The sequence below is a fragment of the Pseudomonas coleopterorum genome (assembly GCF_900105555.1).
Lineage (GTDB): Bacteria > Pseudomonadota > Gammaproteobacteria > Pseudomonadales > Pseudomonadaceae > Aquipseudomonas > Aquipseudomonas coleopterorum.
On sequence record NZ_FNTZ01000001.1, the window covers coordinates 1035121 to 1091659 of the forward strand.

56 protein-coding genes, 1 tRNA gene and 2 pseudogenes (2 of these 59 running past the window's edge) are annotated in these 56539 nt (G+C 62.0%); 27 read left to right on the plus strand and 32 right to left on the minus strand.

The genetic code is table 11. The features are described from left to right. Both BLV18_RS04585 and BLV18_RS04590 read left to right on the plus strand, forming a co-directional pair. Positions 1–43, plus strand: the final stretch of a protein-coding gene (locus BLV18_RS04585) for an antibiotic biosynthesis monooxygenase family protein (protein ID WP_049860687.1). It extends 281 nt beyond the left edge of the window; 43 of the gene's 324 nt are visible here — the last part of the coding sequence; its start codon lies beyond the left edge, outside the window; it ends in the stop codon at positions 41–43. Between the two features lie 42 nt (positions 44–85). Next, positions 86–325 carry a hypothetical protein gene (locus BLV18_RS04590; RefSeq protein ID WP_090356618.1) on the plus strand — a complete coding sequence of 80 codons (240 nt, stop codon included), beginning with the start codon at positions 86–88 and terminating at the stop codon, positions 323–325. Here BLV18_RS04590 and BLV18_RS04595 read toward each other — a convergent pair. From BLV18_RS04595 to bglX, 7 genes are all read right to left on the minus strand, one after another. After that, positions 318–944, minus strand: a complete 627-nt coding sequence (locus BLV18_RS04595) for a flavin reductase family protein (protein WP_049860689.1) — start codon at positions 942–944, stop codon at positions 318–320. The genes BLV18_RS04590 and BLV18_RS04595 overlap by 8 nt on opposite strands. 109 nt (positions 945–1053) lie before the next feature. Beyond that, the gene (locus BLV18_RS04600) at positions 1054–1260 is read right to left on the minus strand and encodes a hypothetical protein (RefSeq protein WP_090356620.1); all 207 of its coding nucleotides are present in this window, start codon (positions 1258–1260) and stop codon (positions 1054–1056) included. Positions 1261–1526: 266 nt separating this feature from the next. Next, positions 1527–1787: a hypothetical protein gene (locus BLV18_RS04605; RefSeq protein ID WP_425272615.1), complete on the minus strand. Its 261-nt coding sequence runs from the start codon at positions 1785–1787 to the stop codon at positions 1527–1529. A 49-nt stretch (positions 1788–1836) separates the two neighbouring features. Next, complete coding sequence (locus tag BLV18_RS04610) at positions 1837–3156, minus strand: MFS transporter (protein WP_049860690.1); 1320 nt, start codon at positions 3154–3156, stop codon at positions 1837–1839. Positions 3157–3315: 159 nt separating this feature from the next. After that, complete coding sequence (locus tag BLV18_RS04615) at positions 3316–4644, minus strand: sigma-54-dependent transcriptional regulator (protein WP_090356623.1); 1329 nt, start codon at positions 4642–4644, stop codon at positions 3316–3318. Continuing rightward, the gene (locus tag BLV18_RS04620) at positions 4641–6395 is read right to left on the minus strand and encodes a sensor histidine kinase (RefSeq protein ID WP_090356625.1); all 1755 of its coding nucleotides are present in this window, start codon (positions 6393–6395) and stop codon (positions 4641–4643) included. Before BLV18_RS04620 ends, BLV18_RS04615 begins: the two co-directional genes overlap by 4 nt. A gap of 23 nt (positions 6396–6418) precedes the next feature. Then, positions 6419–8710 (minus strand): beta-glucosidase BglX, encoded by a 2292-nt coding sequence (bglX, locus tag BLV18_RS04625; RefSeq protein WP_090356627.1) that lies wholly within the window; start codon positions 8708–8710, stop codon positions 6419–6421. Positions 8711–8935: 225 nt separating this feature from the next. On the opposite strand from bglX, the gene BLV18_RS04630 reads away from it, so the two are divergent. Then, the gene (locus BLV18_RS04630; protein ID WP_090356629.1) at positions 8936–10132 is read left to right on the plus strand and encodes a class I SAM-dependent methyltransferase; all 1197 of its coding nucleotides are present in this window, start codon (positions 8936–8938) and stop codon (positions 10130–10132) included. Between the two features lie 96 nt (positions 10133–10228). Further along, the gene (locus tag BLV18_RS22560) at positions 10229–10441 is read left to right on the plus strand and encodes a response regulator transcription factor (protein ID WP_275669801.1); all 213 of its coding nucleotides are present in this window, start codon (positions 10229–10231) and stop codon (positions 10439–10441) included. A gap of 12 nt (positions 10442–10453) precedes the next feature. Here the strand turns inward: BLV18_RS22560 and BLV18_RS04640 are convergent, their stop codons facing one another. After that, entirely contained in the window at positions 10454–11473 is a 1020-nt protein-coding gene (locus BLV18_RS04640) for a DUF4917 family protein (RefSeq protein WP_090356631.1), read from the minus strand. A gap of 140 nt (positions 11474–11613) precedes the next feature. On the opposite strand from BLV18_RS04640, the gene BLV18_RS04645 reads away from it, so the two are divergent. Next, a complete protein-coding gene (locus tag BLV18_RS04645) occupies positions 11614–12684 on the plus strand; it encodes a glycerophosphodiester phosphodiesterase (RefSeq protein ID WP_090356633.1) in 1071 nt (356 codons plus the stop codon). 98 nt (positions 12685–12782) lie between these two features. On the opposite strand, the gene BLV18_RS04650 is transcribed toward BLV18_RS04645, so the two are convergent. The 3 genes from BLV18_RS04650 to BLV18_RS04660 form a co-directional block, all read right to left on the minus strand. After that, on the minus strand, positions 12783–13097 hold the full coding sequence (locus tag BLV18_RS04650) for a hypothetical protein (RefSeq protein ID WP_090356635.1): 315 nt from the start codon (positions 13095–13097) through the stop codon (positions 12783–12785). 103 nt (positions 13098–13200) lie between these two features. Further along, complete coding sequence (locus BLV18_RS04655) at positions 13201–13782, minus strand: AAA family ATPase (RefSeq protein ID WP_090356637.1); 582 nt, start codon at positions 13780–13782, stop codon at positions 13201–13203. A gap of 299 nt (positions 13783–14081) precedes the next feature. Further along, positions 14082–15521 (minus strand): NCS1 family nucleobase:cation symporter-1, encoded by a 1440-nt coding sequence (locus tag BLV18_RS04660; RefSeq protein WP_244156802.1) that lies wholly within the window; start codon positions 15519–15521, stop codon positions 14082–14084. Positions 15522–15825: 304 nt separating this feature from the next. On the opposite strand from BLV18_RS04660, the gene BLV18_RS04665 reads away from it, so the two are divergent. The 4 genes and pseudogenes from BLV18_RS04665 (at position 15826) to BLV18_RS22700 (ending at position 19110) form a co-directional block, all read left to right on the plus strand. Further along, on the plus strand, positions 15826–16539 hold the full coding sequence (locus tag BLV18_RS04665; RefSeq protein WP_244156805.1) for a GntR family transcriptional regulator: 714 nt from the start codon (positions 15826–15828) through the stop codon (positions 16537–16539). A 19-nt stretch (positions 16540–16558) separates the two neighbouring features. Then, positions 16559–17293: an aspartate/glutamate racemase family protein gene (locus tag BLV18_RS04670; RefSeq protein WP_090356644.1), complete on the plus strand. Its 735-nt coding sequence runs from the start codon at positions 16559–16561 to the stop codon at positions 17291–17293. Positions 17294–17484: 191 nt separating this feature from the next. Then, positions 17485–18255 (plus strand): annotated as a pseudogene (locus BLV18_RS22695) (MCP four helix bundle domain-containing protein); the annotation flags it as partial. Positions 18256–18381: 126 nt separating this feature from the next. Next, entirely contained in the window at positions 18382–19110 is a 729-nt protein-coding gene (locus tag BLV18_RS22700) for a methyl-accepting chemotaxis protein (RefSeq protein ID WP_425272643.1), read from the plus strand. Between the two features lie 147 nt (positions 19111–19257). On the opposite strand, the gene BLV18_RS04680 is transcribed toward BLV18_RS22700, so the two are convergent. The 4 genes from BLV18_RS04680 to BLV18_RS04695 form a co-directional block, all read right to left on the minus strand. Further along, entirely contained in the window at positions 19258–20280 is a 1023-nt protein-coding gene (locus BLV18_RS04680; protein ID WP_090356649.1) for a transketolase family protein, read from the minus strand. Further along, entirely contained in the window at positions 20277–21125 is an 849-nt protein-coding gene (locus BLV18_RS04685) for a transketolase (protein WP_090356651.1), read from the minus strand. The genes BLV18_RS04680 and BLV18_RS04685 overlap by 4 nt, the downstream gene beginning before the upstream one ends. Positions 21126–21143: 18 nt before the next feature. Further along, entirely contained in the window at positions 21144–22445 is a 1302-nt protein-coding gene (locus BLV18_RS04690; protein WP_049860705.1) for an MFS transporter, read from the minus strand. 100 nt (positions 22446–22545) lie between these two features. Then, the gene (locus tag BLV18_RS04695) at positions 22546–23295 is read right to left on the minus strand and encodes an SDR family NAD(P)-dependent oxidoreductase (RefSeq protein WP_090356653.1); all 750 of its coding nucleotides are present in this window, start codon (positions 23293–23295) and stop codon (positions 22546–22548) included. Between the two features lie 190 nt (positions 23296–23485). Here BLV18_RS04695 and BLV18_RS04700 point away from each other — a divergent pair, with 190 nt between their 5' ends. Then, a complete protein-coding gene (locus tag BLV18_RS04700) occupies positions 23486–24403 on the plus strand; it encodes a LysR substrate-binding domain-containing protein (protein ID WP_090356655.1) in 918 nt (305 codons plus the stop codon). Positions 24404–24551: 148 nt separating this feature from the next. Here the strand turns inward: BLV18_RS04700 and BLV18_RS04705 are convergent. The 3 genes from BLV18_RS04705 to BLV18_RS04715 all read right to left on the minus strand — a co-directional run bounded on the left by BLV18_RS04705 (position 24552) and on the right by BLV18_RS04715 (position 25715). Further along, positions 24552–24625, minus strand: a tRNA-Gly gene (locus BLV18_RS04705). 165 nt (positions 24626–24790) lie between these two features. Beyond that, the gene (locus BLV18_RS04710) at positions 24791–25483 is read right to left on the minus strand and encodes a pseudouridine synthase (protein WP_090356657.1); all 693 of its coding nucleotides are present in this window, start codon (positions 25481–25483) and stop codon (positions 24791–24793) included. Between the two features lie 7 nt (positions 25484–25490). Next, complete coding sequence (locus BLV18_RS04715; RefSeq protein ID WP_090356659.1) at positions 25491–25715, minus strand: cysteine-rich CWC family protein; 225 nt, start codon at positions 25713–25715, stop codon at positions 25491–25493. 217 nt (positions 25716–25932) lie between these two features. Between BLV18_RS04715 and BLV18_RS04720 the strand changes: the two genes are divergently transcribed. Then, on the plus strand, positions 25933–26340 hold the full coding sequence (locus tag BLV18_RS04720) for a hypothetical protein (RefSeq protein WP_090356660.1): 408 nt from the start codon (positions 25933–25935) through the stop codon (positions 26338–26340). A gap of 54 nt (positions 26341–26394) precedes the next feature. Here the strand turns inward: BLV18_RS04720 and BLV18_RS04725 are convergent, their stop codons facing one another. Continuing rightward, on the minus strand, positions 26395–27507 hold the full coding sequence (locus tag BLV18_RS04725) for an enoyl-CoA hydratase/isomerase DspII (protein ID WP_090356663.1): 1113 nt from the start codon (positions 27505–27507) through the stop codon (positions 26395–26397). 157 nt (positions 27508–27664) lie between these two features. Here BLV18_RS04725 and ung point away from each other — a divergent pair, with 157 nt between their 5' ends. Continuing rightward, positions 27665–28351: a uracil-DNA glycosylase gene (gene ung / locus BLV18_RS04730; RefSeq protein ID WP_056845130.1), complete on the plus strand. Its 687-nt coding sequence runs from the start codon at positions 27665–27667 to the stop codon at positions 28349–28351. Here the strand turns inward: ung and BLV18_RS04735 are convergent. The 4 genes and pseudogenes from BLV18_RS04735 to BLV18_RS04750 all read right to left on the minus strand — a co-directional run bounded on the left by BLV18_RS04735 (position 28348) and on the right by BLV18_RS04750 (position 32491). Next, a pseudogene (locus BLV18_RS04735) lies at positions 28348–29384 on the minus strand (AbrB family transcriptional regulator). The gene ung and the pseudogene BLV18_RS04735 sit on opposite strands and share 4 nt — an antisense overlap. After that, positions 29377–30891 carry a tripartite tricarboxylate transporter permease gene (locus BLV18_RS04740; protein WP_049860712.1) on the minus strand — a complete coding sequence of 505 codons (1515 nt, stop codon included), beginning with the start codon at positions 30889–30891 and terminating at the stop codon, positions 29377–29379. The pseudogene BLV18_RS04735 and the gene BLV18_RS04740 overlap by 8 nt, the downstream one beginning before the upstream one ends. Position 30892: 1 nt before the next feature. Next, positions 30893–31351, minus strand: a complete 459-nt coding sequence (locus BLV18_RS04745) for a tripartite tricarboxylate transporter TctB family protein (protein WP_049860761.1) — start codon at positions 31349–31351, stop codon at positions 30893–30895. Between the two features lie 156 nt (positions 31352–31507). Beyond that, positions 31508–32491, minus strand: coding sequence for a Bug family tripartite tricarboxylate transporter substrate binding protein (locus BLV18_RS04750; RefSeq protein ID WP_049860713.1), 984 nt, complete (start codon positions 32489–32491; stop codon positions 31508–31510). Positions 32492–32772: 281 nt separating this feature from the next. Between BLV18_RS04750 and BLV18_RS04755 the strand changes: the two genes are divergently transcribed. Continuing rightward, a complete protein-coding gene (locus BLV18_RS04755) occupies positions 32773–33444 on the plus strand; it encodes a response regulator (RefSeq protein WP_049860714.1) in 672 nt (223 codons plus the stop codon). Beyond that, positions 33437–34819: a sensor histidine kinase gene (locus tag BLV18_RS04760; RefSeq protein WP_049860715.1), complete on the plus strand. Its 1383-nt coding sequence runs from the start codon at positions 33437–33439 to the stop codon at positions 34817–34819. Before BLV18_RS04755 ends, BLV18_RS04760 begins: the two co-directional genes overlap by 8 nt. On the opposite strand, the gene BLV18_RS04765 is transcribed toward BLV18_RS04760, so the two are convergent. Together BLV18_RS04765 and ygfZ are read right to left on the minus strand one after the other, a co-directional pair. Continuing rightward, positions 34816–35628, minus strand: a complete 813-nt coding sequence (locus BLV18_RS04765; RefSeq protein ID WP_090356665.1) for an HDOD domain-containing protein — start codon at positions 35626–35628, stop codon at positions 34816–34818. The genes BLV18_RS04760 and BLV18_RS04765 overlap by 4 nt on opposite strands. Before the next feature lie 52 nt (positions 35629–35680). Continuing rightward, on the minus strand, positions 35681–36622 hold the full coding sequence (ygfZ, locus tag BLV18_RS04770; protein WP_090356667.1) for a CAF17-like 4Fe-4S cluster assembly/insertion protein YgfZ: 942 nt from the start codon (positions 36620–36622) through the stop codon (positions 35681–35683). 127 nt (positions 36623–36749) lie between these two features. On the opposite strand from ygfZ, the gene BLV18_RS04775 reads away from it, so the two are divergent. Both BLV18_RS04775 and BLV18_RS04780 read left to right on the plus strand, forming a co-directional pair. Further along, positions 36750–37004: an FAD assembly factor SdhE gene (locus BLV18_RS04775; protein ID WP_043187050.1), complete on the plus strand. Its 255-nt coding sequence runs from the start codon at positions 36750–36752 to the stop codon at positions 37002–37004. After that, positions 36988–37440: a protein YgfX gene (locus tag BLV18_RS04780; protein ID WP_090356669.1), complete on the plus strand. Its 453-nt coding sequence runs from the start codon at positions 36988–36990 to the stop codon at positions 37438–37440. Before BLV18_RS04775 ends, BLV18_RS04780 begins: the two co-directional genes overlap by 17 nt. Here the strand turns inward: BLV18_RS04780 and nadB are convergent. Then, positions 37409–39025: an L-aspartate oxidase gene (gene nadB, locus BLV18_RS04785; RefSeq protein WP_090356671.1), complete on the minus strand. Its 1617-nt coding sequence runs from the start codon at positions 39023–39025 to the stop codon at positions 37409–37411. The genes BLV18_RS04780 and nadB overlap by 32 nt on opposite strands. Before the next feature lie 566 nt (positions 39026–39591). On the opposite strand from nadB, the gene rpoE reads away from it, so the two are divergent. The 11 genes from rpoE to pdxJ all read left to right on the plus strand — a co-directional run bounded on the left by rpoE (position 39592) and on the right by pdxJ (position 49969). Continuing rightward, complete coding sequence (rpoE, locus tag BLV18_RS04790) at positions 39592–40173, plus strand: RNA polymerase sigma factor RpoE/AlgU (RefSeq protein WP_011535354.1); 582 nt, start codon at positions 39592–39594, stop codon at positions 40171–40173. A 30-nt stretch (positions 40174–40203) separates the two neighbouring features. Next, positions 40204–40797 carry a sigma-E factor negative regulatory protein gene (locus BLV18_RS04795; protein WP_090356673.1) on the plus strand — a complete coding sequence of 198 codons (594 nt, stop codon included), beginning with the start codon at positions 40204–40206 and terminating at the stop codon, positions 40795–40797. A gap of 8 nt (positions 40798–40805) precedes the next feature. Next, a complete protein-coding gene (locus BLV18_RS04800; protein ID WP_090356675.1) occupies positions 40806–41756 on the plus strand; it encodes a MucB/RseB C-terminal domain-containing protein in 951 nt (316 codons plus the stop codon). Between the two features lie 320 nt (positions 41757–42076). After that, positions 42077–43462: a DegQ family serine endoprotease gene (locus BLV18_RS04805; RefSeq protein WP_244156927.1), complete on the plus strand. Its 1386-nt coding sequence runs from the start codon at positions 42077–42079 to the stop codon at positions 43460–43462. A gap of 252 nt (positions 43463–43714) precedes the next feature. Beyond that, entirely contained in the window at positions 43715–45511 is a 1797-nt protein-coding gene (gene lepA, locus BLV18_RS04810; protein ID WP_049860724.1) for a translation elongation factor 4, read from the plus strand. A gap of 9 nt (positions 45512–45520) precedes the next feature. Beyond that, a complete protein-coding gene (lepB, locus tag BLV18_RS04815; protein WP_090356679.1) occupies positions 45521–46375 on the plus strand; it encodes a signal peptidase I in 855 nt (284 codons plus the stop codon). Positions 46376–46427: 52 nt separating this feature from the next. After that, a complete protein-coding gene (locus BLV18_RS04820; RefSeq protein WP_090362011.1) occupies positions 46428–46805 on the plus strand; it encodes a DUF4845 domain-containing protein in 378 nt (125 codons plus the stop codon). Continuing rightward, a complete protein-coding gene (gene rnc, locus BLV18_RS04825) occupies positions 46802–47491 on the plus strand; it encodes a ribonuclease III (RefSeq protein WP_049860726.1) in 690 nt (229 codons plus the stop codon). Before BLV18_RS04820 ends, rnc begins: the two co-directional genes overlap by 4 nt. Then, positions 47484–48386 carry a GTPase Era gene (gene era, locus BLV18_RS04830; protein ID WP_049860727.1) on the plus strand — a complete coding sequence of 301 codons (903 nt, stop codon included), beginning with the start codon at positions 47484–47486 and terminating at the stop codon, positions 48384–48386. Before rnc ends, era begins: the two co-directional genes overlap by 8 nt. A 111-nt stretch (positions 48387–48497) precedes the next feature. Beyond that, on the plus strand, positions 48498–49184 hold the full coding sequence (recO, locus tag BLV18_RS04835; RefSeq protein WP_056845139.1) for a DNA repair protein RecO: 687 nt from the start codon (positions 48498–48500) through the stop codon (positions 49182–49184). 41 nt (positions 49185–49225) lie between these two features. Further along, a complete protein-coding gene (gene pdxJ / locus BLV18_RS04840; protein ID WP_090356681.1) occupies positions 49226–49969 on the plus strand; it encodes a pyridoxine 5'-phosphate synthase in 744 nt (247 codons plus the stop codon). Between the two features lie 93 nt (positions 49970–50062). Here the strand turns inward: pdxJ and nadE are convergent, their stop codons facing one another. The 6 genes from nadE to BLV18_RS04870 form a co-directional block, all read right to left on the minus strand. Then, positions 50063–50890, minus strand: a complete 828-nt coding sequence (gene nadE, locus BLV18_RS04845) for an NAD(+) synthase (RefSeq protein ID WP_090356684.1) — start codon at positions 50888–50890, stop codon at positions 50063–50065. Between the two features lie 195 nt (positions 50891–51085). Next, complete coding sequence (copM, locus tag BLV18_RS04850; protein ID WP_090356686.1) at positions 51086–51427, minus strand: CopM family metallochaperone; 342 nt, start codon at positions 51425–51427, stop codon at positions 51086–51088. A 192-nt stretch (positions 51428–51619) separates the two neighbouring features. After that, positions 51620–52606 (minus strand): LacI family DNA-binding transcriptional regulator, encoded by a 987-nt coding sequence (locus tag BLV18_RS04855; protein WP_167375910.1) that lies wholly within the window; start codon positions 52604–52606, stop codon positions 51620–51622. 193 nt (positions 52607–52799) lie between these two features. Further along, the gene (locus tag BLV18_RS04860; protein ID WP_090356690.1) at positions 52800–54053 is read right to left on the minus strand and encodes a D-mannose isomerase; all 1254 of its coding nucleotides are present in this window, start codon (positions 54051–54053) and stop codon (positions 52800–52802) included. Then, positions 54046–54903, minus strand: coding sequence for a glucose 1-dehydrogenase (locus tag BLV18_RS04865; RefSeq protein ID WP_090356692.1), 858 nt, complete (start codon positions 54901–54903; stop codon positions 54046–54048). The genes BLV18_RS04860 and BLV18_RS04865 overlap by 8 nt, the downstream gene beginning before the upstream one ends. A 279-nt stretch (positions 54904–55182) precedes the next feature. Next, positions 55183–56539, minus strand: the end of a protein-coding gene (locus tag BLV18_RS04870) for a ribonucleoside-diphosphate reductase subunit alpha (RefSeq protein WP_090356694.1). Its footprint extends 1529 nt past the window's final position; only the last 1357 of its 2886 coding nucleotides appear in the window; its start codon lies beyond the right edge, outside the window — the gene reads right to left on this strand; it ends in the stop codon at positions 55183–55185.

The window sequence follows — 56539 nt, forward strand, 5'->3', positions numbered from 1 at the left end:
CACCTTCGGTGACGCGGCGCTCGAACATGCCAGTGCGGCCTGAGCCGCGTACAATCGCGGCTTTTCCATCGGCCCGAGGTACGTCATGGCACGCAAGGTATTCGAACATCACGAAGCGGTTTCGGCAGTAGTGCCGGAGGCGGGCAGTTACCGCGCCGCCATTGCCATCAAGGCGCTGGAGGGCGGCGGCGCCCCGCGTTTCCACAAGGTGCTCGATGGCCAGTCGTTCGCCACCGCCCACGAGGCCGATAGCGCTGCCGCCGAGGTCTTGTCGACACTGGCCCATGTCGACGAAGAGGGCGAACCGGTGTTTACGCCTATTTGACCTGTGGCCGGTGCATCTGGAACAGCGCCTGCGGACCGATCTCGAAGTAATCGGCCGGGCCGCCGCCACGCAGGATCGGGCCGGCCGCTGCGGTGTCGTAGATGCCGTCCTTGAGCAGTGACTTGGCAATGTGCACCGCCACCACCTCACCCAGAATCAACCAGGTGGGCACCTCTTGCTGATCGGCGCCCTTGAGTTGAATGATCTGAGTGACCTTGCATTCGAATGACACCGGCGCTTCGAGCACCCGCGGCACGCTGACGATTTTCGAAGGCGCGTGCTGCAAACCGCTGAGTTCGAACTCGTCGACTTCGGGACCCACCGCCGCGCAGCTCTGGTTCATCTGCTCGGCCAGGGCGCGAGTCGACAGATTCCAGACGAATTCGCCGGTCTGTTCGATGTTGTTCAGGCTGTCCTTGCGTCCCACACTGGCGAAGCCAATGATCGGCGGCGTGTAGTTGAAGGCGTTGAAGAAGCTGTAGGGCGCCAGGTTCAGACGACCTTCGCGGTCCTGGGAAGAGATCCAGCCGATCGGCCGCGGGCCGACGATGGCGTTGAACGGGTCGTGGGGCAAACCATGGCCCTTGGCGGGTTCGTAGTAGTAGGTGTCATCCGACATCGGGGGCAGTCCTCAGCGTTCAAGTGCCCCCAGTGTGCGTTGCCGTGGGTATCAGTGCAATGAACGGTCGACAGATGCGCAATGTGCATCGTGTAACCCCAGCAGCAGGTCAGTTGTGCATTAGCGCAAGGGCAGCAGCGGCTGCGAAGACGAAGGTGGCGGTTGCAGCGCCCATCGCGAACGAGAATATGGCAGGGCAAGTGGAAGCGGGCGCCGATTCCGCCTGGCGCATTTCTTCGGTGAAGGCTGCAACCTCATTGTGAAGCTGTTCGAACTGTCGGCGTTGAATGCAGGCATTCTTGAGGGACGTAGACATGTCTGATTATCCTGTCGGGCGGACTTCGTCTGCTATGCAAACTCTGTATCAAATGTGCCCCCGCTAGCCTTGAAAAACAAGCTGCGTCGGCATGGAATGCACTCTGGCAAATACCTCACCGTTCCTGTAGCCGCGGCGCGAGTCGCGTCGGCGGTAGATACAGAAGTGTAGATGCACCGCGTTGATTCCGGACGCGGCTTGCACCGCTGCTACAGGGACGTGCGGTATCAGTTGCAGCAGATGTCTGGTGCCGCGGCGAAAGAGCTTCAAATGGCGAAAAAACGGATCAGCAAGGTAAAGGTTGCCACAATCGCTGTAGCCAGCGCAGCACCTACGGCGAAGGGATACCATTCTGATTCTCGCCTGAACTTCAAAGCTTCAGCATTCAATTTGCGGCTTTCGGCCATGAATTTTCGTATCTCGACATTCAGCTTTTCCAGCTCCAACGTCTCACGTCGGTGATCAGACATTCTGATGCTTCCTTTCGAAATGGAATCGCGCTCCGTGCGCTGGTGATAAATGCTCATGCCTTGACCGATGATGACACTGCCCGGCTTTCGCCGGGCGTGCCTGGCTTCAGTCCGTTTCGATCCGCGAGTGCTTCTGGGTGTCCTTCATGAACACGTACACCAGCAGCGAGCAGGCGATGCAGGCGGTCACGTACCAGTAGTAGCCGGTTTCCATGCCGATCTGCTTGAACCACAGCGCGATCAGTTCGGCGGTGCCGCCGAAGACCGATACGGTCAGTGCGTAGGGCAGGCCGACGCCCAGGGCGCGGATCTCGGTGGGGAACAGCTCAGCCTTGACCACTGCGTTGATGGAGGTGTATCCGCTGACGATGATCAGCGCCGCCATGATCAGGAAGAACGCGCCCCACCAGGTTTCAATGGTGTGCAGGGTGGTCAGGATGGGGACGGTGCACAGGGTGCCCAGTACGCCGAAGGCGATCAGGATCGGGCGGCGTCCGACCTTGTCGGAAAGGGCGCCGATGACCGGTTGCAGGCACATGAACAGGAACAACGTGGCGGCCGAGATGGCCGTCGAGTCGGCCTTGCTGAAGCCTACCGTGTTGACCAGGTACTTCTGCATGTAGGTGGTGTAGGTGTAGAACGCCAGCGTACCGCCCATGGTCAGGCCGACCACGGTCAGCAGTTCCTTGGGGTGGCGCAACAGGGTGCGCATCGTGCTTTCCTTGGAGACCTTTTTCTGGGTGAAGGATTCGGTCTCTTCCATACCGCGACGCAGCCACAAAGCAACCACGGCGCACAGTGCACCGATCACGAAGGGTACGCGCCAGCCCCAGCTCAGCAGCTGTTCTTCGGTGAGCGTCTGTTGCAGCACGATCAGCACCGCCAGCGCGATCAACTGACCGGAGATCAGGGTGACGTACTGGAAACTGGAAAAGAAACCACGCCGCTCGCGGGTGGCCATCTCGCTCAGGTAGGTGGCGGAGGTGCCGTACTCACCGCCTACCGAGAGGCCCTGCATCAGCCGCGCGAGGACCAGCAGCACCGGCGCCCAGATGCCGATGGTTTCGTAGCCCGGTGTCAGGGCGATCACCAGCGAGCCGAAGCACATCAGCAGGACCGAGGCCATCAGCGCCGCCTTGCGGCCTTTGCGGTCGGCATACAGGCCCATCAGCCAGCCGCCGATGGGGCGCATCAGAAACCCGACGGCGAAGATCGCGGCAGTGTTCAGCAACTGGGCGTTAAGACTGTCCTTGGGGAAGAACACTTGGGCGAAGTACAGGGAGAATGCGGCGTAGACGTACCAGTCATACCATTCGACCATGTTGCCGACCGAACCGCTGAAGATCGATTTGACCCGGCTGGCGGTGGTGCGAGGCGGGGCGGATGCAGCACTTGCCCCGGCGGGCAGGGTGTTTGAGTTATCCATGATGGAACCTTCTCGTTATTGTTGGCAGCACGTTGAGTCGCGCTTGCCAAGGCAATAGCAGAAGCCGTGCCAGCCTGCGAAGCCCAGGTTTTGCGGGGGCTTATGCACAAAGTAGGCGGATTCTTGCTGAAACGAGAAGGGTGATAAGCGGATTTTTGCCTACTCGCGAAAGTCTTCACGCGCCAGTCCGTGACGCTGCATCTTTTCGTTCAAGGTCCGCCGGGGCACTTGCAGGGCTTGCATCACCGCTTTGATGTCACCCCGATGAAGGGCGAGCGCCGCACGCAGGCATTGCGCTTCGAACGCTTCCTGCTGCGCCGCCAACGACAGCCCGCCGCCGGATGTTTCCAGGGCAGGCGCGGCCAGCCCCAGCACGTGGCGTTCGGCGGCGTTGGCCAGCTCGCGGACATTGCCGGGCCAATCGTGGCTGAGCAACTGACTCAGTTGCGTCGAGTTCACCACCGGTACCGGGCGTCCCAGGCGCTTTGCGGTGGCCGCCGTGAAGTGATCGAACAGGCACAGGATGTCTTCACGCCGCTCGCGCAGCGGTGGCAGGCGCAGTTCGGCGACATTCAGCCGATAGGCCAGGTCTTCGCGAAACAGCCCGGCCCGGGCCTGCTCCAGCAGATCGGGCTTGCTGGCCGCGACCAGGCGCAGGTCCACCGCGATGCTCTGGTTGGAGCCCAGGCGTTCGAGCTTCTGCTCCTGCAGCACGCGCAGCAGCTTGGCTTGCTGGGCCATGGGCAGGCTTTCGATCTCGTCGAGAAACAACGTTCCGCCGTGGGCATATTCCAGCTTGCCGATGCGTTTGCCCTGCGCACCGGTGAAGGCGCCGCTTTCATGACCGAACAGTTCGGCCTCGAACAACGCCTCGGGAATGGCCGCGCAGTTGAGTGCCACGAACGGCTTTCCGGCGCGCGGACCGAAATCGTGCAGGCAGCGTGCGACCAACTCCTTGCCGCTGCCGGTCTCGCCGCGGATCACCACATTGACCGGCAGAGAAGCCAGGTCCAGCACCTGCCGACGCAGTTGGGCAATGGCGGGCGCCGCGCCGAGCAGGGTCGCCTGCAATTGCTCGCTGAAGTCGGCGCGGTTGTGCAGACGGCGGTTTTCCAGGACCAGCCGACGCTTGTCCTGGGCACGCCGCAGGCTGCTCAGCAGGCTTTCCGGGCTGAAAGGCTTTTCGAGAAAGTCGTAGGCACCATCGCGCATGGCCTGCACTGCCATCGGTACGTCACCGTGGCCGGTCAAGAGGATCACCGGCAATTCGGGATCGCGTGCCTGCAGTTGCGCCAGCAGACCAAGCCCGCCCATGCCCGGCATGCGCACATCGCTGAGGATCACGCCGGGGAAATTCTCTGGCAGCTGGGCCAGGCATTCTTCGGCCTGGCTGAAACGCTGCACCGAAAAGCCACTGAGGCCCAACCATTGTTCGACGGCGTCACGAATGCTCGCTTCGTCGTCGATGACCATCACTTGATTGCTCATGCAGGCTCCTTGTCGAGGGGCAGGGCGAGGGTGAAGCGAGCGCCACGCTCCAGGTTTTCCGCGCTCAGCTGACCATCGTGTTCATGGGCGATCGCCAGCGAGACCGCCAGCCCCAGGCCAAGCCCTTCGCCGATCGGCTTGGTGGTGAAAAACGGATCGAACAAATGCTCGATGTGTTCACTGGCAATGCCGCTGCCACTGTCGGCGATGCCTAGATGCCAGTGTTCGCCGTGAATCTGCAGGGTGATGTGCAAGTCCTTGGCCGGCTCGCTGCTCATGGCGTCCAGCGCATTGCGCAACAGGTTGATCATCACCTGTTCCAGGCGAATGGCGTCGCCGCGCACGTAGGCAGGCCGACTGACCTGCAGATGCAGGCGGACCCCGGCTGCCTGCAGAGGCGTTTCCAGCAACTGCAGGGCCTGATCCAGCACCCGCGCCAGATCGAGTCGTTCGCGTACGCCGGCCGGGCTCTTGCGGGCGAAGGTTTTCAAGTGTGTGGTCAGCGCCGCCATGCGTGTCAGCATCTGCTCCAGCGGCGCCAGCGCCTGGCGCGCCGCATCGATGCGGTCCTGATCGAGGAGCAGCCGCAGGCTTGCCAGCTGCATGCGCTGGGCCGTCAGCGGTTGGCTGATCTCGTGGGCCAACGCAGCCGACATCTGGCCCAGGGCGGCCAGCTTCGCCGCCTGAACCAGACCTTCCTGGGCGTCGCGCAATTCGCGGGTGCGTGCTCGTACCAGCGACTCCAGTTGCTCGCGCCCGCGCTGGCGCAGGGCGGCCAGACGACGGCGCTGGTTCAGCCACAAGCCACCGAAGACCAGGCTCAGCCACACGCCCACCGCTGCCAGCGCGGCATTGCGGCTGTCCTCGTTGCCCGCGACGGGTGGCTTGAGCAGGTGCAAGGTCCAGCCTTCACTGGCCATCGGCAACGATGCCCACAGATAGTCGGCTGTGCCCTGTGGGCCGTTGACCCGTACTTGCCTGGCTGCGGCGTCGAGCGTGTCCAGCACCTGGTAATCCAGCGGCTGCACGGCTTGATCATGATACTGGCGAGTGCGCTGCAACTCAGCGCGGTCGGCATCGCTCAAGGCGTGCAGCGTGCGATAGCGCCAGCCCGGCCGATTGGCGATGAACACCACGCCCCGTGCATCGCTGACCAGCAGGGTGTCAGGCCCCTGCGCCCATTCCTGTTCCAGCTCGGGCAGTTCCAGCTTGACCACCATGGCACCGAGAAAACCGTCCCGAGCGTCCTTGATGGCGCTGGACAGGAAATAGCCGGGGATACCGCTGGTCACGCCCACGGCATAGAAACGCCCGCTGCCTTGGCTGACCGACTGGCTGAAATAAGGCCGGAACGCATAGTTGTGACCCACATAGCTGGTGGGCAGGCGCCAGTTGCTGGCGGCCACCGCCAGACCTGCGTGATCGAGCAGTTCCAGAGTCGAGGAGCGAGCTGCCGCGTTGATGCGCTCCAGCTTGCGGTTCAGCACATCCTGGGTGGCCGCGTCGATCGGCCCCTGCAACGCCTGCCGCAGTTGCGGATCCAGCGCCAGCACGGCGGGCAGGGTGCGGTAGCGCTCGATCAGCGTGTGCAGGCTGTTGGCGTACAGTGCCAGCTGGCCATTGCTGCGCGACGCCTCTTCGTTCTGGGCCAGTCGCTGGGCATGGCCGCTGGCCCAGACGGCGGACAGCACCGCGCCGGCCACGATGGCCAGCACAATGGCGGTCAGGCGCAGGGCACGGGAGTCGATCACGGGCGCTACTCGACCATTGCCGGCTACAACAACTCGAAGTTCGCCTCTTTCACGTCGTCGGAATCCAGCCCGATCATGACAGTGAATTGACCCGCTTCCGCTGCACGAACCAGTTGCTGGTCATAGAACTTCAGATCGTCCTCGACGATGTCGAAGGTCAGGGTCTGGCTTTCGCCCGGCTTGAGCATCAGCTTGCGGAAATGCTTGAGCTCCTTGACCGGTCGGGCCATGGAAGCGGCCACGTCGCGCACATACAACTGCACCACGGCTTCGCCCGCGACCTTGCCGATGTTGCGTACGTTGATGCTGGCGGTGACCTTGCCATCGCGGCTCATACGCTTGCTCGACAGCTTGACGTCCGACAGGCTGAAATCGGTGTAGCTCAAGCCGTAGCCGAAGGGGTACAGCGGACCTTGCTCGCTATCGAAATATTGGGAACTGTAGTTGCCCGGATGCCCTGGCGTGAATGGCCGGCCAATGCTCAAGTGGCTGTAGTAAAGCGGCACCTGGCCGACCGAGCGCGGGAAGGTGACGGGCAGCTTGCCGGACGGATTGTAGTCACCGAACAGCACATCGGCGATGGCATTGCCACCTTCGGTGCCGGCGTACCAGGTTTCCAGAACGGCGTCGGCCTGGCGCTGCTGCTCGCCAATGGCCAGGGGGCGACCGTTCATCAACACCAGCACCAGCGGCTTGCCAGTGGCGCGCAGGGCGGTAATCAAGGCCTGCTGGGTGCGAGGCAGATCGAGGGCGACGCGGCTGGCCGATTCATGGCTCATGCCACGCCATTCGCCGACCGCCGCGACGATCACATCGGCATCACGTGCCGCCGTGAGCGCTTCGTCGATCAGGGCCTGGCTGGAGCGTGGGTCCAATGCGTGCTTCATGTGCTCGGGGTTGAAGTGGGTGATGAAGTCAATGGTGGCGCGGTCATCGGTGACGTTCGCGCCCTTGGCGTAGGTCACCTTGGCGGGATCGGTCACGGCATTGCGCAGGCCGCTGAGCAGTGTCACTGACTGCCCGGCGATACCTGCCGCCGACCAACTGCCGAGCATGTCGTCGGGTGAGTCGGCCAGCGGACCGACGAGGGCGATGCGCGCGTCCTTTTTCAGCGGCAGTGTCTGTTTCTGGTTCTTCAGCAGGACCAGGGTCTTGCGGGCTACGTCGCGGGCTTCGGCGCGATGCATGCGGCTTTCCGCGTTGACATCGACCGGATCATCCTGTGCCTTGCCGATACGCAGGTAGGGGTTGGCGAACAGGCCCATGTCGTACTTGGCGCCCAGCACTTCACGTACGGCGTTGTCGAGGTCGGCCTGGGTGATCTCGCCGCTCTTGAGCAGATCCGGAAGGTACTCACCGTAGGCAAAGTCGTTCATGCTCATGTCGATGCCGGCCTTGATTGCCAGTTTCGCCGCCTCGCGGTCATCGGCGGCCACACCGTGCTTGATCAGCTCATGGATGGCACCGTGGTCGCTGATGGTGATGCCCTTGAACCCCCATTGTTTGCGCAGTACATCCTGCATCAGCCAGGTGTTGGACGTCGCCGGCACGCCGTTGATCGAGTTCAAGGCGACCATCATGCCGCCCGTGCCGGCATCGACGGTGGCGCGGTAGGGCGGCAGGTAGTCCTGGAACATGCGCTGCGGGCTCATGTCCACGGTGTTGTAGTCGCGACCGCCTTCGATGGCGCCGTACAGGGCGAAGTGCTTGGCGCTGGCCATCATCCGGTCCGGATTGGCCGGGCTCGGCCCCTGGATGTTCTCGACCATCACCCGGGCGATCTTCGACACCAGGTAGGTATCCTCGCCAAACCCCTCGCTGGTCCGGCCCCAGCGTGGATCGCGCGAGATGTCGACCATTGGCCCGAAGGTCATGTCGATACCGTCGGCAGCCGCTTCTGCGGTCGAGGTCCTGGCACTCAGGGCGATGGCGTCCATGTCCCAGCTTGCCGCCAGACCCAGACTGATCGGGAACTGCGTGCGGTGGCCGTGGATCACGTCGTAGGCGAAGAACATCGGAATCTTCAGACGGCTGCGCTGGGCTGCATCCTGCATGGGCCGGTTTTCCGTCCGGGTGACCGAGTTGAACGTGCCGCCGATACGCCCCGCGGCAATCTCCGCTTCGATGCGCTGATGGGTCATTTCCCCACCGATGGAAATCAGCCGCAACTGGCCGATCTTCTCGTCGACGGTCATGCGTGCGAGCAGGTCGGCAACGAAGGCCTCCTTGCTCTGCGGACCTTGGGAAGGGCTTTCGGCATGCGCGGATTGCAAGGCCAGGCCGACGACGACGCCCAGCAGACACAGCTTGTTCATGGAGTTCTTCTCTTTGGCGTACCGCACAGGATGCTGCAGCCAGTGACAGGTGGCAGTGTTTTTGTAGTTCGTGGGAGGTGTTTTAACGTATCGGCGCCGGTCAATCCAGTCAGGTGCCAGGATTGATACAAATGCATCCATGACAGTGAGGGCAAATCCATTTTCCCCAAGTCCATGCACACCCACTAAAATGCCCGCCTGAACACACCCGAGATCCGTTTCGCCATGCCCGTCACCGACCCCCGCGCCGAATTCCTTGCTTCGCTCGACACCAGCCTGGCGCAGAACGCTTTCATCAAGCTGGTGCTGGCTCGTCACGTCGGCCAGGAGCCGGACCTGCAGCGCCTGATCGTCAAGCTGGCGACCATCAAGGGCGAGGCGTGCCTGTCGTTCGTGTACCGCTACAAGACGCGCGACATCACCAAGAATTTCAGTTTGGTCGACGGTCAGCAGTTCATTGCCGAGGCCTTGCCCGACACCTTCAAGAACGCCCATCTGCTGACCCTGACCGACGAGCTGCAGCTCGAATTCAGCAAGAAGAACAAGGCCAGCCTGCACCGCAGCAAGCAACAGCAGGAACGGGCTGCGCCAGAGTTGGGCCACGATCGGGAGAAGAAACGCTTCCTCGAACTGAACCGGCCGTTCCTGCAGGACCTGGGCGTGACCGACAAGCAGCAGCAGTTGATCCCGTCGATGTCGCGTAAGTGGAAACAGATCAACAAGTTCATCGAGGTGTTTTCCCACGCGTTCGCCACGTCCCGGCTGGCCAGGGCCGACGCACCGGTGCGGGTCGCCGACTTCGGCTCGGGCAAGGGCTACCTGACCTTCGCCATCCACGACTACCTGGCCAACTCCCTGCAGCGTCAGGCACAGGTCACAGGCGTGGAACTGCGCCCTGACATGGTCGAGCTGTGCAACGCCGCAGCCGCTGGGCTGGACCATCCGGGGCTGGTGTTCGAATGCGGCGACGTACGTTCGGTGGTGCCCAGCGAAATCGATGTGATGATCGCCCTGCATGCCTGCGACATCGCCACCGACTACGCCATTCATACCGGTATCCGCTGCGGCGCGGCGATCATCATGTGCTCGCCGTGCTGCCACAAGGAAATCCGCCTGCAGATCCAGAGCCCGGGCCTGCTCAAGCCCATGCTGCAATACGGCCTGCACCTGGGCCAGCAGGCCGAGATGGTCACCGACAGCCTGCGCGCCCTGCTGCTGGACGCCTGCGGTTATGAAACCAAGGTGTTCGAGTTCATTTCCCTGGAACACACCAACAAGAACAAGATGATTCTGGCGGTCAAACGTGACACCTCCGGCCCGTCCGCTGAAGCGCTGGCCAAAATCGAAGAGCTGAAGGCGTTCTACGGCATTCGCGAGCAGCGCCTGCAGACCTTGCTGCAGGAAGACGGCCTGTTGGGCTAGCTTGCTGTGAGGCGTCGACACTACAAGTCGTCGACGTTGTGACCCACCCTTGGCGAGCGCCACCATGAGCGCTCAAGTCAAGGGTTGGAGTTCGCAGTGACGCTCGACATCAAGCTGACGCCGCGCGAGCAGGAAGTGCTCGTCTGGAGCGGCAGAGGCAAGTCCTCGTGGGAAATCTCGCGCATATTGGCCTGTTCCGAGGCTACGGTTAACTTTCACTTTGCCAACATCCGCCGCAAGTTCGCCGTGGGCTCGCGCAGCGTGGCCGTGCTGCTGGCGCTGGAGAAAGGATTGATATCGCTGTGCTGAAGGCGTTTGCCTTCAGCGACGCTTCTTCACAACGGCGGGCACCGGCACGTTCAACTGAGCATTGCCCAAGCCGTGACTGGTTGCGTCGAAGAAATGCAGGATTTTGCCGCAGTCGGCGAACAGTGCTGTGAAACGCTGCTTCTGGCTGATGATCCAGGCATCGCTGAGCGGGAAGATCGAAACGTAGAACGTCTGCGCAGGCGCCTGGCGCAGGGCCTGGAGAATGTGCGCGTCGTCGCTGTCCAGGTTGTGGCCGAAAATGCACAACGTGCCGTCCTGTCGGCTCAACTCCCCGTGGCACCAGCTCAGGTAATCGGAATCGCGGATGCTGCACAGCTTCTGTGCGCTGGGGCCCTCGTTGACCAGCAGTGGTACATCACCGGGGGTGTTGATCGCAAAGCCGTCGAGCAAGGCCTCGCCCTCGGCGGTGCGCTGCCGGGTCGTGCCGTCGCTGTTCTTGATCAGGTGCAGGCCGCCGTGCAGGTACAGCACGCGGCATTCCTGGGAGGCCGTGCGGCGGATATCGAAACCGGTATCCACGTCCATCAGCTCGGCGAAACCCTGCGGGTCATGCTGCACGGCCCAGGGGCAGAGCAGGTCGTAATTGCTGCTGTACACGGTGTCGAACGAGCGCAGTTCACGGTTCAGAACCGCCAAGCGTTGCTGGTCGAGCAGGCGATAGGGGATGTGCACGCTGCGCACCGCGTGGATCAGCGCTTCCTTGATCGCATAGTAGCGGTTGAGCGGGGCGGTCGAACTGATCGCCAGGGCCGCGTTGACCCGCACGGTGCTGTTGAGCACGGTCAGCACCTGTTCGAAACTCTGGGTCTGCAGCGACTTGAACAAGGCCAGGTCGGTCTGGCTCAACGGTTTGTTGCGCACCTTTTGCGCGCGCTCGAACAACGCGTCGTAGGCGAAGCTGCGCCAGACCGCACGGCTGGCGCCGTTGCCCAGCAGCAGGCTTTGCGCAGGCTGGCGAGTGTGCAGGGTCTGCCAGTCGTCGAGGTGGGCGTCGAAGGTGTCATGTGCCATGGTGATGATTCGTTCTACTCGTGTCTTGGACAAGGGCGCGACTCTAGCACGCCATCTCCTGTCATCCGACGCCGTCTATGCTGGGTCGGTTCATCGGTATCTTGCGATGCCGTTTTCGATCACCTCTGAAAGGACTACGCATGTTGACATCCCTGTACAAGACCCTGTGCCTGACCGCCGCCCTCGGCGCCGCTGCCTCGGCCCACGGGCAAACGCCCGAACAGTTGGCCCATGCCGCCAACATTCCCTATCCCGCCGTCATCGCTCATCGGGGTGCCTCGTACGATGCTCCGGAATCTACCCTGCCGGCCTACCTGCTGGCGCGTGACCTGGGCGCCGACTACCTGGAGCTCGACGTGCAACGCACCCGCGATGGGCAGTTGATCGCGCTGCACGACGACACCCTGCTGCGCACCACCGACATCGCCAGCAAATTCCCCGAGCGCCAGGACAAGCCGGTCAGCGACTTCACCCTGGCGGAGCTGAAAATCCTCGACGCCGGCAGTTGGTTCAATGCTGCGCACCCGCAGCGTGCCCGTGACAGCTACAAGGGTCTGAAGATTCTCACGCTGGACGAAGTGCTCGACGTCGCCCAGGACGGTACCCACAAACCTGGGGTGTACATCGAAACCAAGGTACCGCAGCAGTTTCCCGGTATCGAACGCGATCTCAAGGCCAAGCTTGCCCAACGGGGCTGGCTGGATGGTCAGCATCGCGTGGTGCTGCAGACGTTCGAGAAAAACAGTCTGGAATTGCTGGCCAAGGAAATGCCTCAGGTGCCCAAGGTGTTGTTGCTGTGGGTCGGCGAGGGCAGCATCGAGCCCACATCCACGGTGTCGTTCGCAGCGTCCGGCATGACCGACAAGGCGGCGTACTATGCCCAGCAGCAGCCCCGTGATCGCGCCGAGTTCGAGCGCTGGCTCGACATCGCCAAGGCCAACGGTGCGGTGGGCACCGGGCCTTCGGCCGCATTGACCGGGGGAGGAGATCAGAGCTACATGGACCTGGTCCAGCCCTGGATGAACCAGTTGACCCATGACAAGGGCTTGCTGGTGCACGTGTACACGGTCGACGAGGCGGTTGATTTCAAGAAGGTCAGCGAGGCGGGCGTGGACGGTATCTTCACCAACCGTGCCAGCGAGTTGCTCAAGTTCTACAATCGTCCTGCCGCGGAATCCGTCGATCAGATCCTAAGACGACACGATTATTGAAGGCCGGACATGAAAACGGCGCGAATCCGGTTGCTCGGCCCCTGAGTGTTACAGGAGCAAGAGCGGATTCGCGCCGCCGGGTGGGCGGGTGCAGTCGGTTATTTGCCCGCGCCGGCGCCGTTGCCGCCACTGTTGCCCGAGCTGCCGTCGCCTTTGGAGGCGCCCATTGGGGTTGGGCCGCCGTCGGTGGTCCCGGCGTCTGCGCCCTGGCTCATCGAACCGGATTTGCCGTCGATGCCAGTGGCATTGCCGCTGTCAGGGGACTTGTCGGTGCCTGGGATAACCTGGCGGCCCGAGGGTGCTTCAGGCGTAGCCGTTTGGTTGTTGTCATTGGACGCCGCAATCGCCGCGAACGACGAAGCCGATAGAAGACCGGCCAGAGCCAGCGAGGCGAGCTTTTTGCTAATCAACATGGTGCATCTCCGCAGTCAGAGGGGGGTACAAGCATTGGGCCATCGCATGGATCCCAACGTGCCCTCGAGGCGACGAGCGGCAGATCGGCCACAGCGCGTTCGCTCAGCGATACAGACGATGAAACCCTGGTGGATGGCTTCTGGCGGTATCGATGGAAATGGGCTGGCCCCGCTTGAGCCAGGCGTCCACGGTCTGGCCAAAGGTGTGATCGCTGCAGTCGCGCAGCAACATCAATGGAATGTGCAGATGCCGCGCCACGGCTCGTGCACTCTCGCGTTCCTGCTGTTGGAACAGCTCGACTTCGGTGGCGGAGGCGTGGCAGGCCGGTAACCGCTGGAGCACGGTCCCCGGCTCGCACTCCAGCAGCAGGATCGCTCCCAGGGAAAGGCGCTCGAATGCTGTGAGATCGATGCCCAACGTGCGTGCTCGCTTGCCCATCAAGGCAACGTTGCCTTCCAGCAGCATCGACTTGCCACTGGCGGCGATGCTGGTCGCTGCCAGTTCCAATGCCTGGCGATTACGGTCGCGGTTGGTCGCGTAGCGGTCATCACTCCATTTCACAGACGCGAGCACCTGCCTGACCAAGCCTTTCGCGCTGCCGTGCAACACCCCTCGACGGTGCGCATAGTGCTCGCAATGCCAGGTTTTACCGACCCCATGAATACCGGCTACCAGGATGATCATGATGGATATCCCTATCAAGTAAGAGGTTATTACTACAAGGGGGCGGTTGCTGAAGCGTCAACAAGGGAATCAGAAATTTCTGATTGAGTTAGAGGATTTTTCAATTTGCCTTGGCGTAACTTGCTGTTACGGTGGCAAAAGCAGGCGTCAGGCAGGCTCAGAAGTCAGGACGCGGAGGAAGGTAATCTGTACTGGCGACTCTGGGCTATCTGCGTATTGTTTAAGTGTGTTGATTAATGTTCGACCTGTGGTGCAGGTACGCCGCCGCACTCCCGGCAGACGACGTACCCTGTCCTGGGTCAGACGCCTGCCAGGCTCAAAGAACGCACGTCCCGCCGCGCCAGTATCCAGTAGAACCCGCCACCCAGGAAGCAGCCGGTGAACCAGGCGAAGTTGGCGATCGGTTTGAACCAGGGCACGAAGGTCACGACGATACCAATCAGCGTGGCCGCCAGCAGCGCTTTGATCGCCACTGGGTTGAAGCCGTTGCTGTACCAGTAGCGCCCGGTGGGCGAGTCGTCGAACAGTGCTGCCACGTCGATCCGCTGTTGCTTGATGCAGTAGTAGTCCACCAACAGGATTCCGAACAGCGGGCCGATGAAGGTTGCCAGCACGTCGAGGGTGTAGTGGATCACTTCGGGGTTGTTGAACAGGTTCCACGGGGTGATGAAGATCGAGGCCACGGCGGCAATCATCCCGCCGGCACGCCAGCTGATCTTGCTTGGCGCGCAGTTGGCGAAGTCGAAGGCGGGCGAGACGAAGTTGGCGACGATGTTGATGCCGATCGTCGCCGTGACGAAGGCAAAGGCGCCCAGCAACACCGCAACGTCATTGTCGATGCGCGCCACTGTGGCGATTGGATCGTGGAGCATTTCGCCGAACACCGGCAAGGTCCCCGATACGATCACCACCGTGACCAGCGAGAACGCCAGGAAATTCACCGGAAGACCCCAGAAGTTGCCGCGCCGCACGTCAGCCATGGTCCGGCAATAGCGGCTGAAGTCGCCAAAATTCAACGTGGGGCCGGAAAAGTACGAGACCACCAGAGCCGTCGCCATCACCACCTGGCCGAAGGCTTCCCAGCCGCTCAGGGATTTTTCCGCGAGAGTGAAGCTGATGTTGCTCCAACCCGCCTTCCAGACGATCCAGCCGGCGAGAATGAACATCGCCGCGTAGACCACCGGCCCGGCCCAGTCGATGAAACGCCGGATCGAGTCCATGCCGGTCCAGAACACCGCCGCCTGTACGGCCCACAGGAACAGGAAACCCATCCAGCCCAGGTACGACAGGCCGGCGAACTGCACCTGTGCGTAGCTTTCCATGCCAGGAAAGAAACGCAGCACCACGATGATCAGTGCGCTGGACGCCAGGTACGTCTGCACGCCGTACCAGGCGACCGCGATCAGGCCGCGAATCACCGCCGGAATGTTCGCGCCGAACACGCCGAACGCCAGGCGGCAGATCACCGGGTAGGGCACCGCCGCCTGTTGGCTGGGTTTGGCGACCAGGTTGGCGATCACCTGAATGATACCGATGCCCACCAGCAGCGCGATCAGCACCTGCCAACTGGCGAGGCCCAGAGCGAACAGGCTGGCAGCGAATACATAGCCGCCGACGCTGTGCACGTCGCTCATCCAGAAGGCAAAGATGTTGTACCAGTTCCACTTCTGTACTACCGGGCCCAGGTCTTCGTTGTACAAGCGAGGGCTGTAGCCCTTGGGTAGGTCGGGATTGTTCACGCACACGCTCCAGGGTCGTGGCCGCTCCGAGCATTGCATACGGGGGTCGGCATTGTTGTATACGATCCATGGAGCAGGATGCGTGCCAGAGTGTATGGAAGCGTAAATCCAACGGGTTTACAGTGATTTCGCAGGCGGCGACGCGCCTGCCCGGTGAACATCCTGTGCTGTTTTTGCGCACTTACTCGCTGCCGAGGGCTGTATTGGTGCGGTTTGATGAATGCTGATCTCGGCGTGGGGCAAAGATGGCGAAGACAATTCAGTTTGTATACGATTGCTCCACGCGTACCCAGGAAACGATTTCGTGAATTCTCCCCTTTTTCTTGCCAACAGTTCCGATGGCTCCACCGCCGTCAGTCGCGATGAACACATTTATCAGGAGATCCTCGACGCCATCGTCGAGCACCGCCTGCAACCGGGCGTGCGCCTTCCCGAAGATGCCCTGGCCGAGGTGTTCAACGTCAGCCGCACGGGCATTCGCAAGGCCTTGCAGCGTCTGGCTCTGGAACGTCTGGTCACCCTGCGGGCCAACCGTGGCGCGGAAGTGGCCCATCCCAGCGCCAAGGAGGCTCAGGATGTGTTCGCCGCCCGGCAACTGATCGAGCCTGCGTTGATGCCGACCGTGGTCGCCCACGCCACGGCCGAACAGTTCAAGCGGCTGCGCGAGCTCGCCGAGCAGGAGCATCAGGCGCAACATCAGGGGCGGCATAGTCACGCCATTCAGCTCTCGGCGCGGTTTCACGTGCAGCTGTCGGTGGCCGCCGACAATCAGGTGCTCAGCGAGCAGATCGCCCAGTTGACCACGCGTTCGTCGCTGATCATCGCGGTGTACGGTTCGCGCCATAGCGTCGGTTGCGATTGTGGAGAGCACGTCGAGCTGATCGAGCTGCTCGAACGGGGAGAGGGCGCACTCGCGTCGAACTGGATGGCCCGACATCTGGCGAGCATTCGCGCCAGCCTCCAGCTGGACGCCAAACCCGTGGCCGAGCCCGACTTCAAATCCATCTTCAAACGCTGATCCAGCTGCCGAGCCTTTCATGAAAATCCAGGTCATCAACCCCAACACCAGCTCGTCCATGACCGCCAGTATCGGCCGCGCCGCCAGTGCCGTCGCCGGTCGCGATACGCAGATCATCGCCTGCTGCCCGCAGGACGGCCCGGAATCGATCGAAGGTCATTTCGACGAAGCCATCGCTGCGGTCGGCGTGCTGGAAGAAGTGCGCAAAGGCGTGGCCGCCGGTTATGACGCGCACATCATCGCCTGCTTCGGCGACCCCGGCCTGCTGGCCGCCCGCGAACTGGCCCGCGGCCCGGTGATCGGCATCGCCGAAGCCGCCTTTCATGTTGCCAGCCTGCTGTGCACCCGCTTCGCCGTGGTCACCACGCTCACCCGTACGCGCATCATCGCCGAACACCTGCTGCGCAACTACGGCATGACCGAGCACTGCACCTCGGTGCGCTGCGTCGACATCCCCGTGCTGGAGCTTGAAACGCTGAGCGACGAGGTATTGGTCGAGCGCATCGCTGAGCAGGCCCTGCAGGCCCGCGACCAGGAAGGCGCCGGCGCCATCGTGCTGGGTTGTGGCGGCATGGCCGACCTGCCTGCGCGGGTCAGCGAACGCGTCGGCCTGCCGGTGATCGATGGCGTGGCGGCGGCAGTCAAATTGGCGCAGGTGCTGGTGGAATTGGGGCTGGGAACGAGCAAGCACGGCGATCTGGCGTATCCGCTGGCTAAGCGCTTCAGTGGGCGGTTCGGGCATTTTGGGCAGTGAGAAGGGCCGTGTGATCGGGTCGCGCCGGTTTTACTGGAGAAAATCCTCGGGCCGTGCCGACCGCCATGCACATTGTCCCTGATCCCTCTACGTCGAAAACGCTGGATGTGTCATAAAAAATTCATATTTCACAGCTGTTTCAGACGTCCCAGAGGCCGATAAGGAGTTTCTCCTCCATGTAGATCCCTGCAATGAACCTGAGAAACTTCAAGATTGCTCACCGCAGCCTGCTCTGCTTTGGTGTTCTGATTGCACTGACGCTGTGCGTAGGCCTGTTCGGGCTGAGTCAATTATCGAAAATTCGCGCGCAGGGACTCGCGCTGGAAAACAACAGCATTCCGAGTATTGTCGAGGCGGACAATCTGGCGTTGCAACTGACCCGCATGCGGGTAGAGGCGTTGCGCCTGCTGGCAATGCCCGATGCCGCCAGTCGCGCCGCCATCGTGAGCAAGCTCAAGGATCTATCGGATATCGTCAACGCAGGTTTCAAACGCTATGAGCCTTTGCTCAGCAGTGATGAAGAACGTCGACAACTGGAAGCGCTGCGGCAGCACTATGCTGACTATCAGCGCTTGCTCGGCGGGCTTGCAACGCTGATGTCTGCCGGTCAGATCGATCAGGCACGGTCGGTGGTCAGTGATGAAATGGCACCGCTTGGCGCAAAGATGAACCAGACGACCGAAGCCCTGCGCAAGATCAATGAAAAGGCGGCCAAGGACGCTGCGGTAGAGTCCGACCTGACCTATTCCCGATCTCAGTTGATTACCGGTATTGCCATCACGCTGGCGATACTCCTCACCCTGCTCATGGCCTGGCGACTGACCGTGAGCCTGGCCTATCCGATCACTCAAGCCGTGCAAGCCGCTCGAACCATCGCCGAGGGTGACCTCACTCAGACACTGGATGCACGCGGAACCGACGAAGCGGCCCAACTGCTTCAGGCGATGCACACGATGCAGGGTAATCTGCGTGAAACCCTGACCCACTTGGGGCATTCATCGACTCAGCTGGCTTCGTCTGCCGAAGAAATGTCAGCAGTCATGTATGAAAGCGCCCAAGGACTGCAACAGCAGAATACCGAGATCGAGATGGCGGCCACGGCCGTTACCGAAATGAGCCAGGCAGTAGAGGAGGTTGCCAGCAACGCCGCCTCGACCTCTGCAGAGTCGAGAAAGGCTGCCGAGACAGCGCTGCAGGGGCAAGCTCAGTTGGGCGCGACATTGGGTGCCATCGAAACCCTGACCGACAATGTTCTGGATGCCAGAGAGCGGGCACAGCATCTGGCCGATCAGACCTTGAACATCAGCCAGGTGCTGGACGTCATACGTTCGGTGGCAGAGCAGACCAACCTTCTTGCGCTCAATGCCGCGATCGAGGCAGCACGCGCCGGTGATGCCGGGCGAGGCTTCGCCGTGGTCGCGGACGAAGTTCGCGCACTAGCCCATCGCACGAGCGAGTCCACCCGGGAAATCGAATCGTTGATAGGTTCCATCCAGAACGGTACGGCACGCACGGTCGATGCGCTTGAATCCAGCGCGGAGCAAGCCCGCTTCACCCGTACCCAGGCCCAGTCCGCAAACCTTGCATTGGCCACGATTGCCCAATCGGTATCGGGTATCGATGACCTCAACATGGTCATCGCCAGCGCAGCAGAAGAGCAGGCTCAGGTGGCACGAGAAGTGGACAGGAACATCGTGCGAATCCGTGATCTGTCGGTACAGACAGCCACCGGCTCGGAGCAGGCACGGGTGGCGAGTCAGGAGCTGTCCCAGCTCGCAGCGGTGCTGAACACGCAGGTTCGCCGGTTCCGCGTTTGAGACGAAGTCGCCGCGGCGGTCATTGATCATTCACAGGGCAGGCGTGTGATCGATCAAACCGCAGCGTCGAGGCCCTGAGTTTCAGGGAAACCTATCCCTTCCAGAAAGAGCTGTATCGGGGGCACGCAACCCCCGACGATCAAGCCATCACAGCCAGCCTTTGATCCGAGCGCACACCGCCTGCGTGGAAATCTCGTAACGGTCGTGCAGTGTCGGCAATGCACCGGCGTCGAGAAAGGCGTCGGGCAGGGCAATCTGCCGGAATGCGGGCGTCACGCCGTTGCGCAGCAGGACAGTCGCCACCGCTTCGCCCAGACCACCGATGATGGAGTGGTTCTCCGCCGAGACTACCAGCCTGCCTGACTTTCGCGCTTCCGCCAGAATGGTCTGTTCGTCCAGCGGCTTGATGGTCGGTACGTGCAGTACGGCAACATCGATGCCATCGGCCTGAAGTGCCTGGGCAGCCTCCAAGGCTCGCATGGTCATCAAGCCGGTCGAGATGATCAGCACGTCATTGCCCGTGCGCAGGGTCTTGGCTTTGCCAATCTCGAAGGTGTAGCCATATTCGTCCAGTACCAGCGGAACGTTGCCGCGCAGCAGACGCATGTACACCGGTCCGTTGTGAGCGGCGATGGCAGGAACGGCCTGCTCGATTTCGAGCGCATCGCAGGGGTCGACAATCATCAGATTCGGCATCGCGCGGAAGATGGCCAAATCATCGGTGGCTTGATGGCTCGGACCATAGCCGGTCGTCAGCCCCGGCAACCCACAGACGATCTTTACGTTGAGATTCTCCTCGGCGATGGCCATGCAGATGAAATCATAGGCTCGGCGCGAGGCGAACACGGCATAGGTCGTTGCGAAGGGAACGAAGCCTTCGCGCGCCATGCCTGCAGCGGCACTCATCAACAGCTGTTCAGCCATGCCCATCTGGTAGAACCGATCGGGATGTGCCTGGGCGAAGATATGCAGGTCGGTGTACTTGGCCAGATCGGCGGACAGGCCAACGATATCCGGCCGCTCTGCAGCCAGGGCCGCCAGTGCATGGCCAAAAGGTGCCGACCGGGTTGCCTGACCTTCAGAAGCGATCGAGGCGATCATTGCCGAGGTCGTGAGTTTCTTTTTGGCGGCCGCGGGCGCCTGGGCAGTGTCGTTCTTGAAGTCGTTCATACAGTGTCCCCTTCTTCGAGGTGGTTCAAGGCCAGGTTCCATTCATGCTCATCCACGCGAATGAAGTGGGCCTTCTCCCGGGTTTCCAGGAACGGCACGCCTCTACCCATTCTGGTATCGCAGATGATCACCCGCGGTTGCGTGCCGCCATGACTGCGCGCGGCATCGAACGCCTTGACCAGCGCGTCCAGATCATTGCCATCCACACGCTGGGTGAACCAGCCAAACGCCTGCCAACGGTCAACGATGGGTTCGAAGGCAAGCACTTCGCTGGAGCGGCCATCGGCCTGTTGGTTGTTGACGTCCACGATGGCGATCAGATTATCGAGCTTCCAGTGGGAGGCCGACATCACCGCTTCCCAGGTCGACCCTTCGTTCAGTTCACCGTCGGACAGCAGGTTGTAGACGAACGAATCGGAACCCTTGCGCTTGAGCCCCAGGCACGCGCCCACGGCGATGCCCAGACCTTGGCCCAGCGAGCCGCCGGTGATCTCCATCCCCGGGGTGTAGGTCGCCATGCCCGACATCGGCAGGCGGCTGTCATCGGAGCCGTAGGTTTCGAGCTCGTCCAGCGGGATGATTTCGGCTTCGATCAGGGCCGCGTACAGCGCGATGGCGTAGTGGCCAATGGAGAGGTAGAAGCGGTCACGCTGTTCCCATTCGGGGTCATGGGGCTTGTAATTCAGCGCGTGAAAGTAGGCCACAGCGAGCAAGTCAGCCGCCCCCAATGCCTGACCGACGTAGCCTTGGCCTTGAACCTGGCCCATGCGCAGCGCATGACGACGGATGTTGAGGGCGCGTTGTGCCAGTGATGTTTCAGAAACCTTGGATGAAATAGCAGTCATTGCACGTACTCCGTTGACTCAACGATTGACCGAAGCGGCGGGGATTCGCAGTACCAGGCACGCACCGATGCACAGCACGCCGGTGATGAGGTACATCCCTATCGCGCTCGACCCTGTGGTCGTGGTGATCCAGCCAATCAGGTAGGGCGAGCAGAAACCGGCGAGGTTGGCGAAGCTGTTGATGCCGGCAATTCCCGCAGCGGCCGAGACTCCGCCCAGCAGCGTGGTCGGCAGCATCCAGAACAGCGAAGAGGCAGACAGAACCCCGGCCGCCGCCAGGCAGAGACTCAGGACCGAGATGACCAGGTTCGCGCCGAAGAGGGCTGCCAACGTAAGGCCCAGGGCACCCGCGATCATGGGCGCAATCAGGTGCCAGCGACGTTCGCGGTGCTTGTCGCCACTTCGGCCCATCAGCAACATGGCCACGATGGCGCACATGTAGGGCAGGCTGGTGACCAGGCCAATGTGCAGCGGGTCGGAAACCCCGGCGTTGCGAATCAAGGTCGGTAGCCAGAAGGTGATCGCGTATTGACCCATCACCACACAGAAGTAGATGCAGGCCAGCATCCACAGGCGACGATCGCGCAGGAAATCGCGAACCGAGCCGTGAGTGACCTTACGGCTGTTGTCTTCCGCCAGTTCCTTGTTCACCAGCTCCTTTTCGTCATCGGTCAGCCAGGTGGCCTGGTGCACGCCATCCTTGAGATACGCCAGGACCATCAGGCCGACGATCACCGTCGGAATGGCCTCGATGACGAACATCCACTGCCATCCGGCCCAACCGTGAAAGCCGGCGAATTTGGCCATGATCAGGCCGGAAAGAGGGCCGCCGATCATGCCCGAAAGTGGAATCGCGATGAACCAGAGCACCGTCATCCTGGCCCGGCGATACGAGGGAAACCAGTACGTGAGATAGAGCAGCAAACCCGGCGCCAGGCCGGCTTCGGCGATGCCCAGCAGGAAGCGCAGCACATAGAATTGCCACGCCGTTTCCACGAAGGCGAAGAGGGCGGAGATGATGCCCCACGAGATCATGATGCGGGCGATCCATCGGCGCGCGCCCACTTTGTGCAGAATCAGATTGCTGGGCACTTCGCAGAGGAAATAGCCGAGAAAGAACATGCCAGCACCGAGGCCGTACACGGTTTCACTCAGCGACAAGTCGCTCATCATCTGCAGTTTGGCGAAGCCCACGTTGACGCGATCCAGATACGCGCACAGGTAGCACAGCATCAGGAACGGCATCAGTCGCCAGGCGGTTTTGCGATAAGCATTCGAGCGCACGGTCGAAACCGCTTCGAGCGTCATGGAAGTTATCATGATTGTCCGATCTCTTGTTTTTATAGACGGCCAGGCGCTGTGGCCTGGCGTGCCATCGATCTAGAACACCACGGGTCACTGTCGACCCGGTTACCTGCCCTCAGTGGATCAGCATGCCGCCATTGACATCCAGCGTGATGCCGGTGAGATATGAAGACAGATCGCTGGCCAGAAACAGCGCAGCGTTGGCGACATCCTGAGCCGCGCCCAGACGACCCAGCGGAATGCCATCGATGATCGCGTGGCGACGCTCGTCCTGCATCAGGCCTCCAGTGATATCGGTATGAATCAGGCCGGGAGCGATGGAGTTGACACGGATATTGTCCGGACCCAATTCCCTGGCCATCGCCTTGCCAAGGCCCAGTACCCCCGCCTTGGCGGCGCTGTAGTGTGGCCCGCCGAAGATGCCGCCGCCACGTTGAGCCGATACCGACGACATGCAGACGATGCTGCCGCAAGCCTGGCTCTTCATGACCGGAATGACGGCCTGCGACATGAGCAAGGTGCCGCGCAGGCTCACATCCAGCACTTTGTCGTAGTCGCAAGGGCGGATATCGAGGGTCTTGATCGGCTGGGTGATCCCGGCGTTGTTGACCAGAATGTCTATTCGGCCGAACTGCGCGATGACCTTGTCCACGGCCTGTTTGACCTGGTGTTCGTCCGCGACGTTGGCGGCCAGACCCAGATGGCCTTCACCCAACGCCGAAGCGGCGTCGCGCGCGGCAGACTCATCCAGATCCACGATGACGACATGGGCACCCTGCTGGGCGAACGTGATGGCGGTGGCACGACCAATTCCGCGTTCGGATGCAGCACCGGTGATGATTGCGACTTTGCCTTGAAGAAGCATGGGGAAATTCCTGTCATTGTTTTTATGATTCGATTCGGGAATCGATGACTCAGGGTGTTCCGCCCACGCACTGGCAGCAATATGGCAAACCTCACTGCTGGCTGAGAAAAATTCACCTCTCGTCAGCAGACCCACGGAATGCTTGAATGAGACTCGCCCATAACATCTCAACAACAAGAGCCGAGTACTTATGCGCCTTCACGACAGTGCGCCCCGGGACCTGCCACCGCTGAGGGCCATTCAAGCCTTCGAGCAGACGGCCCGCTTTGGCAATCTCGCCAGAGCAGCCGAAGTATTGAACCTGACACCCTCAGCCGTGAGCCATCAGTTGGCGAATCTGGAAGCGATGATCGGCCGCCAGCTGTTCGTGCGCGCTGCCCGTGGCGTCACCCTCACCCCGGTGGGCGAGCAGTACCTCAAAGACATTTCCGGTTTGCTGCACAGCCTCGAAGTGGCGACGGAAAGAGCCGCCAGTGACGTGAGTCTCGACTGCCTGCGACTGCACTCGTCGCCAAGCTTCGGCCTGCTTTGGTTGATGCCGCGCCTGGAAGCATTCCGCGTGAGTCATCCCGATATCCAGATCAACCTGTCGTGTTCCTACGAGTCACTGCACTTCAGCCGGGACAAGATCGACGTCGACATACGCCACGGCCTGCCCAACTGGCCCAGCTACGAAGTGCGAACGGTGCGCAACGAAGCCTTTGCAGTGCTGGCCTCTCCACAGTTACTGGCAAAACGTCCAGTCGCCAGCGCCAGTGACTTGCTGAACAAGGAGTTGATCCTCTCGGAGGCAACGCTGCTCAAATGGCCCGAATGGTTCGCCCAGCACGGCCTGGCCCGCCCCGAACATCCCTATGCGCTGAGCTTCGATCGTTCCTACATGACACTGGAAGCTGCCAGCCACGGCCTTGGGTTCGCACTGGAAAGCACGCTGCTGGCACAGAAATACCTGGCGTCGGGCGCACTCGTGGAAGTGGCCCCTGAAGCGCTCAGTGCCGCGGTTGCCGCTCACCACTTGGTGTTTCCCAAAGCCCACTCGTCCTTTCCCAGGGTCAGACGGTTTCTGACGTGGATGGAGGGGGAGATGGGGCATCGGTTTGTGTTCTGAGGCTTCGTTTGTGAGTGGCGGATTGAGGGTGAGGGAGTGCGTAGGAGACGTAGTAGCACTGTCGGTTCCTGCGGGTCGAGCAGGTTAGGGGTGTAGGCGCCAGTAGGCGTGGCAGAGGAGTTGGAGTGCTTGGAGGATCATGAAAAACTGGAGCGGGTAGAGGGAATCGAACCCTCAACTAAAGCTTGGGAAGCTTTCGTTTTGCCACTAAACTATACCCGCATGACGCGTTGTTTCCGTGCCGCCGGCCGTTCATTGCGAACCTGATTGCCAGCTTGGCCACCTCGGTGCGATGCGTCTTTCGACACCTGCTCCGGGCGGCTGACTTTGTACCAGAAGCGCCCTGCAATTTGAAGCGCTAATTTTCGTTTCTCTGCTCGATCCCTCTCAGACCAGACCGATTTCCTCCGCGCTCAGGCTGCGGTATTGGCCGGGTTGCAGGCTTTTGTCCAGCACCAGTTCCCCCATGCGTTCGCGGTGCAGTTTGACCACCTTGTTCTGGAAGTGCCCGAACATCCGCTTCACCTGATGGTAGCGCCCTTCGACGATGCTCAGGCGCGCCAGGCGCGGGCCGAGGATGTCGAGGTGGGCGGGGAGGGTGGTAAGGTCTTCGAAGGCGAAGTAGATGCCTTGCGCGAAGGTCTCGATGTAATGGGGTTCGATGAGCTGCTCGGTTTCAACACGGTAGACCTTGGGCAGCTTGGTGGTCGGTTGAGTGAGGCGGCGTGACCATTGCCCGTCGTTGGTCAGGATCATCAGCCCGGTGGTGTTGAAGTCCAGTCGACCGGCAATGTGCAGTTGATCCTTGTCCGGCACTTCGATCAGGTCGAGGACGGTGCGGTGCTGCGGGTCCTGGGTGGCGCTGACGCAGCCGGGTGGTTTGTGCAGCATCAGGTAGCGGGCGGGATGGCCAGCCTGCAGCAGGTCTTGGTCGAGGCGAACTTCGCTGAATTCGGTGACGGCATGCAGCGGGTCGTGTACCACGCGGCCGTCGACTTGGATGCGCCCTGCGATCAGGGCCACGCGCACCTGTTTTCGGTTGAAACGTTCGAGATTGGAAAGAAATCGGTCCAGGCGCATGGCGGCGTTACGCCCTCGATGCCGACAGTTGCTCACTCACTTGAGCGCAGCGCGGGCACAGGCAGGCGGCATTGCGCAGGTGCTCGGGCAAGGCCTTTAGTACCGCGGGGTCGATGCTCACCGAGTAGCACCAGCAGGGCTGGGCGGCGGTCTTTGCATCGGCCAGGGTGCAGTCGTTGCGGCTTCCGCAGGCTGGGCAGAGGTGGCTGGCAAGTGACGCGGGGGTGGTCATGGGCGATCCATGCAGCGATGAGTGCCCGCATTCTACGGCAGCATGGGACACGGCGGCGAATGACGCCGTCGGGCACCCTTGGATGAGGCTTTGTATCAATTTATTGCCGAGTGAAATGCAGTATCTTTCCGGCTGTCTGAGTTATGCCCAAAACCGTTGTTCCGGGTACCGACCAGTCGTGCTGGTTCGATCCCTCTCGCGGTCCAGGAGGCCGCTTATGTCCCTTAGAGCTCTTTTGATCGTGGTATTGGCCTTGTCGACAAGTGCCTGTGTGCCCTATGGAGGGGGAGGTTACTACCGCACCGAAGTCTATTCCGTGGAGAGCGCGCCGCGTGCTGGCCACTACCCGTACAGCCAGCCCTACAGCAGCGGTTACTACGTGACACCGGCGCCACGGTACTACGAGGGACCGCGTTACTACTCCGCGCCTCGTTACTACGCGGTACCGCCGCCGCGCTACTTCGGTCCACCTCCGCCGAACTACCGGCCCGGATTCGGGCCCGGCCGCGGCCCCGATGCCAGGTGGCGTGACGGCCCGCCGCGCCATTACGGTCAGGATTGGAACCGCGGTCGAGGTCCGGACCGGGGTCCTGGTCGGGGCCCCGGTCGCGGCGGTCGGCACTAGCCTGCAACGGCGCCCTCAGGGGCGCCGTTTTTCGTTGTTCCAGGCAGATCGCCTTTAGTAGTCGCACAGGTCCGCCAATGGATGACGGCCCTCCCAGGCCTTGCCGAAATGCGCCTCGACCACCGCTTGCGGCACATGGTCGACGTCAGGCCAGTGCCAGTGCGGCTGGTTGTCCTTGTCGATCAGACGAGCGCGCACGCCTTCGCTGAATTCGGGATGGCGGCAGCAGTTCAGGCTCAGGCTGTATTCCATCTGGAACACCTGGGCCAGCGACAGGTGCCGGGCACGGGCCAACTGGGCCCAGATCAGATGGGCCGTTAGTGGGCAGCCTTTGGCCAGATTGCCGGCGGCCTTGGCCAGCAACGGGTCGTCATGCTGCTGCCATTGCACCAGCGCGTGCCAGGCCGCTGGTGCGTCGCTGACATCCAATTGCGCGTCAATGGCCGCGCGGCGCGGTAGCCATTGCGCGGCGGGCACCGTGTCGCGGGAATCGTGTTCGAGGGCCTTGAGCAGGCTGTTCAACTGCATGGCGGTCTGCTCCTGCCAGTTGAGTTGCAGCAGGCCGTCGAGCAAGTCTTCGTATTGGTCATCGCGCAGGCAGCGGTCGGCCAGGTCCAGGTCCAGAGCGTCCCGCGCGTTGATCTGCGCGCCGGTCAGGCCCAGGAACAGACCGAGCTTGCCCGGCATGCGTGACAGGAACGTGCTGGCGCCGACGTCCGGGTACAGGCCGATGGTGATCTCCGGCATGGCCAGGCGGCTGCTGGGCGTGACGATGCGGATGCTCGAGGCCTGCAGCAGGCCCATCCCGCCGCCCAGTACATAGCCATGGCCCCAGCAGATCACCGGCTTGGGGTAGGTGTGCAGGCGGTAGTCGAAGCGGTATTCGGCAGCGAAGAAGCGCGCGGCCAGGTCAGGCACTTCGCCGGGGTGGGCACGGCAGGCCTGCACCAGGCTGCGCACATCGCCACCGGCGCAGAAGGCTTTCTCACCCTCACCGCGCAGCACGACGCACACCACGCGATCGTCCTGCGCCCAGGCATCGAATTTTCCCGCGAGCGCTTCGAGCATCGGCAAGGTCAGAGCATTGAGCGTCTTCTCCGCATTCAGGGAGACGACGCCGATACGTGCGCCATTGCCGGCGCTGAGTTCTTCGAAATTCAAATCCATCCTGACCTCGCATCGAAAGGGCGGTGGCGGGGGGAAGAAGACCGCAAATGGCCAACGTAGGGTTGCAGTGCGCGATTGTGTCTGGATTTGACTTTCCGGGTTCGCTTTCCTACCGTCCGCCCACTGATTTCTGCTGCCTACTGATTTCTGGTGATAAATGAGTACAGACGACCGCATCAAACTCGAGCCTAGCTGGAAAGCTGCACTGCGTGAGGAATTCGACAAGCCCTACATGGCGCAGTTGCGCGAATTCCTGCGTGAAGAACATGCGCAGGGCAAAGAGATCTATCCGCCCGGGCCGATGATTTTCAACGCGCTGAACACCACGCCGCTGGATCAGGTGAAAGTCGTCATCCTCGGTCAGGATCCCTACCACGGTCCTGGCCAGGCTCATGGCCTGTGCTTTTCGGTGCAGCCGGGCATTCCCACGCCGCCGTCGCTGGTGAACATCTACAAAGAGCTCAAGCGCGACCTGAATATCGACATTCCCAAGCACGGCTATCTGCAAAGTTGGGCGGAGCAGGGTGTCTTGCTGCTCAACACCACCATGACGGTGGAGCGGGCGAATGCCGCCTCCCACGCCAAGAAAGGCTGGCAGCCGTTCACCGACCGCATCATCGAGGTGGTCAGTGAGCATCAGTCCAGCGTGGTCTTCATGCTCTGGGGCGCCCATGCGCAGAGCAAGCAGAAGTTGATCGACAACAGCAAGCACCTGGTGCTGACGTCCGTGCATCCTTCGCCGTTGTCGGCGCACAAGGGCTTCATCGGCAACGGCCATTTCAGTCGCGCCAACAAGTTTCTGGAGCAGAACGGCCTGACCCCCATCGACTGGCGCCTGCCCTAGGACACCGGTCGACGTTTCTGCCACTGGCGAAACAGCGGCTCGGCCAGAAACAGCACGAACAGCAGACGCATCACCTGCATCGCCGTCACCAGCGGGACCGACAGTTGCAGCACCTCGGCGGTCAGGCTCATCTCGGCGATGCCGCCGGGCATCATGCCCAACGTCAGCGAGCGCAGGTCCAGATGGGTCAGGGCGCTCAAGGCCAGCGCGCAGCCCGCAGCGATGGCCATGGTCAGGGCGGTGCTGACCAGCGTGCGAGCCAGGAACGATGGTGCTCGACGGAAGAACGCTCGGTTGAAGTGGCAGCCCAGGCCGCTGCCGATCAGCCACTGGCCGATCTGGCTGCCGCCGTCGGGCAGGCCGATGTGCAAGTCGAAACTCACGCTCATGGCGGCACTCACCAGCAAGGGGCCGAACAGCCAGGGGTTGGGCTGGTCCAGGCGTTGCCAGATCCAGGCGGCCAGGCCCGCGAGCGGGAAAATCAGCGCCAGCCAGGCCCAGTCGACAGCCCCTTCGTGGCTGATCGGCGTGCCTTCGCCGAGCAGGAACTTGAACAGCGCCGGCACGCACAGCACCACCGCCAGCACCCGCAGGCTCTGCCCGGCCGCGACGCGGCTGAGGTCGGCGCCGTTGCGCGCGCCCAGGTTGACCATCTCGCCGGAACCGCCCGGCATGCTTGAAAAGAAAGCCGTGGGCCGGTCTTCACCGGTGCGCAGCATCAGCCACACGCCCACGGCACTCGACACGCTGGTGATCAGCGCACCAAAAAAATCGGGCCGAAATGGCCCGCTACCTGTTCCATCACCAACGGCGTGAAGTGCAGGCCAATCCCTATGCCGACGATCCATTGGCCGAGCTTGCGGCCGTTGGGTATTTCCGCCAGTTGCCAGGGTGTCAGGCAGCGCACCAGGATGATCGCCAGCAACGAGCCGATCATCCAAGGCAGTGGCCAACCGATCAGGCTGGCGAGGTAACCGCCAGCCAGACCGACGAAGGGTGTACCCCACCAACTGTGCAGAAACCGATCAAACATCGGCAGCGGCACGACGCAGGGCGGCACGTTTGCGCCAGATGCGAACCACGGGCAACAGCAGCATCAGCACGGTCAGGACCCAGACACCGGCGGTGATCGGGCTGCCCCAGAGAATCTGCAGCTCACCGTTGGAGATCGACAGCGCACGGCGCAGGTTCTGCTCCATCAGGCCACCCAGGATGAACCCGAGCAGGACCGGCGACAGCGGGAAGTCCAGCTTGCGCAGGATGTAGCCGAAGATGCCGATGCCGATCATCAGGAACAGGTCGAAGGTCGTCGCGTGCACGGCGTAGACGCCGATCCCGGTGATGATGGCGATCACCGGCACCAGTGCCCAGTTCGGCACGGCGAGGATCTTGGTGAAGATGCGGATCATCGGGATGTTCAGGATCACCAGCATGATGTTGGCGATGAACAGCGAAGCGATCAGGCCCCAGACGATGTCCGGCTGCTGTTGGAACAGCAGTGGGCCCGGCGTGATGTTGTACAGCGACAGGGCGCCGATCATCACCGCGGTGGTGCCCGAACCCGGTACGCCCAGGGTCAGCATCGGCACCAGCGCGCCACAGGCGGTCGCGCCGATGGCGGTTTCCGGGGCGGCCAGGCCGCGCTTGTCACCCTGGCCGAACTTGCCGTTGGCACCGGCCAGGCGTTTTTCGGTGGTGTAGGCCACGGCGCTGGCCAGGGTCGCACCGGCACCGGGCAGTACGCCCATGATGAAGCCCAGCACGCCGCAGCGGATGTTCACCCAGAACACCGAAGCGGCCTCCTTGAGGTTGAACATCATGCGCCCGGTGGCGGTGACGGCCACGCTGCCATGGTGAGTCTTTTCCAGCAGCAGGAGGATCTCGCTGATCGAGAACAGGCCCAGCACCAGCACGACGAACTGAATGCCGTCGGCCAGGTGGATGTTGTCGCCAGTGAAGCGGTACACGCCGCTGTTGGCGTCGATGCCGACACTGGACAGGAACAGGCCGATCAACGCCGCGATAAACGTCTTCAGCGGCCGGTCACCGGCCATGCCGCCCAGGCAGACGATGGCGAACACCATCAGCACGAAGTACTCCGCCGGACCGAAGGCGATCGCCCATTTGGCCAGGATCGGGGCAAACATGACCATGCCGCAGGTGGCGATGAACGCGCCGATGAACGAGCTCCAGGCGGACAGCGAGAGCGCCACGCCGGCCAGGCCCTGACGGGCCATCGGGTAGCCGTCCAGGGTGGTCATCACGGTCGAGGCTTCGCCGGGAATGTTGAGCAGGATCGAACTGATGCGGCCGCCGTATTCGCAGCCCAGGTACACCGCCGCCAGCAGGATCAGCGCCGATTCCGGCGGTAGGCCCAGGGCGAAGGCGATCGGAATCAGCAGGGCCACGCCGTTGATCGGCCCCAGGCCCGGCAGCAGGCCGACCACGGTGCCGATCAGGGTGCCCGAGAGGGCGGTGACGAGGTTGTAGGGGGTCAGTGCAACGCCGAAGCCCTGACCCAGGTAGCCAAGAGTATCCATGTCAGTTCTCCAGAACGCTGAGCAGACCCAGGGGCAGCGGCACGTCCATGACTTTATCGAAAAGCACGTACAGGCCGATGCTCATCAGGGTGATGATGATCACGCTGGGCACCGCACGGCCGCCATACAGCAGGGCCATCGGGATGCCGATCAGCACGCTGCTGAGAATGAAGCCCAGCGGCTCGAACAACCCGGCGAACACCAGCAGCAGGCCGATGCACATGGCGATCTTCTTCAAGGTCGGGCGATCCAGCGGCGGTTCTTCCTCGCTGTGCACGATCGGGGTAGGGCGAAACACCAGGTAGAGGAGCGCAAGGCTCATCAGGCCGAGCATCAGCAGCGGGTAGGCACGCGGGCCGACCGGCTCATAGGAAAAGGGCGCCTGATACGGCCAGGCCATCAGCGCCAGACCGGCACAGACGAGCAGCAACAGCAGGGCGAAAAGCCGTTGAACGATCATGATCATGGTCATGTTCCTTCGTGAAGAGTGAAGGTGGTGGGGGGGCGGGGGAAAGCCATTCGCGGGCAGAGACCCGCTCCCACAGGTCTGCACATTCTGAACCCTTGTGGGAGCGGGTCTCTGCCCGCGAATGGGCATCACACAGCCCCAGCCCGATTACTGAACCAGCCCGAATTCCTTGGCCAGGGTCTTGTACTCGGCCACCTGTTTCTTCACGTAGGTATCCAGCTCCGGCCCGGTCATGGCGAACGGGAACAGCTCGCGCTGGTCACGCAGCTTGGCGAACTCTTCGGATGCCAGCAGCTTGTCGAACGCCGCTTTCCACCAGTCGTATTCCGCGTCGGTCACTTTCGGCCCGAGGTAGAAGCCGCGCACCACCGGCCAGACAATGTCGTAGCCCTGTTCCTTGGCGGTCGGGATGTCCTTCATTTCCGGCTCGTCCAGACGCTTGTCGGAGAACACCGCGAGCAGCCGCATGTCGCCGCTGAGGATGTGCGGCATGGAGTCGGAGATGTCGGTGCTGCCCACCTGGATGTGGCCGCCGAGCAGGGCCGTGGCGATTTCGCCGCCACCTTCCAGGGCCACGTAGCGCAGGTCGCGCGGGTTGATCCCGGCGGCCTTGGCGATCAGCGCGGTCTGCATCCAGTCCTGGCTGCCGACGGTGCCGCCGGAGCCGATCACCACTTTGCTCGGATCGGCCTTGAGCGCCTTGACCAGGTCATCCAGGGTCTTGTAAGGCGAGTCGTTCTTGACCGCGATGGCACCATAGCTGGTACCGACCGCCGCCAGCCAGCGCACGGCGCTTTCGTCGAAACGACCGAACTTGCCTTGAGCCAGGTTCAGCAACGAGCCGCTGGACCAGGCCACCAGGGTTCCCGCATCGGCCGGACGCTGGGCCACCACGGCGTTGTAGGCCACGGCACCGACGCCGCCAGGCATGTAGGTCACACGCATGGGCTTGGACAGCAGTTTCTCGTTGACCAGCGCGCTTTGAGCGAGTTTGCAGGTCAAATCGAAGCCACCGCCAGGCGAGGCTGGGGCAATGCATTCAGGACGTTTGGGTTCTTCCTGGGCGAGCAGCGGTGCACTGATGAACAGGCAGCTGACAGCCAGGGCAAGCGGACGCATGGCGCGGATCATGGGCGTTTCTCCATTGTTGTTCTTGTTATCGAAAACGTACAGTGACGTTTGCGTGGCAGGTCTCTGGGTACCCGCCTTGCTGAAACCATATGTTGCGAACCTTTCACCAAGCTTTCAGTGGCTTTCAATCTGCCAAGACTGCTTCACAGCGCGTCGCGGGCCTGTAAACTCGGGCCCATAAAGCGCTTGATGAGCCGTTCGCGCAAAGTTTCGGTGGCAGCCAACACCGGACTGCGGCGGCATCATCTCGACCTGAAAAAGATTGGCCGTGAGGAATACCGATGCGTGTCCTGCTTGTAGAAGATCACCTGCAGTTGGCCGAAAGTGTCGCCCAGGCGCTGAAGGCCACCGGCCTGACCGTCGATGTGCTGCACGACGGCGTGGCTGCGGACCTGGCCCTGGCCAGCGAGGAATACGCTGCCGCCATATTGGATGTCGGCCTGCCCAGGCTCGATGGTTTCGAGGTGCTGGCGCGCCTGCGGGCGCGGGGCAAGAACCTGCCGGTGTTGATGCTCACCGCGCGCAGCGACGTCAAGGACCGCGTTCATGGTCTGAACCTGGGCGCCGACGACTACCTGGCCAAGCCGTTCGAGCTCACCGAACTCGAAGCCCGGGTCAAGGCGCTGCTGCGGCGCACCGTGCTTGGAGGAGAGCGGCAGCAGCGCTGCGGTCCGCTGGCCTACGACCTGGACACGCGCCGCTTCACCCTGGGCAAGGAGTTGCTGACCCTGACCTCCCGCGAGCAGGCAGTGCTCGAAGCGCTGATCGCCCGGCCAGGACGGGTGATGAGCAAGGAGCAGTTGGCGGCCCAGGTGTTCGGGCTGGACGAAGAGGCCAGTGCCGATGCCATCGAGATCTACGTGCACCGCCTGCGCAAGAAGCTCGACAAGCAGCCGATCGCCATCGTCACCTTCCGGGGTCTGGGCTACCTGTTGGAAAGCCGCGATGCGTGAGGTCAGCAGCCTGCGTTGGCGGTTGCTGTGGAACCTCGCGATGCTGCTGGTCTTCCTCATGCTGGCCAGCGGCCTGAGTGCCTACTGGAACGGGCGTGAAGCGGCCGACACGGCCTATGACCGAACCCTGCTGGCGTCGGCGCGTACCATCGCCGCCGGGCTGTCCCAGCGCGATGGCACACTCAGCGCAGACGTGCCCTACGTGGCGCTGGATACCTTCGCCTACGACAGCGCCGGGCGTATCTATTACCAGGTCAACGACATCGACAACAAACTGATCTCCGGCTACGAAAACCTGCCGGCGCCGCCCAAGGGCACGCCACGCACGGACGATTATCCGGCCCTGGCCACCTTCTACAGCGGTCGCTACCTGGGCCAGGACGTGCGCGTGGTGAGCCTGCTCAAGGCCGTCAGCGAGCCGAACATGATCGGCATGGCGGAGATTCGCGTGGCCGAGACCGAAGAGGCGCGCGTCTCCATGGCTCGCAGCCTGATGGCCGACACCTTGTTGCGCCTGGGCATGTTGGGCATCGGCGCGTTGCTGCTGGTGTGGATCACGGTCAGCGCAGCGCTGCGGCCATTGGAGCGGCTGCGCGACGAAGTCGAGGACCGTCAGCCCGATGACCTGCGCCCCTTGCCGCTGGTGGAGGTGCAGCGCGAGCTGTGGCCGCTGGTGCAGGCGCTCAACCATTTCACCGAGCGTCTGCGCGTTCAGTTCGAGCGGCAAGCGCAGTTCATCGCCGATGCCGCCCATGAGTTGCGTACGCCGCTGGCCGCGCTCAAGGCACGCGTCGAGCTAGGCTTGCGTGCCGAGCAGCCGGAGGTCTGGCGGACCACGTTGCAGGAAGCAGTGCAGGGCACCGACAAGCTGACCCACCTGGCCAACCAGTTGCTGTCCCTGGCCAGGGTCGAGAACGGCGCCCGGGCCATTGCCGAAGGTGGCGCCCAGCGTCTGGACCTGAGCCAGCTGGCGCGCGAACTGGGCATGGCCATGGCGCCCCTGGCCCATGGCCGGGGGGTGGCATTGGCACTGGAGGCCGATCAGCCGATCTGGCTGCGCGGCGAGCCGACGTTGCTCAACGAATTGCTCAGCAACCTGGTGGACAACGCCCTGGCCCACACCCCGGCCGGCGGCAACGTCATCCTGCGCGTGCTGGCCCCCGGCATCCTCGAAGTGGAAGACGACGGGCCGGGTATTCCGGCAGATGAACGCGATCGCGTGTTCGAGCGTTTCTATCGGCGCAACCCGCACAGCGCCGGTACCGGGCTGGGCCTGGCGATCGTCGGCGAGATCTGTCGCGCCCACATGGCGCGGATCAGCCTGCACGATGGCGCCCGAGGCGGTTTGAAAGTGCGTGTCGACTTTCCGCTCTAGCTGAGCAGCGTCTGCGCGTGCATCAAGTCACTGGCCAGCAGCACCGGGCTCTGCTTGATCTCCAGGCGTCGATACGCCGGGTGTTCGACCAGGGTCGGTAGGCCGGTGTTATGCGGCAGGCGCAGCAGGGTGGCGATCATCACCAGGTCGCCGTAATCGGTTTCCGGGTTATCCCGGTTCAGATCCAGAAACTGGCCGGGCACCTTCGCCAGCATCGCCGGGAAATCCCATTTGCGCAGGATACGGTCACCAATCCGCGGGTGAATGTGCTCGATCACATGGCTGAGGCAAACCGGGTCAGAGAGCAGCTCGTTGCGCTCCTGAGCGTAGGTCAGGATCGGCAGTACGCCGATCTGGTGCACCAGGCCGGCCAGGGCCGCGCGGTCGGGCTTGAGCGAAGTGAAACGCCGCGCCAGTTCGGTGCACATGCCCGCCACCTCCAGGCTGGTTCGCCAGGCCTCACGCATGCGGCTCTGCACGGCAGGGGCGCGGGCATGGAAAATCTGCTCGATCACCAGACCGATGGCCAGGTTGCTGCTGTAGTTGACACCCAGGCGATTGATCGCCGTGCGCACGTCGGTCACTTCGAAGCTGGCCCGCAGCAGCGGGCTGTTGACCACCTTGAGCAGGCGCGCCGAGAGCGCCGCATCCTGGGCGATGACCTGGCTGAGCCGATTGACGCTGACGTTGTCGTCCTCCGCCGCTTCGCGAATTTTGAGGGCCACTTCCGGCATGGTCGGCAGAACCAGATCGTCACGCTCGATGGCGGCCAGCAAATCGCGTTGTACTGTGTCTGCCAGTTGGTTCATTCGGCGCCTCGGCATAGCGGGGAAGGGGGCGCAGGGCCTATGTAAGGCGCTGCTAGCGCTGGATTTCTCGGTCTCGATCAAGTGTATAGGGCAGGGTGAGAAGTTCCAGCGCCGGACCTTCCAGGCTACCCAGGTGGATGCGACCGTCTTCGACGGCGTTGTCCTGAAGGACCGCCAGGGCCTCGTAGCCATCGCTCGTCGGTGCGGCCAGGGCGATCTCGCCGATGGCGCTGCCGTGCACCGGCGAGAACAACCCGGTACCTGGCTCCGGTCGTGTCGAACCGGCCAGTCGGACGTGGTAGAGGCGGCGCTTGAGCTTGCCCAGGTACTGCATGCGCGCGACGATTTCCTGGCCGGTGTAGCAACCCTTCTTGAAGCTCACGCCCCCCACGGCCTGCAGGTTGAGCATCTGCGGGATGAACAGCTCGCGGGTCGGTTCGAGCACCTGGCCGATGCCGGCGCGAATCTGACCCAGCAGCCACTCGTCGAGCGATCCTTGAGTCAGCTGCTCACCCAGTCGAAGGGTCAGGTTCTCGGCCTGCTCGGCAGGCGCCCACAGCTCGGCTCGGGCGGGGGATACCCGTACCGCGATCAGCGCGCCGTGGCGCACCACCGCGTCGGTTTCCAGGGGCAGTTGCAGGCCCAGGGCAGTCAGAGCGCCATCGCCATGCTGAACGCCGAAACGCACCCAGGCATCACTTTCGTCGGTCAACTTGGACTTGGAGAACACGGCGTACTTTTTCAGGTCGGCCAACTGCGCTTCGAGCAGGCCGCGAGCCATGGCCAGCACGCAGCCATCGCCTTGCAACAGGATGCGGAAGCTGGACTGCATGCGGCCTTTCTGGGTGCAACGCGCACCGAGGCTGGCAGTGTGCTCGTCCAGGTAGTTGAGATTGCAGGTCAGCTGGCCCTGCAGAAACTTGCTGGCGTCCGAGCCGCGAACGGCCAGGACGCCCTCGTGGGCCAGGGTGCAGAACATAGCGGTATCGGACATGGGTCATCGCTGAGTTGAAAAGAATGGACATCATCATAGAGCCCCGCACCGGGGGAATGCTATCCCTGCCGCCCTGACACCCCATCGGCGCGTCTGTATACTGCGCGCCTATTCAAGGAGCCCCCCCATGGTCGAAAACGTTGAACTCAACCGGCTTTACTGGCACAGCCGCCGCGGCATGCTGGAGCTGGACGTGTTGCTGGTGCCTTTCGTCAAGGAAGTCTATCCCCACTTGAATCAGGTGGATCGTGACCTCTACGTGCGTCTGCTCGAATGTGAAGATCAGGACATGTTCGGCTGGTTCATGGAGCGCAACGAATCGCAGGACCCCGAGTTGCAGCGCATGGTCCGGATGATTCTGGACCGTGTCCAGCCCAAGTAACCGCTTCGAATGCCACTGGCAGCCTTCACGACGGCTGCTGGCGCTCTACGCACTGGCGCAGGCCGCCGCCTGGCTGGCGAACGGCTTGATGGAGGCGCCGGTGCTCGTGCACCTGGCGACCGGGGTGCTGTGCATTGCGCATGGGCTTTATGTGCTGCCGCGAGAGGTGTTACTCGCCCACCCCCAGGCCGTCACCGGTTTGCGTGGCGATCGCAGCGGCTGGTCGGTGTGGACCGAGGCCGATGGCTGGCAGGCGGTGCAACTACGTCCGGACAGCATGGCATTGCCGCAGGTGGTCATTCTGCGCTTCCGCCTGGCAGGCCAGCGCCGCGTGCGCAGCGCCTGCGTGCTGCCCGACGGCCTGGACGCAGACACTCACCGTCGCCTGCGTCTGCGCCTCAAGTTCAGCCGACGAAGGTGGGCGGCTGCAGAATAGTGTCCTGTGCCTGCGGCAGCAGGTCCGGATAGTCCAGCGTGTAATGCAGGCCGCGGCTTTCCTTGCGCTGCATGGCCGACGCGATCATCAGCTCGGCCACCTGTGCCAGATTGCGCAGTTCGATCAGGTCGCGGCTGACCTTGTAGTTGCTGTAGAACTCGTCGATCTCGTCGAGTAGCAGGCGCACTCGATGCTGCGCGCGCTGCAAGCGCTTGGTGGTGCGCACGATGCCCACGTAGTCCCACATGAAGCGCCGCAACTCGTCCCAGTTGTGGGCGATGATCACGTCTTCGTCCGAGTCGGTCACCTGGCTCGCGTCCCACTGCGGCAGCGGCCCAGGCGCTTGGGTCTGGTCCAGTTGCGCGACGATGTGCTCGGCGGCCGAACGCGCATAGACGATGCACTCGAGCAGCGAGTTGCTGGCCATGCGATTGGCGCCGTGCAGGCCGGTGGAGCTGGTCTCGCCAATGGCGTACAGGCGGGGGACGTCGGTGCAGCCATGCTCATCGACCCGCACGCCACCGCAGGTGTAGTGCGCTGCGGGCACCACGGGAATGCGCTCGCAGGTGATGTCGATGCCGAATTCCAAGCAGCGCTGGTAGACCGTCGGGAAATGGCTGCGCACGAAGTCCGCCGGCTTGTGGCTGATGTCCAGGTACACGCATTCGGCGCCGGTGCGCTTCATTTCATGGTCGATCGCGCGCGCCACGATATCGCGCGGTGCGAGTTCTGCACGTGCATCGAAGCGCGGCATGAAACGTTCGCCATTGGCCAGCGTGAGCAGGGCGCCTTCACCGCGCAGCGCCTCGGTGATCAGGAAACTCTTGGCCTGGGGGTGGTAAAGGCAGGTGGGGTGGAACTGGTTGAATTCCAGATTGGCCACACGACAGCCTGCGCGCCAAGCCATGGCAATGCCATCGCCGCAGGCGCCGTCGGGGTTGCTGGTATAGAGGTAGACCTTGGCCGCGCCGCCGGTGGCCAGTACGGTGAAGCGCGCCCCGTGGGTGTCCACTTCACCGCTGCGGTGATCCAGCACATAAGCGCCAAGACAGCGATCCTCTGTGCGGCCCAGGCGCCGTTCGGTGATCAGGTCGACGGCAGCGCACTGTTCCAGCAACTCGATGTTCGGATGCAGACGTGCCTGGGCCAGCAGGGTGTCGAACAGAGCCGCGCCGGTGGCATCGGCCGCATGGATGATGCGGCGCTGGCTATGGCCTCCTTCGCGCGTAAGGTGAAAGGGGAAGCCGGTATGTTCCGGATCCGAATCATCTTCGCGAGTGAACGGCACACCCATTTCGACCAGCCACTGAATCGCTGCGCGGCTGTGCTGCACCGTGAAGCGGACCGCTTCTTCATTGCACAGGCCAGCGCCGGCATCGAGGGTGTCCTGCACGTGAGCTTCCACGCTGTCGGAGTCTGCAAGCACGGCGGCGACCCCGCCTTGGGCCCACGGTGTGGAGCCGTCACCGAGCCCGCCCTTGCTGATGACCGCGATGCGCAGCGTGGCGGGCAATGCCAGCGCAAGGCTCAAGCCCGCGGCTCCGCTACCGATTACCAGAACATCGTGTTGCCGTTGCTTACCCATTCGAAGGTCATCCGCATGCCGAAAGTAATGTCGCGTGAGTCACCATCCACCGCGCCGTTCGCGCCCGTTGTGCACATCCCGCTGGTATATCCAAGGGGGTAGCGGCACAATAGCGGCACCTTCGACACACGAGGGAATCGTTTCCCACCGGTATGGCGCGGCATTTATAGCAGCCACATCGAGGCTTGCGCTATGGCGGCAGGCACTTTGGGCAGGTAGTCGGTGCTGAACCACTTCAGTGCCAGGAATTCATGGCCTTTGTGTGTAGGGCTTCACCTTCGTATTTGTGGGAACTTTCCTAGAACCCCTGCAATCAATAGAAGGTTGCCCGTAAGAAGGAAACAATGCCGAACAACGAGCGCACCGGCTAGGTCCGGGTGCTGTCATCGGTGAAAAGATTATCGGCGCAGCTCGGCACGTTCGAGCTGCGCTTTCCGTGCAGGCTTGATCCGGGCCTGCGGGAAACTTGCCTGGAGGGGAGAACTTTTGCGAATAGCCCGAGTCTATGGTTGCAAGCCTGAACGATGGCCTGAGCAGCGCTCCTTCCGGACCCATGAGGAGTGTTCATGCTAACCCAGGAAGAGGATCAGCAGCTGGTCGAGCGTGTACAACGCGGTGATCGGCGAGCTTTCGATCTGTTGGTGCTGAAATACCAGCACAAGATTCTCGGGTTGATCGTGCGATTCGTGCACGACACCCATGAAGCCCAGGACGTGGCGCAGGAGGCTTTCATCAAGGCCTACCGCGCATTGGGCAACTTTCGCGGAGACAGCGCGTTCTATACGTGGCTGTACCGTATCGCCATCAACACGGCGAAAAACTATCTGGTGTCCCGCGGACGCAGGCCACCTGACAGTGACGTAAGTTCTGAAGATGCGGAGTTCTATGACGGCGATCATGGCCTCAAGGACCTCGAATCTCCAGAACGTTCATTGCTGCGCGATGAGATCGAAGGCACCGTCCATCGAACCATCCAACAGCTCCCTGAGGACCTGCGCACGGCATTGACGCTGCGCGAGTTCGACGGTCTGAGTTACGAAGACATTGCCAGTGTCATGCAGTGTCCGGTGGGGACCGTGCGGTCGCGGATTTTCCGTGCCCGGGAAGCCATCGACAAAGCCCTGCAGCCGTTGTTGCAGGAATCCTGAGACAGCGGCGATAGCCAAGAGAGGAACGCCATGAGTCGTGAAGCCCTGCAGGAATCGCTGTCCGCAGTGATGGATAACGAAGCGGACGAATTGGAACTGCGTCGGGTACTGACCGCGTTGGACGATGTCGAGGTCCGTGCCACCTGGGCACGTTATCAGCTCGTTCGTGCCGTCATGCACAAGGATCTTCTGGATCCACGTCTGGATCTGTCGACGGCGGTGTCGGTAGCCATTGCCGAAGACATCGCCCCAGCCCCGGCCGCTCGCGGCCCGTGGCGCAGCCTCGGTCGTCTGGCCGTAGCGGCATCGGTGACCGTTGCGGTGCTGGCCGGTGTTCGCCTGTACAACCAGGACGACATCACCGGATCCGAGCTCGCTCAGCAGCAGCCAGCCCAGCAAGCCCCGTCGACCCCGATGGTGCAAGGTCCAGCCGTGCTGGCCGGTTACACACCGGACAGTTCCGACGCGCCCGGCCCGATGGCCAGCGGTGTGCTCAAAGGCCAAGAAGGTCTGAACGACCAGCGTCTGCCGGGTTACCTGCGTCAGCATTCGCAAGAAGCCGCTGCCAAAGGTTCCGACACTGCCCTGCCATCTGCCCGCTCCGCGAGCATGGAAAACCGTTAATCCCGATCATGCGTGCGGCCCTGTTTCTGCCAATTCTACTTGGCCTGGCCGCACCGGCCATTGCCGCACCCGATGCGGCCCAATGGTTGGACGCAATGGCGCAAGCCGAGCGTACGCAGGATTTCCAAGGGACGTTCGTCTACGAACGCGACGGCGACTTTTCTACCTACCATATATGGCACCGCACCGGTAACGGCGCGGTACACGACCGTGTGCTCAAGCTCGACGGCGTCGCTTCCGAGCGCGTGCAGACCGACGGTCGGCTAACCTGCATGACGGGCAGCCCGGTGTCCGGGAGTGGCAAGGTGTCCAGCAGCGCTGCCGCAACCCTCGATCCGCTCAAGCTGATGTCGTGGTACCAACTGCGTGTGGCCGGTACTTCGAGAGTCGCTGGGCGCGACGCCGTGGTCGTGACCATGGTGCCGCGTGATCGTGATCGCTACGCCTTCGAAATGCACCTGGATGCGCACACGGGACTGTTGCTCAAATCCCTGTTGATCGATGCGAAGGGGCGCCTGCTCGAGCGTCTGCAGTACACGCAGCTTCAGCCAGGAGCGCCTGCGCCTGCCGACTTGAAGGCGACGCCAAATTGTAAGCCTGTGTTGCATGCGAGCAGCGGTTCAGCCCCCAGCAATGCCCTCGCGTGGCAGGCCAAATGGATACCTGCCGGCTTCGAATTGGCGCAGACGGCTCAGCGCAAATCTTCGGCCAGCAATGCCGATGTGACCAGCCTGCTGTACGCCGACGGCCTTGCGCATTTCTCTGTTTTTCTCGAACCGCTAAACGGCGCCTCTGCGCGTGATACCCGTGTGCAGCTGGGTCCGACGGCGGCCGTGTCGCGTCGCTTGAAGTCTTCGGATGGCGAAATGATGATCACCGTGGTGGGTGAAATTCCCTTGGGTACAGCGGAGCGAATTGCACTGTCGATACAGCGGCAAGACATTCATGCCGTACGCTGAAGGGTACATGCCTCATGGCGCGGTCATGGCCCTCGCTAACGCTTCATGCTTGGATAATCATCGAGCGTTAACGTGAAACCTGTTTCATCCGGGTTGCAAACCTCCGGATTTTTTCTTATAGGTCAGTGCTTCGGGGGCGAGCTTTTCTAGTCGTTACAGGTTCGCTGCCGTGCGCCGCAGTCAAGCATGGATTCCGCTCTGCGCTGAATTCGCCTTCAGCGGCTGCACAACCCTATTGCTCAACCACGCTCGTTACGAACGGGAGCCGTATGTCGATACCACGTTTCAAACCCTTTCTTTCACTGTTCGCGGCAGTGCTGATGCTGGGCCAGATCGCCAGCGTCCAGGCTGAAGCGCTGCCTGATTTCACGACTCTGGTCGAGCAGGCGTCGCCCGCGGTGGTGAACATCAGTACCACGCAGAAACTGCCGGACCGCGGTGTGGCTGCCAGCCAGATGCCGGACCTGGAAGGTCTGCCGCCGATGTTCCGCGAGTTCTTCGAGCGCAACATGCCGCGCGGTGGCCCACGGTCCCCGCAGCGGGGCGATCGCCAGCGCGAGGCGCAGTCGCTGGGCTCGGGGTTCATCGTTTCGGCTGACGGCTATGTGCTGACCAACAACCATGTGATCGCCGATGCCGACGAAATCATCGTGCGTCTGTCCGACCGCAGTGAACTCAAGGCCAAACTGGTCGGCACCGATCCACGGACCGACGTGGCGTTGCTGAAAATCGATGGCAAGAACCTGCCCACGGTGAAACTGGGTGATTCCGCCAAACTGAAAGTGGGCGAATGGGTGCTGGCCATCGGCTCGCCGTTCGGCTTCGACCATTCGGTGACCAAGGGTATCGTCAGCGCCAAGGGGCGTACCTTGCCCAATGACGCCTACGTGCCGTTCATCCAGACCGACGTGGCCATCAACCCAGGCAACTCGGGCGGCCCGCTGTTCAACATGAACGGTGAGGTAGTGGGCATCAACTCGCAGATTTTCACCCGTTCCGGCGGCTTCATGGGCCTGTCCTTCGCCATCCCGATCGACGTGGCCCTGGATGTGTCGGATCAGCTCAAGAAAGACGGCAAGGTCAGCCGCGGCTGGCTGGGTGTGGTCATTCAGGAGGTCAACAAGGACCTGGCCGAGTCGTTCGGTCTGGACAAGCCGGCCGGTGCGCTGGTGGCGCAGGTGCTTGAAGACGGCCCGGCCGCCAAGGGTGGCTTGCAGGTCGGTGACGTGATCCTGAGCATGAACGGCCAGCCGATCGACATGTCGGCCGATCTGCCGCATCTCGTGGGCGGTCTCAAGGCCGGTGCGAAGGCGAGCCTGGAAGTGATCCGCGAAGGCAAGCGCCGCACCATCGACGTCACCGTCGGCGCGATGCCCGATGACGATCAGGACCTGGATGCCGGTGCCAAGGCCCAGACCGAGCGCAGCAGCAACCGCCTCGGCGTCTCGGTCGCGGAACTGACTGCCGAGCAGAAGAAGTCGCTGGATCTCAAGGGCGGCGTGGTCATCAAGGAAGTGCAGGAGGGTCCGGCGGCACTGATCGGCCTGCAGCCTGGGGATGTCATCACTCACCTGAACAACCAGGCCATCGAGTCGTCGAAGCAGTTCGCCGATATCGCCAAGGGCCTGCCGAAGAACCGTTCGGTGTCCATGCGCGTGCTGCGTCAGGGGCGGGCGAGCTTCATTACCTTCAAGCTGGCCGAATAAGCTTGGGGTAGGTGAACGAAAGGCGACCTTCGGGTCGCCTTTTTTGTGATCGGTGGTGTGGCCTTCGCGGGCAGAGTCCCGCTCCCACAAAACGGCGCACGCCATAAGGTTGTGGGAGCGGGTCTCTGCCCGCGAAGACGTCGGCACTGCCACCCGTAACCCACCGGCTCCCACACCCGAACGTTATTCAGGTACAATTCCCGGCTATTTTTCGTTGGGCGTCCGGCCCGCAGCCTTTTTGAGTGTTGACCCGTGAGTGATTTGAGTCATATCCGCAATTTCTCCATCATCGCCCACATCGATCACGGCAAGTCGACCCTCGCCGATCGGTTCATCCAGATGTGCGGTGGCCTGGCCGACCGCGAAATGGAAGCCCAGGTCCTGGACTCCATGGACCTGGAGCGTGAGCGCGGGATCACCATCAAGGCGCACAGCGTCACCCTGCACTACAAGGCGCAGGACGGCAAAACCTATCAGCTGAACTTCATCGACACCCCCGGCCACGTCGACTTCACCTACGAAGTCAGCCGCTCGCTGGCGGCCTGCGAAGGTGCGCTGCTGGTGGTCGATGCGGGGCAGGGCGTCGAAGCCCAGTCCGTGGCCAACTGCTACACGGCCATCGAACAGGGCCTGGAAGTGATGCCGGTGCTGAACAAGATGGACCTGCCCCAGGCCGACCCGGACAAGGTCAAGGACGAGATCGAGAAGATCATCGGCATCGACGCCACCGACGCCGTGGCGTGCAGCGCCAAAAGCGGCATGGGCGTGATCGACGTGCTCGAACGCTTGGTGCATACCATTCCGGCGCCTACCGGTGACATCGATGCGCCGCTGCAGGCGCTGATCATCGACTCCTGGTTCGACAACTACCTGGGCGTCGTCTCGCTGGTGCGCGTGCGCCATGGCCGGGTGAAGAAGGGCGACAAGATTCTGGTCAAGTCCACCGGCAAGGTACACCTGGTCGACAGCGTCGGCGTCTTCACCCCCAAGCACACGGCCACCGCTGACCTCAAGGCCGGCGAAGTGGGCTTCATCATCGGCAGCATCAAGGACATTCACGGTGCGCCTGTCGGCGACACCCTGACCTTGAGCAGCACCCCTGACGTGCCTGTGCTGCCCGGCTTCAAGCGGATTCAGCCCCAGGTCTACGCCGGCCTGTTCCCGGTCAGCTCGGAAGACTTCGAAGATTTCCGCGATGCCCTGCAGAAACTGACCCTCAACGATTCGTCGCTGCAGTACCTGCCTGAAAGCTCCGACGCCCTGGGCTTCGGCTTCCGCTGCGGGTTCCTGGGCATGCTGCACATGGAAATCATCCAGGAGCGCCTGGAGCGCGAGTACGACCTGGACCTGATCACCACGGCCCCGAGCGTGATCTTCGAAGTGGTCATGAAGACCGGCGAAACCATTTATGTCGACAACCCGTCGAAGCTTCCGGATGTTTCATCCGTCGAGGACTTCCGCGAGCCGATCGTATCGGCGACTATTCTTGTGCCTCAAGAGCACCTGGGCAACGTCATTACCCTGTGCATCGAGAAGCGCGGCGTGCAGCGCGACATGCAGTTCCTCGGCAGCCAGGTCCAGGTTCGCTACGACCTGCCGATGAACGAAGTGGTGCTGGACTTCTTCGACCGCCTGAAATCCACCAGCCGTGGCTATGCCTCGCTGGACTACCATTTCGAGCGTTACCAGTCGGCCAACTTGGTCAAGCTGGACGTGCTGATCAACGGCGACAAGGTCGATGCCCTGGCGCTGATCGTGCACCGCGACAATGCGGCCTACAAGGGTCGTGCTTTGACCGAGAAGATGAAGGAGCTGATCCCTCGGCAGATGTTCGACGTGGCAATCCAGGCCGCCATTGGCGGACAGATTATCGCCCGGACCACTGTCAAGGCGCTCAGAAAGAACGTACTGGCCAAGTGCTACGGCGGCGACGTGAGCCGTAAGCGCAAACTGTTGGAGAAACAGAAGGCCGGTAAGAAACGCATGAAGCAGGTCGGCAACGTGGAAATTCCACAGGAAGCCTTCCTTGCTGTGCTCAGGTTGGAATAATCGAGTCCTATGTCCCTAAATTTCCCGTTGTTGTTGGTTATCGCCGTAGCCGTTTGCGGTCTGCTGGCCTTGCTTGATCTGGTCTTCCTGGCGCCACGGCGACGGGCTGCGATCGCCAACTACGAGGGCAGCGTCAGCCAGCCCGAGCCGTCGGTGGTCGAACGCCTGGACAAGGAACCGCTGCTGGTGGAGTACGGCAAGTCGTTCTTCCCGGTGCTGTTCATCGTGCTGGTGTTGCGTTCGTTTCTGGTTGAGCCGTTCCAGATCCCGTCGGGTTCGATGATCCCGACCCTGGAAGTGGGTGATTTCATCCTCGTCAACAAGTTCTCCTACGGTATTCGCCTGCCGGTGCTGGACAAGAAGGTCATCGAGGTCAACGATCCCAAGCGTGGCGACGTCATGGTGTTCCGCTACCCCAGCGACCCCAACGTCAACTACATCAAGCGCGTGATCGGCTTGCCGGGCGACCGGATTCGCTACACTTCGGACAAGCAGTTGTACGTCAACGGCGAGTTGATCGCTCGCCAGCTGGTCGGCAGCGAGCCGGGCAGTCTGGGCAGCGCCGAGTTGTACAAGGAAAAGCTGGGCGAGGTCGAACACGTGATCCGTCAGGAAATGTCGCGCTACCGTGCGCCGCCCGACAGCCAGTGGACGGTGCCCGCCGGGCACTACTTCATGATGGGTGACAACCGCGACAACTCCAACGACAGCCGCTACTGGGATGACCCGTCGATTCCCAAGGATCTGTTGGGCATGGTCCCCGACCAGAACATCGTCGGCAAGGCCTTCGCCATCTGGATGAGCTGGCCTGAACCCAAGCTCAGCCACTTGCCCAACTTCTCTCGAGTCGGGCTGATCAAGTAGCGCTGCCGGCGCCGTCCATGGACGGCGCCGAATGTTTTCCGAGGTGTCCGGCATGAACGCAGTGAAGTCTCAGCAAGGCATGTCCATCGTCGGCTGGTTGCTGACCCTGGCGGTGGTGGCGTTCGTGGCGAGCACGGCTTTCAAGCTGGTGCCGCACTACATGGATAACCGGACCCTCACCCAAGCCATCGAATCGATCGGCGCCGACAAGTCCACCCGAGTCGATACGGTGGGTGAATTCTATGGCCACGTCAGCCGGGCCATGCAGGTCAACAATATTCAGGATCTGGATTTGAACAAGGTTTTGAGCGTCACCGATGCGGGCAATGTGTTTCAGGCCCACCTCAAGTATGAAAAGCGTGAGCCACTGATCCAGAATCTGGACGTGGTAGTGAAGTTCGATCGTCAGTTCAGCGTGGTCAAGCCGTGACCGCTTCCCTCGGCCGCCTCGAGCGCCAACTGGGCTACACCTTCAAGGACCAGGACCTGATGGTGCTGGCACTGACTCACCGCAGCTTCGCCGGGCGCAACAACGAGCGCCTCGAGTTTCTGGGCGATGCGATTCTCAATTTCGTGGCGGGCGAAGCGCTGTTCGAACGCTTCCCGCAAGCCCGTGAAGGGCAGCTTTCCCGGCTGCGGGCGCGCCTGGTCAAGGGCGAGACCCTGGCCATCCTGGCCCGCGGCTTCGATCTGGGCGACTACCTGCGCCTGGGTTCGGGTGAGCTGAAGAGTGGCGGTTTCCGCCGTGAATCGATCCTGGCCGATGCGCTGGAAGCCTTGATCGGCGCCATCTACCTGGACGCCGGTATGGAGGCAGCGCGCGATCGTGTGCTGGCCTGGCTGGAAGGTCAGTTCGAAGGGCTGACCCTGGTCGACACCAACAAAGATCCCAAGACCCGCCTGCAGGAGTTCCTCCAGTCGCGCGGTGCTGAACTGCCGCGCTATGAAGTGGTGGATATCCAGGGCGACCCGCACTGCCGACAGTTTTTCGTCGAGTGTGAAGTCGTCCTTCTGAATGAGAAAAGCCGGGGCCAGGGCGTCAGCCGTCGCATCGCCGAACAGGTGGCCGCCGCGTCTGCCCTGATCGCCCTGGGCGTGGAGAATGGCAATGACTGATGCACCCGTTACCCGTTGTGGCTATGTAGCCATCGTTGGCCGCCCGAATGTCGGCAAGTCGACGCTGCTCAACCACATCCTGGGGCAGAAGCTGGCGATCACGTCGCGCAAGCCGCAGACCACCCGCCACAACATGCTGGGCATCAAGACCGAGGGCGAGATCCAGGCGGTCTACGTGGACACCCCGGGCATGCACAAAGGCAACGAGAAAGCCCTGAACCGCTACATGAACAAGACCGCGTCGGCGGCGTTGAAAGACGTCGATGTGGTGATCTTCGTGGTCGACCGCACCAAGTGGACCGACGAAGACCAGCTGGTTCTGGAGCGCGTGCAGTATGTGCAGGGGCCGGTGATCCTGGCGATCAACAAGACCGATCGCATCGAGGACAAGGCTGAGCTGATGCCGCACCTGACCTGGCTGCAGGAGCAGTTGCCGAACGCCGAGATCGTGCCAATCTCCGCGCAGCAGGGGCATAACCTGGATGCGCTGGAAAAGGTCATTGCCGGGCACTTGCCCGAGAACGAGCATTTCTTCCCGGAAGACCAGATCACCGATCGCAGCAGCCGCTTCCTGGCCGCCGAACTGGTGCGCGAGAAGATCATGCGCCAGCTGGGTGCCGAGCTGCCGTACCAGATCACCGTGGAAATCGAAGAATTCAAGCAGCAGGGCAAAACCCTGCACATCCATGCCTTGATCCTGGTCGAACGCGATGGTCAGAAGAAGATCATCATTGGCGACAAGGGCGAGCGCATCAAGCGTATCGGCATGGAGGCGCGCAAGGACATGGAGGTGCTGTTCGACTCCAAGGTCATGCTCAATCTGTGGGTGAAAGTGAAGGGCGGCTGGTCCGATGACGAGCGCGCGCTGCGCTCGCTGGGGTATAACGACCAATAGTCTTGTGGTGCTTGTGCGGACCTCTTCGCGCACGATGAGCTTTAGGTTTTCTGTGGGAGCGGGCTCTGCCCGCGAAGAGGCCCGTCCAGACGCTAAACCCGAGTCGCCCACATGTCGACCACCCCAATCCCACAACCCGCCTACGTCCTGCACTCGCGTGCCTACCGCGAAACCAGCGCCTTGGTCGACTTTCTCACCCCCCAGGGCCGCCTGCGGGCCGTGCTGCGCAATGCGCGCGGCAAGGCCGGCACCCTGGCGCGGCCCTTCGTGCCGCTGGAAGTCGAGTTTCGCGGCAAAGGCGAACTCAAGAACGTCTCGCGCATGGAATCCGCCGGGGTGGCGGTATGGATGCTCGGTGACGCACTGTTCAGCGGCCTGTACCTCAACGAGCTGATCATTCGCCTGTTGCCCAGCGAAGACCCTCATCCCCAGGTGTTCGAACACTACGCCGCGACCCTCCAGGCGCTCGGCGCCGGGCGTGCTCTGGAGCCTCTGCTGCGCTCCTTCGAATGGCGCCTGCTGGACCAGCTCGGCTATGGCTTCGCCCTGGACGTGGACGTCAACGGTGACCCGGTGGCAACCGACGGCTTGTACCGCCTGTTGGTGGATGCCGGCCTGGAGCGAGTCGAGCTGCTGCAACCCGGACTGTTCCAGGGCGCCGAATTGCTCGCCATGGCCCAGGCCAGTTGGGAAACGCCAGGCGCGCTGGCCGCAGCCAAGCGCTTGATGCGCCAGGCCCTGGCCGTGCACCTGGGCGGCCGTCCGCTGGTCAGCCGCGAGTTGTTTCGCAAGCCCTGACCAACACGTATGCTGTGCCCTGGATTTTTCGGAGAGTTCTCGTGGATACCTGTAACCGCATTCTGTTGGGCGTCAACATCGATCACGTGGCCACCTTGCGCCAGGCCCGTGGCACGCGCTACCCCGACCCGGTCAAGGCCGCGCTCGACGCCGAGGAAGCGGGCGCCGACGGCATCACCGTGCACCTGCGCGAAGACCGCCGGCACATCCAGCCGCGCGATGTGCTGCTGCTCAAGGACGTCTTGCAGACCCGCATGAATTTCGAAATGGGCGTGACCGAGGCCATGCTGACCTTCGCCGAGCAGATCCGCCCGGCCCACGTGTGCCTGGTGCCCGAAACCCGCGAAGAGCTGACCACCGAGGGTGGCCTGGACGTCGCCGGTCAGGAAGCCAAGATCAAGGCCGCCGTGGAGCGCCTGAGCAAGCTGGGTTGCGAGGTGTCACTGTTCATCGATGCCGACGAACGCCAGATCGAAGCCTCGAAGCGCATGGGCGCCCCGGCGATCGAACTGCACACCGGCCGCTACGCCGATGCCCAGACCCCGAGCGAAGTGGCCGCTGAGCTGCAGCGCATCGTCGACGGCGTCGGCTTCGGCCTGGGCCAGGGCTTGATCGTCAATGCCGGCCACGGCCTGCACTATCACAACGTCGAGCCGATCGCGGCGATTCGCGGCGTGAACGAGTTGAACATCGGTCACGCGTTGGTCGCCCACGCGCTGTTCGTCGGCTTCAAGGCGGCAGTGGCAGAGATGAAGGCGTTGATTCAGGTAGCCAGCAGGGGCTGAAACAAAGGCTTTCGCGGCCCATGATCGCTTCTACGCTATTCCGCTCTCTGTAGGAGCGGTCAGCGGCCGCGAACGGCCCGCTGCGGTCCCGGCTCATGGCGCAAACGGTAACTCACGCTTGTGGCGGGTCTGGTCGTAGGCCTTGACGATAATCGCGTAGGCTTCGTCGCCCACGGGCTCGCCGTGGAGGAACGCGTCGATCTGCTTGTAGCTGACGCCATGGGCGTCTTCATCCGGCTTGCCGGGGCGCAGCTCTTCGAGGTCGGCGGTGGGCACCTTCATCACCAGGTTGTCCGGCGCGCCCAGGCGGCGGGCGATGGCGCGTACCTGGTTCTTCACCAGACCGCTTAGGGGCGTCAGGTCGCAGGCACCGTCACCGAATTTGGTGAAGAAGCCCATCACCGCTTCGGCCGCATGATCCGTACCGATCACCAGGCCATTGTTGGCGTTGGCAATGGTGTATTGCGCGACCATGCGCACTCGGGCCTTGACGTTGCCCATGACGAAGTCGCGACGGGCGTCGCTCAGCTCCTGAAGCTGAGTGGTTTGCTGCGCCAGGCCCTGCACGGCGCTGGCAATGTTCACCGTTTCTTCGACGTCGGCGCGAATGAAGCGCATGGAAGCCGCTGCGTCGTCCTCGTCGTGCTGGACGTTGTAGGGCAGGCGCACGGCGATGAACCGGTAGTCCATATCACCCGTGCTCGTGCGCAGTTCCTCAATGGCCAACTGTGCCAGGCGTCCGGCCGTGAGCGAGTCGACGCCGCCGCTGATGCCCAGCACCAGGACTTTCAAGCCTGCGCTGGTCAGGCACTGCTTGATGAAGGCCTTGCGGCGTTCTATTTCCTGATCGATGGCGTGGTCGTCGGCGAACGGGGGGACCACGGCCAGGGCGGCGGCGATCTCGCTTTGGCGGTTGCTCATGGGCGGACTCCTTGAAGGTGGGGTTCGAGCGGGGAGGGTGAAAGCTTACATCGAAAATAGGGGGAGTGTTGGGGTGGTCATACTGGCCTCTTCGCGGGCAGAGCCCGCTCCCACAATGTATGCACCTACAGTGGGACGCAGCGGGCTTGCGGGCAGAGCGGCGAAGGGGGCGGCACTCCCAGGCGAACGTCTACATCACTTCTGATGTTTCTTGACCCATGTCTCCATCTGGTCGATCTCGGCCTGCTGGGCCTTGATGATGTCTTCGGCCAGCTTGCGCATTTCCGCGTCCTTGCCGTATTTGAGCTCGATCCTGGCCATGTCCAGCGCCGCCTTGTGGTGGGCCAGCATGCCTTTGGCGAACGCTACGTCGGCGTCTTTTTCCATGCCGCCTTCGTGCATGGATTTCTGCATGGTTTCCATGCTCATCATGTATTCATGCTGCATCGGCGTCATGTCGCTGTTGCCGTGCGACATCTCGGCAGCGAAGGCGGGGGCGGCCATACAGGCCAGGAGCAGGGCGGCGGTGGTTTTCATGGTAGTGACCAATCCGAGAGTGGGTTCGATGGGTTGACGGGCAGCCGTGAGGAAGGTTCCGTGTGGGGGCTGTTCGAGTGTACGCAATGTTTTCCGAAAACCTTCGCGGACGATCAAGGTCAGCCCGTGAAGGGGCAAATTTATTGGTTATCGGTTGGTGAAAGTACGTGCTGCATTCGATGAACTGAAACGCTAGACATCCTGTTCTTTGCCTGGCTGATTTCTGTTCGTACTTGCTCTTGCTATCAGTCGAGGCATCGGTTGGCTGTCATCGATTTCGTCTTCTGGTTCCACGATATGGCTGAGTGCCCTTGCAACGAGAGTGTCCAGGTTCTGATCGAACGATGTCAGGTCGTAGCTTCTCCAGGCGCTGCCAGGTGTGTTGTCAAAGCCTATGATCATCACGTCCTCGGGACAGCGCAGGCCACCTTCTTTTCTGATGGCGTCCATGACGCCGAAGGCCATGAGATCATTGGTGCAGAACACGGCATCCGGACGGCTGCCGTCAGTGGCCAGCGTACAGCCCCAATCGTATCCATAACGATAGGTGTAGTCGCCCTCGACCATGGTAGGTGCACAGGCATCAAGCGCCGCCAACTCCTGAGCAAAGCCCAGGCCACGTTCTCGATGCGCAATGTGATCTCCCGGACCGCCTATAAAAGCAAAACGGGTGGCTCCCCGTTCCACCAAGTGGCGCGCGGCCAACCGACCTGCGGCTCGATTGTCGCAGTTGATTGCCTTGATGTAGTCGTTGGTAATCTCCGAGTTGAGCGTGACCACAGGGACGCGGTGAGCCGCCAGGGCCGTCGCTATATCATGTGAACCCACGGAGAGCGAACTGACGACGCCATCGATTCTGTACCCGGCGAAGTCTGCAACCACCGCGTCGAGCAGACGGTCACTTTCAACCTGGATGACCATCGCCTGTTTGCCACGAGCGCTGATGCCCTTGAGAAAAGCGTCCAGCGCCATGGTGTGGAACGGGTTATAGAAACCTCCAGCCACCACGGCAATGATGTGCGACCGACCGCTCAACATCATGCCGGGCAGACGGTTGGGCTGGTAGCCCAGTTCTGCCGCAGCTTCCATGATTCGTTTGCGCTTCGCTTCGGAGACGCTACCGCCCGCTGTGAACGCCCTGGAAACCGCTGACTGCGAGACGTTGGCCAGGCGTGCCACGTCGTGGGACGTGGCGTTCGTGCGCCCTGAAGACGTCATGAGGTCATGGGCCCGGTCGGTGGGCTATAGGTGTATGGATTCACATCAGGTTCCCTGTTTTCTCGCTGGAATGCATCGAGTATTGCCGATAGTCGTTCAAGCTTTGAAACGAAATTTCAACTACCTCGTCAGCAGAGTCCAGCGTTACCGCAGTTCATCTGTTGCAACGTGCCAGCACTGTAGCAATGGAGGGCGTGACGGGCAGGGTCGGCGTCAAAGTGGCTTGATAGGCATGATAAAGATCCGCTTTGCCTTGGTACACCTGACGAGAAGGTTTGCCCTGCGGATCAACTTCGTTGTGCCAGCTGCCAAGTTGTCTGTCAATCACGTGTTGATCGACGTAATTCCAGAAAGATCGATACCAGTCTTCATATTGAATGTCACCTGTACGCTTGAGCAGAGTGGCTGCTGCTGTGATGGCTTCAGCCTGGACCCAATGGGCTCTGTTCTTTACGCAGGGCCTATCATCCCAACCAATGGTGTAGACAATACCGGGCTGACCGTCTGCAGCCCAGCCGGTTTCAATACCCGCATTGAACAGTCCTACCGCATCCTGGAACAGCCATGCAGGCGCCTCTTTGCCATTGGCCAGAAGCGCAGCTTCCAGCTTCACGAGTAGGTGTGACCATTCGAAGAAGTGACCGGGCGTCATTCCAAAGGGACGCAGATCATCCGTGGATTTGTCTTGGTTGTAGGCTTTATCGATATGCCAGGAGGGGTCGAAGTGTTCGGCTACCCGATAGTGATTGGCGCGGGCATGCACATGGATCACGCGGGTCGCGATTCTGAGCGCGCGCTCGCGCCACAGGGGAGCATCCAGTACATCTGCCAGGGCCATGCACATTTCCACGCTGTGCATGTTGCTGTTGGCACCTCGATAGTGCTCTTCATCGCCCCAGTCGGCCGCGAAGCTTTCACGCATCGCCCCTTCGCTCTCTGACCAAAAGTGCCTTTCCAGAACGTCGACGATTGCGTCCAGAAGAACGCCCGCATTCTGCGCTCCTGCCACGCAGGCTGAGGACGCAGCCAGGCCAACGAACGCATGGACGTAGGCCAGCTTCCGACCGCATACATCGGCAGCGTCGGGTAGCCAACCGTCGTTGACGGGATCGCGTAACGGACCCAACAGCGCCGTTACGCCATGTTCGACCAGTGGCATGCACCCGGGCAGGCCGAGAATAGCCCCCAGTGCATAGGCGTGTGTCATGCGTGCCGTGATGATGGTTTCAGCCACTGGGTCAGCAGTCAGTTCACCGTGGTCATCAAGCGCGGCGAAACCGTTCGTCACCTTTGATTGCTTGGAAAAATCGAGTAAGCGCTGCCCCTGCGTATCAAGCCAATGGCTGTGTCTTGGATTGTCTATCCAAGCGCAAAGGGGAGGCGCCACATAGGCGAAGGCATTATCCATTGATGATCATCCCGCCGTTGACATGAATCGTCTGCCCGGTGACGAAGGAGGCTTCTTCACTGGCGAGATAGACGTACGCCGGCCCCAGCTCACTGGGCTGTCCAATGCGTTTCATGGGGACATCCTTGCCCATGTCGGCGACCATCTGGGGATCCATGGGGCCGAAACCGGCCGGCTGGATCGAGGTCCAGACAGGTCCCGGAGCTACTTCATTCACCCTGATGCCTTTGGCGGCCAGTTGAAGGGCGAGTGCGCGAGTAAAACCCGCTTGAGCGGCCTTGGTCGTCGAATAGGCGACAAGGAATTCGTTACCGGCGAAGGCATTGACCGATGTGGTGTTGATGATCGATGCGCCTTCGCCGAGGTGCGGCAGAGCGGCACGGCTGAGGAAGAACATCGCATGGACATTGATTTCGAAGTGCCATAGCCAATCACTGTCTGATATGTCGCTCAGGTCTTTGGCAACTTTCTGGATGCCGGCGTTGTTCACCAGTATATGAAGGCTGCCAAAAGCGCCGATTGCCGTGTCGATCACTTCTTTGCACGCTTTGGGGCTGCGCAAGTCGGCTTCGATCGAAAGCGCTTGCACGCCTTCCGCCTCGATCATTCGGATAGATTCCGCCGCGTCGTCTGCCTCCTCTGGCAAATGGACGATGGCGACATCTGCACCCTCGCGGGCAAAGTGGACGGCCACGGCGCGGCCGATGCCGCTGTCTCCGCCGGTCACGATCGCTTTCTTGCCTTGCAAGCGACCCGCGCCCTTGTAAGTAGCCCGGATATGCTCGGCAGGCGGCGTCAGTTCGCTTTCACGGCCGGGCATGCGATTCTGGGATTGGGGAAGTATCTGCATTTCAGGACTCTCGATCAGGGGGTGTAAAACCTCTGATTTGAGCGAAGCAGATTCGTTGCATCGCGATGCAAAAAAAAATTCAGGCACTCGCGATCAGTCATCGAGGCTTGAAAAAAATCGAACGTTAACGCGGGCAAGGGATGTGCTGGTCTCCAGCTTGCGAGCTGGTTAGCACGAAGAATGTGCGGAAAAAGGCGGGGTAGGTGAACCCTTCAAGCCTCTTTGCAGAGGCTTGAAGGGGGCGGTGCGATTACGAGCTAGGGGTATTGAAACCTGGGATCACTGGCAAGCTTCGCAATCCGGCTCGTCGATCGCGCAGGCTTTCGGCACAGGCGCCGGGCCAGCTGGAGCGGCCTGCATCGGCGCGCTGTCGCCACCGCTGGATACGGCGTTGAGCTTGCTGGTGCTGATGGTCGACTTCTCGGTGCTGGTCGCGGCCAGGGCACGGAGGTAGTAGGTGGTTTTCAGACCACGGTACCAGGCCATGCGGTAGGTCACGTCGAGCTTCTTGCCCGAAGCACCGGCGATGTACAGGTTCAGCGACTGGGCCTGGTCGATCCATTTCTGGCGACGGCTGGCGGCGTCGACGATCCACTTGGTGTCCACTTCGAAAGCGGTCGCGTAGAGGTCTTTCAACTCCTGCGGAATGCGTTCGATCTGCTGCACCGAGCCATCGTAGTACTTGAGGTCGTTGATCATGACCGAGTCCCACAGGCCGCGCTCTTTGAGGTCGCGAACCAGGTAGGGGTTGATCACGGTGAACTCGCCCGACAGGTTCGATTTCACGTACAGGTTCTGGTAGGTCGGTTCGATCGACTGCGAAACGCCAGTAATGTTGGCGATGGTCGCGGTCGGTGCGATGGCCATGATGTTCGAGTTGCGAATGCCTTTCTGCACGCGGGCACGGACCGGTGCCCAGTCCAGGGATTCGTTGAGGTCGACATCGATGTACTTCTGGCCACGGGCCTCGATCAGGATCTGTTGCGAATCCAGCGGCAGGATGCCCTTGGACCACAGCGAACCTTGGAACGTCTCGTAGGCGCCGCGCTCGTCGGCCAGGTCGCAGGACGCCTGGATGGCGTAGTAGCTGACCGCTTCCATCGACTTGTCGGCGAACTCGACCGCAGCATCGGAACCGTACGGGATGTGCTGTTTGTACAGCGCGTCCTGGAAGCCCATGATGCCCAGGCCGACCGGACGGTGCTTGAAGTTGGAGTTGCGCGCCTGCGGCACCGAGTAGTAGTTGATGTCGATCACGTTGTCGAGCATGCGCACGGCGGTGTTGATGGTGCGCTCGAGCTTGGCGGTGTCCAGCTTGCCGTCGGTGATGTGGTTCGGCAGGTTGATCGAGCCCAGGTTGCAGACCGCGATCTCGTCCTTGTTGGTGTTCAGGGTGATCTCGGTGCACAGGTTCGAGCTGTGCACCACGCCGACGTGCTGTTGCGGCGAGCGCAGGTTGCACGGGTCCTTGAAGGTCAGCCATGGGTGACCGGTTTCGAACAGCATCGACAGCATCTTGCGCCACAGGTCTTTGGCCTGGACGGTCTTGAACACCTTGATCTTGTTGTACTCGGTCAGCGCTTCGTAGTACTCGTAGCGCTCTTCGAAGGCCTTGCCGGTCAGGTCGTGCAGGTCC

Coding starts and splice junctions, on each gene's coding strand:
- BLV18_RS04655 (WP_090356637.1), bottom strand. CDS start 13,782: ATGATCATCCTGGTAGCCGGTATTCATGGGGTCGGTAAAACCTGGCAT.
- BLV18_RS04860 (WP_090356690.1), bottom strand. CDS start 54,053: ATGGATAATGCCTTCGCCTATGTGGCGCCTCCCCTTTGCGCTTGGATA.
- BLV18_RS04650 (WP_090356635.1), bottom strand. CDS start 13,097: ATGTTGATTAGCAAAAAGCTCGCCTCGCTGGCTCTGGCCGGTCTTCTA.
- BLV18_RS04760 (WP_049860715.1), top strand. CDS start 33,437: ATGCGTGAGGTCAGCAGCCTGCGTTGGCGGTTGCTGTGGAACCTCGCG.
- BLV18_RS04795 (WP_090356673.1), top strand. CDS start 40,204: ATGAGTCGTGAAGCCCTGCAGGAATCGCTGTCCGCAGTGATGGATAAC.
- BLV18_RS04610 (WP_049860690.1), bottom strand. CDS start 3,156: ATGGATAACTCAAACACCCTGCCCGCCGGGGCAAGTGCTGCATCCGCC.
- bglX (WP_090356627.1), bottom strand. CDS start 8,710: ATGAACAAGCTGTGTCTGCTGGGCGTCGTCGTCGGCCTGGCCTTGCAA.
- BLV18_RS04670 (WP_090356644.1), top strand. CDS start 16,559: ATGAAAATCCAGGTCATCAACCCCAACACCAGCTCGTCCATGACCGCC.
- BLV18_RS22700 (WP_425272643.1), top strand. CDS start 18,382: ATGGCGGCCACGGCCGTTACCGAAATGAGCCAGGCAGTAGAGGAGGTT.
- BLV18_RS04740 (WP_049860712.1), bottom strand. CDS start 30,891: ATGGATACTCTTGGCTACCTGGGTCAGGGCTTCGGCGTTGCACTGACC.
- BLV18_RS04710 (WP_090356657.1), bottom strand. CDS start 25,483: ATGCGCCTGGACCGATTTCTTTCCAATCTCGAACGTTTCAACCGAAAA.
- copM (WP_090356686.1), bottom strand. CDS start 51,427: ATGAAAACCACCGCCGCCCTGCTCCTGGCCTGTATGGCCGCCCCCGCC.
- nadE (WP_090356684.1), bottom strand. CDS start 50,890: ATGAGCAACCGCCAAAGCGAGATCGCCGCCGCCCTGGCCGTGGTCCCC.
- BLV18_RS04765 (WP_090356665.1), bottom strand. CDS start 35,628: ATGAACCAACTGGCAGACACAGTACAACGCGATTTGCTGGCCGCCATC.
- ung (WP_056845130.1), top strand. CDS start 27,665: ATGAGTACAGACGACCGCATCAAACTCGAGCCTAGCTGGAAAGCTGCA.
- recO (WP_056845139.1), top strand. CDS start 48,498: ATGTCGACCACCCCAATCCCACAACCCGCCTACGTCCTGCACTCGCGT.
- BLV18_RS04600 (WP_090356620.1), bottom strand. CDS start 1,260: ATGTCTACGTCCCTCAAGAATGCCTGCATTCAACGCCGACAGTTCGAA.
- BLV18_RS04720 (WP_090356660.1), top strand. CDS start 25,933: ATGTCCCTTAGAGCTCTTTTGATCGTGGTATTGGCCTTGTCGACAAGT.
- BLV18_RS04605 (WP_425272615.1), bottom strand. CDS start 1,787: ATGAGCATTTATCACCAGCGCACGGAGCGCGATTCCATTTCGAAAGGA.
- BLV18_RS04725 (WP_090356663.1), bottom strand. CDS start 27,507: ATGGATTTGAATTTCGAAGAACTCAGCGCCGGCAATGGCGCACGTATC.
- BLV18_RS04685 (WP_090356651.1), bottom strand. CDS start 21,125: ATGACTGCTATTTCATCCAAGGTTTCTGAAACATCACTGGCACAACGC.
- BLV18_RS04680 (WP_090356649.1), bottom strand. CDS start 20,280: ATGAACGACTTCAAGAACGACACTGCCCAGGCGCCCGCGGCCGCCAAA.
- BLV18_RS04590 (WP_090356618.1), top strand. CDS start 86: ATGGCACGCAAGGTATTCGAACATCACGAAGCGGTTTCGGCAGTAGTG.
- BLV18_RS04755 (WP_049860714.1), top strand. CDS start 32,773: ATGCGTGTCCTGCTTGTAGAAGATCACCTGCAGTTGGCCGAAAGTGTC.
- lepB (WP_090356679.1), top strand. CDS start 45,521: ATGTCCCTAAATTTCCCGTTGTTGTTGGTTATCGCCGTAGCCGTTTGC.
- BLV18_RS04690 (WP_049860705.1), bottom strand. CDS start 22,445: ATGATAACTTCCATGACGCTCGAAGCGGTTTCGACCGTGCGCTCGAAT.
- BLV18_RS04715 (WP_090356659.1), bottom strand. CDS start 25,715: ATGACCACCCCCGCGTCACTTGCCAGCCACCTCTGCCCAGCCTGCGGA.
- BLV18_RS04595 (WP_049860689.1), bottom strand. CDS start 944: ATGTCGGATGACACCTACTACTACGAACCCGCCAAGGGCCATGGTTTG.
- BLV18_RS04750 (WP_049860713.1), bottom strand. CDS start 32,491: ATGATCCGCGCCATGCGTCCGCTTGCCCTGGCTGTCAGCTGCCTGTTC.
- BLV18_RS04645 (WP_090356633.1), top strand. CDS start 11,614: ATGTTGACATCCCTGTACAAGACCCTGTGCCTGACCGCCGCCCTCGGC.
- era (WP_049860727.1), top strand. CDS start 47,484: ATGACTGATGCACCCGTTACCCGTTGTGGCTATGTAGCCATCGTTGGC.
- BLV18_RS04630 (WP_090356629.1), top strand. CDS start 8,936: ATGCCCGTCACCGACCCCCGCGCCGAATTCCTTGCTTCGCTCGACACC.
- BLV18_RS04865 (WP_090356692.1), bottom strand. CDS start 54,903: ATGCAGATACTTCCCCAATCCCAGAATCGCATGCCCGGCCGTGAAAGC.
- BLV18_RS04695 (WP_090356653.1), bottom strand. CDS start 23,295: ATGCTTCTTCAAGGCAAAGTCGCAATCATCACCGGTGCTGCATCCGAA.
- BLV18_RS04775 (WP_043187050.1), top strand. CDS start 36,750: ATGGTCGAAAACGTTGAACTCAACCGGCTTTACTGGCACAGCCGCCGC.
- BLV18_RS04800 (WP_090356675.1), top strand. CDS start 40,806: ATGCGTGCGGCCCTGTTTCTGCCAATTCTACTTGGCCTGGCCGCACCG.
- BLV18_RS04615 (WP_090356623.1), bottom strand. CDS start 4,644: ATGAGCAATCAAGTGATGGTCATCGACGACGAAGCGAGCATTCGTGAC.
- BLV18_RS04700 (WP_090356655.1), top strand. CDS start 23,486: ATGCGCCTTCACGACAGTGCGCCCCGGGACCTGCCACCGCTGAGGGCC.
- BLV18_RS04820 (WP_090362011.1), top strand. CDS start 46,428: ATGAACGCAGTGAAGTCTCAGCAAGGCATGTCCATCGTCGGCTGGTTG.
- BLV18_RS04640 (WP_090356631.1), bottom strand. CDS start 11,473: ATGGCACATGACACCTTCGACGCCCACCTCGACGACTGGCAGACCCTG.
- rpoE (WP_011535354.1), top strand. CDS start 39,592: ATGCTAACCCAGGAAGAGGATCAGCAGCTGGTCGAGCGTGTACAACGC.
- BLV18_RS04745 (WP_049860761.1), bottom strand. CDS start 31,351: ATGATCGTTCAACGGCTTTTCGCCCTGCTGTTGCTGCTCGTCTGTGCC.
- BLV18_RS04805 (WP_244156927.1), top strand. CDS start 42,077: ATGCTGGGCCAGATCGCCAGCGTCCAGGCTGAAGCGCTGCCTGATTTC.
- ygfZ (WP_090356667.1), bottom strand. CDS start 36,622: ATGTCCGATACCGCTATGTTCTGCACCCTGGCCCACGAGGGCGTCCTG.
- nadB (WP_090356671.1), bottom strand. CDS start 39,025: ATGGGTAAGCAACGGCAACACGATGTTCTGGTAATCGGTAGCGGAGCC.